Source organism: Streptomyces sp. NPDC019890, from assembly GCF_044903445.1.
Lineage (GTDB): Bacteria > Actinomycetota > Actinomycetes > Streptomycetales > Streptomycetaceae > Streptomyces.
On record NZ_JBJDQK010000001.1, the window covers coordinates 108,157 to 165,827 of the forward strand.

Genomic DNA, 57,671 nt, shown 5'->3' on the forward strand with positions numbered 1-57,671 from the left:
CCCGCCGGCCGCCACCCCCCGGGGGGGTGCCGGGGCGTGGCGGGCTCCCCGGGGGGGGGGGGGGGCGGCCCCCCCCCCCCCCCCCCCCCGGGGGGGGGGGGGGCGGGGCCCCGCCACCCCGCGCCCACCATCCGCGTGCCCGGCCACCGGAGGCGCCTACCCGGCTCCCCCGCACAGACCGCCGCAGTTGAGGGAAGAGTGTCGTGCAGTTCCGCCAACAGGCCCTTTCCAAGCTGCAGTCGCCCGAGGAAATCGACCTTCCGGTGCGCTTCGCCCGGCCCCAGGGCTGGCTCGTGCTGACCCTCACGGTCGCCGTGATGATCGCCGCATCCGTCTGGGCGGTGACCGGCACCTTGAGCTCCACCCTCGGCGCGTCCGGAATCCTCACCCATGCCCAGGGCAGCTATGTCCTGCAGAGCCCGGTCTCCGGTCAGGTCACCCAAGTGCTCGCCGACGAGGGCAAGAGGCTTCCCGCCAACGCTCCCCTGCTGAAGGTCCGTACGGCGAAGGGCGACACCACCGTCCGCACACTCACCGCCGGCCGGCTGACGGCTCTGGTCGCCGACGTCGGTTCGGTGGTCACCACCGGCGCGGATGTGGCCGCCGTGGAACGGGTCGAGCAGGCCGACGACCCTCTGATGGCCGTCCTGTACGTGCCGGCCGACAGCGGATCGACCGTGCCCGTGGGCGCGGCGGTCGATCTCACGGTCCAGTCGGTGCCGACCCAGCAGTACGGCGTACTGCGCGGCCGTGTGAAGGCCGTCGGCCGGACCGCCCAGACCCGCCACCGGATCACCGCCTTCCTCGGCAGCAGCCAGCTGGGCGAACTGTTCTCGAAGGACGGCCAGCCCGTGGCGGTCCTGGTGCGGCTCGACCCCTCGTCGCGCACCAAGTCCGGCTATGCCTGGTCGTCTTCGGACGGCCCGCCGTACGCGGTCGACTCCATGACCCTCGCCACCGGCGCCATCCGGCTGGCCGAGCAGCATCCGATCGATTGGCTGCTTCCATGACCGCCCAGCAGCAACTCCCGCCGGCAGGCGGCCGTGGTCGCCATCGCCCGGAAGGTGCGCCGCCTCCCCGGCGGGGCACGCGCCGCGCGGCCCCCGCCCCCGGGGCGAAGAAGCAGAAGACCGTGCGCACCCCCACGGTTCTCCAGATGGAGGCGCTGGAGTGCGGCGCGGCGTCGCTGGCCATGGTGCTCGCGCACTACGGGCGGCATGTGCCGCTCGAAGAGCTGCGTATCGCCTGCGGTGTCTCCCGGGACGGCTCTCGGGCCAGCAATCTGCTGAAGGCAGCGCGCAGTTACGGCCTCCAGGCCAAGGGCATGCAGATGGAACCGGCCGCGCTCGCCGAGATGCGGGCGCCCGCGATCCTGTTCTGGGAGTTCAACCACTATGTCGTCTACGACGGCATGGGACGGCGGTTCGGCCGCCGTGGCGTGCACATCAACGACCCCGACAAGGGCCGCCGCTTTGTCGCGATGGAGGACTTCGACACCAGCTTCACCGGGGTCGCCCTGATCTTCGAGCCCGCCGACAGCTTCCGCCGGGGCGGCCGCAAGCCAGGTGTCATGGGAGCCGTGCCCGCCAGGATGCGCGGCACGACGGGCACACTGCTGGCCGCGCTGCTCGCCAGCCTGCTGCTCGTCGCCGTGGGAGCGGCCGTGCCCGCGCTGGGCCGTACGTACATCGACATGTTCCTGATCGGCAATCAGACCTCGCTGCTCGGGCCGCTGTTCGCCTCGATGGCGGCAATGGTCGCGCTCACCGCGGTGCTGACCGCACTGCAACAGGCGAACCTGCTGCGAGGGCGCATCATCTCCTCCACCCTCAGCAGCGCCCGGTTCCTGCGGCATCTGCTGAGGCTGCCGGTCACCTTCTTCGCCCAGCGCAGCCCGGCCGATCTGGTCCAGCGGCTCCAGTCCAACGACTCGGTGGCCGAGACGCCGGCGCGTGACCTCGCCGCCGCGGGCGTGGACGGCGTCGTCGTGATCCTCTATGCCGTGCTGCTGTGGACGTACGACCCCCAACTGACCGTCATCGGCATTGGGATCGCCCTGCTCAATGTGGTTGCGATGCGTATCGTGGTCCGGCTGCGGGCCACCCACACCCAGAAGCTGCGCGCGGACAGCGCCCGGCTGACCAACACCTCGTACACCGGTCTCCAGCTCATCGAGACCATGAAGGCCACCGGCGGGGAGAACGGTTATTTCCGCCGCTGGGCGGGCCAGCACGCCACCACACTGGAGGAGCAGCAGCGCCTCGGTGTGCCGAGCGCGGTACTGGCCGTCGTGGCGCCCACCCTCGCGACGCTCAACAGCGCGCTGATCCTCTGGATCGGCGGCCTGCGGGCGGTGGAGGGCCATATCTCGATCGGTCTGCTCGTCGCCTTCCAGGCGCTGGTGACGCGCTTCACCGCGCCCATCACCCGGCTCAACGGGGTGGCGGGCAGGATCCAGGACTTCGCGGCGGACGTGGCCCGGCTCAAGGACGTCGAGAGCTTCCCGGTCGACTCGCTGTACTCGCGCCGGGAGACCGACGCGAACACCCGCAGGCTCAAGGGCCATGTGTCGCTGGAGAACATCACCTTCGGCTACAGCCCGCTCGACAAGCCTCTCCTCAGCGACTTCTCGCTGACGGTCGGGCCCGGGCAGCAGGTCGCGCTCGTCGGTGGTTCCGGCAGCGGCAAGTCCACCGTCTCGCGGCTCATCTCCGGTCTCTACAGCCCGTGGGAGGGGACGATCCGTATCGACGGACAGCGACTCGACGACATCTCCCGCAGCGCGCTCGCAGCCTCGGTCTCCTTCGTCGACCAGGACGTCTTCCTCTTCGAGGGCACGGTCAGGGACAACGTGGCGCTGTGGGACCCCTCGATACCGGACGACGCCGTGGTCGCCGCCCTCAAAGACGCCGCCTTGTACGACGACGTGATCGCACGGCGGCCCGAAGGCATCCACAGCCGGGTAGAGCAGGACGGCCGCAACTTCTCCGGCGGACAGCGCCAGCGTCTGGAGATCGCGAGGGCGCTGGTGCGGCGGCCGAGCATCCTCGTCCTGGACGAGGTGACGAGCGCTCTCGACGCGGAGACCGAGCGGGTCATCATCGACAATCTGCGGCGGCGCGGCTGCGCCTGCGTGGTGATCGCGCACCGGCTGAGCACGGTGCGCGACAGCGACGAGATCGTCGTGCTCGACCACGGCTCGGTCGTCGAGCGCGGCCGGCACGAGAATCTGGTCGCCGCCGGGGGTCCGTACGCCGAGCTGGTCAAGGAGCACTGACGTGGCTTCCGTTCACCCGTCCGCGGTCGCGGGCCCGGGCGAGTCCGACGCGGTGACCCATGCCCTGGGCGGTCTCGGCGCACCCGTCGACTGCACCGGGCTGCGCAGCCTGTCCCTGGAGGGGCCGCAGGTGCTGTGGCTCGTCGTCGGCGGTGCCCTGGATCTCTTCGCGGTCGATGCCGCCCAGCAGGGGCACTGGCACTTCCTGGGCCGGCTGGAGGCGGGCACCCTGCTGCTCGGTCCGGTGGAGGGCCCGCGGCACACGCTGATCGGCCGGCCGTCACAGGACTGCCGGTTGCACCGGATTGCTCTGCGGGAGCTGTACCGGCCGGAGTACGGGACGTACGAGACCGGCCACGGGACGTACGAGAGCGTCTACGAGACGGGCTACCGGAGTGGGTACGAGGCACCGACCCCGCTGGAGTACGCCTTCGCTCTGGGCACCGGACGTGGCCTGGGCGTGCTGTTCCAGGCTCCCTTGGAGGGCCGCGCCTCCGACGGGGCCATGACCGACGACGACATCCTGTGGATGCCGGTCCCGCCGGGCAGCGTGCAGTACGGCGCCACGTACAGCGCCGATGCTGCGGGCGATCTGCTGGTCGACAGTGCGCTGTGGCGGCAGATGGTCAACCAGCAGTACCGGCTGCTCTCCGCCGTGGACCGCTGGATCGAGGGTCTTGAGCGGGCTCACGAAGACCGTACGGCCGCGGGCATCAAGGCGGGCGAAGCCGTCCGCGCCCGGGCGGAGGCGGCGCTGGTGGCTTCCATCGGAAAGCCGGAGCGGGCCGGCCGGGGCTCCGGCGCCCCGGACGGAGCCGACGACGACGCCACGTACGCCGTCTGCCGACGGGTCGCGGAGGCGGCGGGGATCACTCTCGGCGAGCGGTCGAAGGGCGGTGCGGTGAATGACCGGATCAGTCCGGTCGAACGCATCGCCGTCGCCTCACGTATCCGTACCCGCGCGGTGCGGCTCGACGGCCGCTGGTGGCGTACCAACACCGGTCCGCTGGTGGGCCACTGGGCCAAGTCCGGCGCCCCGGTCGCCCTGCTGTGGCATCGCGGACGGTACGAGGCGGTGAACCCGGCCTCCGGTCTGCGGATGCGCATCGGCGGCGCCACCGCGGAGGAACTCGAGCCGCGCGCGGTGATGTTCTACCGTCCGCTGCCCGAACGCCCCATGACCGCATGGCGGCTGCTGCGCTTCAGCCTGCGCGACACGCGCGCCGACGTACGTAATCTGACGCTCGCGGCACTGGTCACCGTCGGCCTCGGCGCGCTGGTGCCGATCGCCACCGGCCAGGTGCTCGGCGTCTATGTGCCGACGGCCGAGAAGAGCCTCATCGTCCAGGTCGCGCTGGCCGTCGTGATCGCGAGCATCGTCTCCGCCGCGTTCATGCTGCTGCAGAACCTCACCGTCCTGCGGATGGAAGGACGGATCGAGGCGTCGCTTCAACCGGCCGTGTGGGACCGGCTGCTACGGCTGCCGACCCGGTTCTTCACCGAGCGCTCCACGGGAGAGCTGGCCAGTGCGGCGATGGGTATCAGCGCGATCCGGCGGGTGCTCTCCGGTATCGGCCCGGTGGCCGTCCAGGCGAGCACGGTCGGTGCGATGAACCTCGTACTGCTGCTCTGCTACAGCGTGCCGCTGGCGCTGGCGGCGATCGGCATGCTGCTCGTCATCGGGGCCGTGTTCCTGGGCATGGGCCTGTGGCAGCTGCGCTGGCAGCGGCAGTTGGTCGAGCTGGGCAACAAGCTCAACAACCAGGCGTTCCAGACTCTGCGCGGGCTGCCCAAGCTGCGCGTCGCCGCGGCGGAGAGCTTCGCGTACGCGGCCTGGGCGCGGGAGTTCGCCCGCTCGCGCGAGCTCCAGCAACGGGCGGGCCGGATCAGAAATCTGACGACGGCCCTCGACGCGGTCTATCTGCCGCTCTGTTCGCTCACCATGTTCATGCTGCTCGCCGGTCCGGCCCGCGGCAGCATGTCGGCGGGCGAGTTCCTGACCTTCAACACCTCCGTGACCATGCTGCTGACGTCGGTCACCCAGGTCTCCGGGGCGCTCGTCTCGGCCGCCGCCGTGCTGCCCATGTTCGAGCAGATCAAGCCCGTCCTGGTCGAGGCCCCGGAGGTCCGCGGCGCCAGCGCGCAGCCCGGGGCGCTGTCCGGCGCGATCGAGGCCCGCAAGCTCTCCTTCCGCTACACCGACGACGGCCCGCTCGTCCTCGACGACGTCTCGCTCCAGGTGCGGCCGGGCGAGTTCGTGGCGATCGTCGGCCCGAGCGGCTGCGGTAAATCGACGCTGCTGCGGCTCCTCATCGGCTTCGACAAACCGGCTTCGGGCAGCGTCCTGTACGACGGCCAGGACCTGGCGGCCCTGGACCAGGCGGCGGTCCGCCGCCAGTGCGGCGTCGTCCTGCAGAACGCCCAGCCGCTCACCGGATCGATCCTGGACTGCATCTGCGGCGCCGAGGCCTTCTCCCAGGAAGAGGCCTGGGCGGCCGCGGAGATGGCGGGCCTCGTCGAGGACATCAAGCGCATGCCGATGGGCCTGCACACGATGATCTCCGGCGGCGGTGCGATCTCCGGCGGCCAGCGCCAGCGCCTGATGATTGCCCAGGCCCTGATCCGCCGCCCGCGCATCCTCTTCTTCGACGAGGCGACGAGCGCGCTGGACAACGAGACCCAGCGCATCGTGATCGAGTCCACCCGAGCGCTGAGCGCGAGCCGGGTGGTGATCGCCCACCGCCTGTCCACGGTGCTGGACGCCGATCGCGTGATCGTGATGTCGGACGGCCGGGTGGTGGAACAGGGCCGGCCGTCCGATCTGCTCGCCCGTGCGGGCGGGCACCTTCACGAACTGGTGCGGCGCCAGATGACGTGATTCAACCTGTTGAGTGTGAGGTGGCCGCGGGCGGTGGTCTCAGCTCGTTTGGAGGCGAACCAGGCTGAGACCACCACCCGCAGCCGCCTCACCCCCAAGATGGCTCGGCAGACGTGTACCGACCCTGGGACCGGCCGGGGCTATGCGGCCACCGTCTGGTCGGCGAGCAGCAGGTCGGCCAACTGCTCCTGGGTACGGGCGTATGCCGGGTGGTTGGTGATCGTCGCGCGGTCCCGAGGACGCGGGATCGGCACCGGGATGATCGTGCGCACTGACGGGTGCGGCGCGTTGGACATGACCACGATCCGGTCGGCGAGCAGAATGGCCTCATCGAGCCCGTGCGTGACCATGAGCACCTTCTCGGTCTCCGACTCGTTGCCCCACAGCTCGACGAGTTGTTGTTGCAATCGCGAGCGGGTGAGCGCGTCCAGTGCACCGAACGGCTCGTCCAGCAGGAGCGTACGGGGCCCCACGGCGAAGGCCCTGGCGACCGCGGCGCGCTGAGCCATGCCGCCCGACACCTGGCCCGGGCGCTTGTCGCGGTGCTCCCACAGCCCGACGGCGGTCAGATACCGCTCGACCATGTCGTCGGCCTTTGTCCGGGACCAGTCCGGCCGTGCCGCGCGGACGGCCTCGCGCACATTGGCGAGAAGGCTCAGCCTGGGCAGCAGTGAGTAGTTCTGGAAGACCATCGCCCGTTCCGGACCCGGCCCCGTGACGGCCTGACCGTCCACGACGATCTCACCCGCATCCGGGCGATCGAGCCCGCCGACCAGATTGAGCAGCGTCGACTTGCCGCAGCCCGAGTGGCCGATGAAGGAGACGAATTCCCCTTCCTCGACTGTCAGGTCGACCCCTCGTAGAACATGCTGAGCGGCTGATCCCCTTCGGCGGAACGACTTGTGTACCCCGCGGATCTCGACGGTCACGACTGAACCTCCTCGATGGCCACCTTGCGCGAGAGCCGTACGAGGATCGCGTCAAGGATCAGACCGACAAGACCGATGAGGACGATCGCGGCGACGACCGAGCTGAGGTTGCCGGCGTTGTACGAGTCCCACACGAAGAACCCGATCCCGGAATTTCCGGAGAGCATCTCGACGGCCACGATGACCATCCAGGCGATGCCCATCGACAGCCGCAGACCGGTGATGATCGACGGCAGGGCGTTCGGCACAAGCACATGCCTCAGGTAGGCGATGCGACCGAAGCGGAAGACCCGCGCGACGTTGCGGTGATCGTGAGGGATCTCCGCCGCGCCGGCCGCGGTGTTGATGAGCGTGGGCCAGAGCGCGGTAATGAAGATCACGAATATCGAGGCCTGGGAGGCGTCCTTGAACACGGCCAGCCAGATCGGAAACCAGGCCAGCGGCGACACGGGACGCAGCACTTGCACCACCGGGTTGAATGCCAGCCAGGCCCGGCGGCTCGCACCGAGGAGCAGCCCTGCCAGCACCCCGACCACGGCGGCCAGAGCGAAGCCGGTGAACACCCGCTGCAGCGAGGTGGCCAGCTGAAGACCTACCCCCTTGTCGTTCGGGCCGTTGTCGTAGAACGGATCCCCCAGCAGGTCGACCAGCGTCCGTGCCCCGTCGAGCGGGGCCGGGATGTCGGTGGACCGGGATGCGGCCAGCTGCCACAGCAGCACCACGATTGCGGTACCGAGCGCGGCCCATCCAATGCCGCGGCCCAGCTCGGCAAGCCGACTCACCCAACCGCCGCTGATGGGCGACCCGGAGGCGGCGGGAGGGCCGGGCGGCCCCGGCTGGGCATCCGCCTCAGCCGGTTCTGCCTCGTCCGTATGCGTCAGCGAACTCGTCATACCCGCTTCGCCTCCTCCTGCGGCTTCTTGGGGTCGAACGTCGTGCCGTCGAGCTTCACGTGGAACGGGCTCATGTCGTCTGCCGGGACGTCGATGCCCTCCTTGCCGGCGACCTCCTCGTAGAGGTCGCGCAGGATGATCTCGTCAGCGATCTTGGTGTACTGCGGCGCTTCCTTGAGGAGCCCGAAGCGCTGGTACTGGCTCATGAACCAGATCGCGTGCCCGCGCCGCGGCGCGGAGGTCTGTCCGTCGCGGAAGAACATCATCTGGTCGCCGGTGAACTTCTTCTTACCCAGGTCGGCCCCCAGCTCGTAGGTGCCGAGCAGTCGGCCCTCGATCTCCTTGGCGGGTGCCTTCACGTACTGCGGGCCGCCGATCGTCGTCGCCGCCTTGGCCCGGTTGTCCAGGTCGTCGAGCCACTTGCACGCCTTGAGGACGGCCCCCATCACATCGGCCAGGACGTCCTTCTTCTCCGCGGCGAACTTGGCGCCCGCGACCAGGGCCTTCTCCGGGTGGTGCTGCCAGATGTCCTGGGTCGCGATGTGGGTGAAGCCGATGTCCTGCTTGACGGCGACGGCGTTCCAGGGCTCGCCGACGCAGTAGCCGTCCATGTTGCCGACCTTCATGTTGGCGACCATCTGCGGCGGCGGGATCGGAACGATCTTGACCTTCGACTGATCGGCCTTGGTCGCCTTGAGCCAGTAGCGCAGCCAGGTGTCGTGCGTGCCACCGGGGAAGGTCATGGCCAGGGTCGGGGACTTCTTCTCAAGGAGTGCCTTGGCGGCCTTCAAGTCCGCGTAGCCGGCGTCGGCGAAGTCCTTCTTGAGGGTGATGGCCTGGCCGTTGTTGCTCAGCACCATGGCGATCTTGAGGTCGGTGGAACCCTTGCCCGCGATCTTCGTCGCAACGGACAGAGGGAGGCTGAAGAGGGCATGTGCGGCATCGATCTGCCCATTGAGCAGGTTGTCCCGGGTGGCGGCCCAAGAGGCCTGCTTGATCAATTGAACGTTGAGGCCACGCTCGGCGAAGTACCCGAGTTCCTCTGCCATCACCAGGGGCGCGCAGTCGGTCAACGCGATGAATCCAAGTCGCACGGTACGGCCGGGCTTGGCTGATGAGGACTTCTTGTCGGCCGATCCACACGCGGTGAGGGCGCTGCCGAGCGAGGCGGTAAGGGCGGCTGTTCCAGAGAGGCGGAGGAAGCCTCTTCGCCCGAGGTTGTTTTCCATGGCCAGAAGGTATGAGTGCCCGGCGACGGCGGAATTGCGCGTATGTCAAGGATGTAAATCACACATCTCGCAGCCCCGTGGGCACGCAGTGTGAGGCGGACGAAACGAGCCGCGCCTTTACTGGGCGGGCTCCGGCGCCGGGAGGAGGCGGGGGCCCGCACCCCCGCACCGGGCGGCCTGCCGACGCCCCGCGCGAGCATCAGCAGGTGCCGATCACCCCGGCACACCCTCGCAGCCCGCCAGGAAATGGCCTACGCGCCGAGCCGGTCGGGCCGCCACTTCGAGGCATGTCAGATGTGCACCACAGTGCGCTCGACGCGCGGGAGCGCGCCATGGGCCGGCCCGCCCCGATCACCCGGACGCCTTGCGCTGCCGTCACAGCCTCGCCTGCAACCTGTTCAGGCTCGGGCGCCCGGAAGACCCGTACCGCATGGCGCGCGACACAGCGGTCTCCTGCGCGGCCCGGCCGCCGCCGGTCGCGGCGCAGCATCGGCATCCTCACACCACCTGCCACCCCGCCACCCCGCCACCTTGCCAACCACGGCCGGCGGCTGACCACACGGCCTCGAAGCTAGTCGGCCACGCTGTCCAAATGCGGCAGGTAGTGATCGAGGCGTTCCCGCTTGGTCCACAAATAGGACATGTTCTCTTCGCGCGGCGGTATCAACAGGGGAACCTGCTCAGTGATTTTGATGCCGTGCCGCAGCAGCGCTTCGCGCTTGAGCGGGTTGTTCGACAGCAGCCGCACGGACTCGACACCGAGCTCGTGCAGGATCTCCGCCGCCACCCGGTAGTCACGGGCGTCGGCCGGGAACCCCAGAGCGAGATTCGCCTCGACCGTGTCCAGCCCCTCCGCCTGGAGCTTCATCGCCCGGAGTTTGCCCAACAGGCCGATCCCGCGCCCCTCGTGACCCTGGAGGTAGACGAGAATGCCTCGCCCTTCCGTCACGATGGCGTGCAGTGCGGCGGACAGCTGATCGCCGCATTCACAGTGCTTGGACCCGAAGACATCTCCGGTCAGGCACTCCGAATGCACGCGGACAAGTGCCCCCTCTTTCTCGGCATCGCCGTATACCAGCACCATTTGTTCGTCCCCGCTTTCGCGGTCCAGGTAGCCGATGGCGAGAAAATCGCCGTGCGAGGTGGACAGCCGTACATCCACCACTCGTTCGACACCTGACGGACGAACACTGTCGCCGAACACGCCATCACTTACTGTCATGACCCCGATCCTATCTGGCAAGCTCCGTGCCTCGTAGGCCAAAATAGCGAAGGAGCATCAACTGCCTGCCCGTTTCATCACATTCGACCATGGGCGCGCGGAGCGAACAACGAAAGGCCCTAAAACAATGAGTGGTTCACAAACGCCCCCGGCATCGGGCCTGTTGCCCAGGGACTCCACGGAGGACGTGCGGACCCGGCAGGCCGATGTCGCCGTCCTCCCGATCGGCAGCTTCGAGCAGCACGGAGCGTTCCTTCCCCTGGTGACCGACACGGTCGTCGCCTGCACCGTCGCCCGGGAGATCGCCGCAGCCCATCCGGTTCACCACCTTCCTCCTCTCACGATCTCCTGCTCGCACGAGCACGCGGACTGGCCGGGGACGGTCAGCATTTCCGCCGCGACCCTCCACGCCGTCGTACGGGACATCGCCGACTCGCTCCGCCGGTCCGATGTCGGTTCCCTGATTCTTGTCAATGGACACGGCGGAAATTACGTACTGCGCAATGTCGTTCAGGAATCCGCGGGCAGCGGGATGCGCATGGCGCTTTTCCCGGGCTCGGCGGACTGGGATGCGGCACGGGTCGCGGCAGGTGTACAGACCCCGTCGCACAGCGATATGCATGCCGGCGAAGTGGAAACGTCCATCCTGCTGCACTCCCATCCCGAACTCGTCCGCCCTGGTTATGAAACCTCCGATTTCCTGGCCGACGATCGTAAGCATCTGCTCACTCTCGGTATGACGGCCTACACCGAGTCCGGTGTCATCGGCCGTCCGTCAATGGCATCCGCCGATAAGGGAAAGAAACTGCTGGCCTCGCTTGTCGAATCCTTCGGTGAGTACGTCTCACTGCTCACCCGGCAGGAGACCCGATGACCAACCGCAGCGACGTACTGGAAGCGGCCGAGGCCTGGGAGCGGCTGCGCGGCATCCGGTCCGAGGCGGACGCCGAGGCCGCCGGACTTGGCCGGAGCGCGGACGGCGACTGGCGCTGGAGCCGGGACGCCGCGCCCGAGGCGGAGTTGCTGGCCGACCGCTATCTGCCGCTCTGCCTGGCCGGTCCGCACTTCACCTTTGCCCAACTCGGGCAGAGCCTGGACGGTTTCATAGCGACGCGTACCGGCGACGCCGACTACGTCACGGGCGAGGAGGACCGTCTTCATCTGCACCGCCTTCGTGCGCTCGCGGACGCGGTGGTGGTCGGTGCGGGCACAGCGGTCGCGGACGACCCGCAACTGACCGTGCGTGCCTGCCCCGGTGACAACCCCGTGCGCGTCGTCGTCGATCCGCACGGCCGCGTACCGCTGGGGCGCCGGGTGTTCACCGACGAAGCCGCGCCGACGCTGTGGGTGGTGGGCGAGGGCACCGACCGCAGCAGGTCGGTCCCGGGCCGCGGCGGCGTTGATGTGCTGACGCTCCCGGACAGCGATGCGTTCGCCCCGGGCCGCCTGGTGCAGGCGCTCGCGCGGCGCGGCTTGGGCCGGGTACTGATCGAGGGCGGCGGCGTCACCGTGTCACGCTTCCTGCACGAGCAGGCGCTGCACCGGCTCTACGTCACCGTGGCGCCGGTCCTGCTCGGCGACGGCATCCCGGGGCTCCGCTTCGCCGGCACGCCGGTGATGCGGGACGCGCTCCGTCCACCGGTGCGACGTGCCGCCCTCGGCGAGGACACGCTCTTCGAGCTGGAGTTGCGGGCGCCGTGAGCGGGCGAGCCACTGGCCGGCGAGCACCCCGGCACCGGGCAGGCTCGCGGCGAAGGTGAGCACTCCATAGACGACGGCGACCGTCAGGCCCTGGGCGGCGCCCAGGCCGGCGGCGCCGAAGGCCCACGCGGTGACGCCTTCCCTGGGGCCCCAGCCGCCGATGTTCAGCGGCAGCGCCATGGCGAGCAGGGCCAGCACCATCAGGGGCACCAACTCGGCGAACGGCGCGGTTGACCCAGCGGCCCGGGCGGCGAGCAGGAACGTACCGAGGTGACCCGCCAGCACCACGACGGACGAGATCACGACGCCCGGCCAGCTGCTGCGGGCGAACAGTCCGAGGCGTGCCTCGGCCAGCGTGGCGCGGACCGCCCGCTGCCATCGCGATGTGCCCGGCCTGCCTCTGAGCCGGAGGGCGACCGCGATGACCAGCGCGGACACCACGGCGAGCGCGAGGGCGGTCCCCGGTGCCGTGGCCAGGTGGCGGGGCTGCGTCAGGGCCGGGGACGGCTGCGCGAGCAGGACCGTCACACCGACGGCCATCAGGACCAGTTGGCCCGCGGTCCGTTCGAGTACGACCGCGCGAACGCCCCGTCCGACGTCACCGGTGTGCTGCCCGTGTCGTACCGCGCGATGCACATCGCCGAGTACGCCACCGGGCAGCGCCGCGTTCAGGAACAGCGCGCGGTAATAGTCGGCGACGGCCCGGCCCAGCGGCAGCCGGATGCCCAGGCCGCGGGCGACGATGCACCAGCGCCAGGCGCTGAACACGGTTGTGAGCAGGCCGAGTCCGAGAGCGGCGAGCAGGGTGGGTCCGTCGATCCTGCGCAGCCCGTCCAGGAACGCGCCGGTGCCAAGACGCCAGACCAGCACGGCGAGGATGCCCGCTCCGGCGAGCGTGCCGACACGGGCCCGGAGCGCCTGCCCGCTCATGAGGCCCCGCCAATCGGCCGGGGCAGCGCCAGCAGATCGCTGTGGTGCACCACCACCCGCAACTCCCCCGCCGCGCATGCCGCCAGGCGGCGCAGCAGATACGTGTCGGCGCGCGACGCGAGGGCCGGGCGCTGCTCGCAGGCCGCGCCGACCCAGCCGCGCAGCCACTCCGCGATCAGCGCCGGATCGTCGGCGCCGAGCCGCCAGGGGCTCGCGTGGGTCCGCACCGTCGCCCCCTGCCGTGCGAAGGCTTCGGAGGCCACCGTGACGGCGTCGGGTCCGAGCAGGCCATTGCGGCGCTGGTGGGCGTTGAACGCGGCGGCGATCTCGGCATCCAGCGGTTCGGCAGGCGTCAGCTTGACCCGTCCCACCACCGAGATCGTGAGCAGCGCGGGGCATCCGGCCCCCGCGCACGCCTTGGCGAGCCCGTCCACCTCGTCGCGGGTGAGCACGTCCAGCAGGGCGGAGGCCGTCAACAGCGAGGCGCCGGCCAGGTCCCCCGCGGTCAGGCCGGCGATCTCACCGCGTTCGGTGGCGACCGTCACAGGCTTGCCGTCGGCCGCCGCATGCGGCGTCCGCACGGCGGCCAGGTCGAGCAGAGCGGGGTCGCGGTCGTGCAGGATCCAGTGCTGGGAGCCGTTCAGCCGGGGTGCGAGCCAGCGCCCCATGGAGCCGGTCCCGCAGCCGAGATCGCGGATCACCTGCCCGGCGTCGTCCCGGTCCCGGCCCGACAGCCAGTGCTGGAGCGGTTCGAGGAGTCCGGTGGCGCGGGCGCCGGCGTCGGCGCCCTCCCGCAGCTCCAGCCACTCAGGGGCATAACCAGGCGCGTCGGTCGTACTCACGCGGCCCTCCGGGGTTCGATTCGAATGCGTTCCAGCGCACCGGCGAGATTCCGGGCCGTCGTCTCCCACCCGTCCAGCGCGGTGCGTCGCGCTGCTGCGGCCGCCTTCAGGCGACTGCGCAGGCCCGGGTCTCCGAACCAGCTGCGCAGCGCCGCCGGGAGTGCCGCCGGGTCTGCCGACGGTACGAGCAGGCCCGGCACGCTGCCGTCCGGCGCCTGCCCGACCGCCTCCGGGAGACCGCCGACGGCCGTCGCCAGCACCGGAATGCCGCGCGCGAGCGCCTCGGTCACGGCCATGCCGTATGTCTCGGCGTACGAGGTGAGGACCAAGAGGTCGGCGGCGGCGTAGCTCGCGTCCAGCTCCGCACCGCTCTGCGGTCCGACGAGCCGGACCCGGTCGGTGAGGCCGGACTTCTCGATCAGCTGTCTGAGCCCGGAGACATAGCCGGGATCCTGGTCGAGGCCGCCGGCGCATACGCAGACCCAGGGCAGGTCCGCGACGGCCGCAAGTGCCTTCACCAGCCGGTACTGTCCCTTGCGCGGGGTCACCGATGCGACGCACAGCAGCCGCGAGACACCGTCGGTGCCGGGGGCCTCGGGTTCGATGTCGGCGCCGGGTGCGGCGACATGGACCTGTCCGGGGGCGAGCCCGTGGTGGGCGACGAGCCTGCGGGCCGCCCACACGCTGGTCGCCACGACCACCGGCACGGCGCGCAGGGTTTCGCGCTCGAGGGCGTCCAGGTCCGCTGCCCGTGCGGGGGCCAGTCCTGTCTCGTCGCCCAGCGGCAGATGCACCAGCACCGCCAGACGCAGCCGTTCGGCCTCGGGGACGACGATGTCGGGTACGGCGCAGGCGACGAGTCCGTCGAGGAGCACGACGGCGCCGTCCTCCGCCCGGGCCAGGATGCGGGCCAGTTCGGCGCGATCGGCCGCTCCGGGCTGTGGCCAGCTCCCCGCGACGGCATGCTCGTGTACCTGCCAGCCGATTGAGGGCAGGTCCTGGCACACCCGGCGGTCGTAGACATTGCCGCCACTGGGGGCGGCCGGGTCGTCGACGCCACCGGGCAGCACGATGTGCACCGAGCGCCCGCTCGCCCTGGTGGCGTCGGCCCGGTTCACAGCGTGCGCTCGTAACTTGCCCAGGCGATGTGCGATTCGTGCAGGCTGACCGTGATCCCGGCCAGGCCGCGGGCGCCTTCGCCCAGTGCCCCTGCGTGCACCCGGTCGGCGAGCCGGTCGGCGATCACCTTGGCCAGAAATTCGGTGGAGGTGTTGATGCCGGCGAAGTCGGGCTCGTCGTCGAGATTGCGGTAGTTCAGCTCGCCGACCACAGCGCCGAGTTCCCGGGTGGCCAGACCGATGTCGACGACGATGTTGTCGGCGTCCAGCTCGGGGCGGCGGAAGGTGGCGTCCACAAGGAACGTCGCTCCGTGCATGCGCTGCGCGGGCCCGAAGACCTCCCCGCGGAAGCTGTGAGCGATCATGATGTGATCACGGACGGTGATACTGAACAACGGGTGAACCTCCAGGTGCGGCAGCACATCTGACCTGTAGTACGGCCGACCCGTTCTCCTTGTTCAGGCCGGATCAGCAGCAGTTTCATACAGCACACGGTGACACAGCGCCGGGAGCTCCCCGGAGGCGAGCCTCGGCAGCACCTGCGGCAGCTCGTCGAAGGCGCACTCGCCGGTGATCAGCGCGTCGAAGGCGGGGTCGGCGAGCAGGTCGAGCGCGACCGCGAGGCGGTCGGCGTAGCTCCGGCGGGCCCCCCTGACCGGTGACACCGTGCCCACCTGACTGCTGCGCACCACCAGGCGGCGGGAGTGGAAGGCCTCCCCCAGCGGCAGGCTGACCCTCCGGTCGCCGTACCAGCTCAGTTCGAGGACGGTCCCCTCCGGGGCGAGGAGTTCCAGGGAGCGCGCGAGTCCGGCCTCGGTGGCGCTGGCGTGGACGACGAGATCGCAGTCGCCCGCGGCGTCCTCGGGGAGCGCGAAGTCGACACCGAGCGCCTTGGCGATGCCGGCGCGCGCGGGTTCCGCGTCGACCAGCTGGACACGGACGGCGGGGTACTTGGCGAGTACGGCGGCGACGCAGGCGCCGACCATGCCTGCTCCGACCACCGCGATCCGGTCGCCGAGCAGCGGTGCGGCGTCCCACAAGGCGTTCACCGCGGTCTCCACCGTCCCGGCCAGCACGGCCCGCCGGGCAGGGACGGTGTCCGGTACGGGGGTCACGGCGCCGGCGGGGACGACGTACCGGGTCTGGTGCGGATAGAGGCAGAAGACCGTACGGCCGAGCAGGTGCCGCGGTCCTTCTTCGACAAGCCCGACGTTGAGATAGCCGTATTTGACGGGCCCGGGGAACTCGCCGTCCTGGAACGGCGCCCGCATCACGCTGTGCTGGCTCTCGGGTACGCCGCCGCGGAAGACAAGCGTCTCCGTGCCACGGCTCACCCCGGAACAGAGCGTGCGCACCAGCACCTCGTCGTCGCCGGGTTTTGGCAGGGCAACGTCCCGGATCTCCCCGTGACCGGGAGACCGGAGCCAGAAAGCACGAGCGGCACGCTCCATTGGCGTCCTCCTGAACAGTCGGGTGAGGATGCACGTACTGATCACTACAAAGCCGCGGACACGGTACGCGGGACTGATCGAATCTGTCACACCCCCGGAGGGTGCACGGTGGCCCTGAACAACCCTTATGACATGAGGCCGCTGCGGCACGAGACGGCGGTGGGAGCAGGCGCGCAGATCCTCCTGCTGGCCCTGCTCGGCACGGCGATCGGCCTGGGACCCGCGGGCTGGCTGACCGGCCTGGCCTTCGCGGTCGCGACCTGGGCGGTGCTCACCCGCGCCCTGCGCCGGTCCTGGCTCACGTCCTTCGGACCGGCCAACCGCGTCACACTTGCCCGCGCGACGCTCGTCGGGGGTGTGACGGCGCTGGTCGCGGACTCTTTCGAGAGCCCGCCGCCGGTCACGGTCCTGGTCGCTCTCACCACGGTGGCGCTGATCCTCGACGCGGTCGACGGCAAGGTTGCCCGGCGCACCGGGACGGCGTCCCCGCTGGGGGCACGCTTCGACATGGAGGTCGACGCCTTCCTGATCCTGGTGCTCAGCATCCATGTCGCCATGTCGCTGGGTCCGTGGGTGCTGCTGATCGGCACCATGCGCTACGCCTTCGTCGCAGCGGCCCGGGTGCTGCCGTGGCTGAACGGGGCCCTGCCGCCGAGCACGGCCCGTAAGACGGTGGCCGCGCTACAGGGAATCCTGCTGCTGGTGGTCGGCGCCGGGATCCTCCCGCGACTGCTGGCGTTCGCGGTGGTCGCCCTGGCCCTGGCGCTGCTGATCTGGTCCTTCGGACGGGACATCAGGTGGCTGTGGCGGGTCAGGGACGGGGAGACGGCCAGGCCTGGGGCGGTCGCTGAACCCGTGGTGCGGCTCGCGCGGGCCGAAGCCGGGGTCTCGTACCCCGGCTCCAACGGCCCACAGGCGTTTCAGACTGCCGCGAACCCGATGAAATCAACCCAGGCGGCCTGAGACACCGCGAATCGCGGCCCCTCCTTCCCCTTGGAGTCACGGACATGGACGGCGTCGGCCAGGCGGGCGACCTCCACGCAGCTGTCCCCCTCAGAGCCGCTGTAGCTGCTCTTGAACCAGTTCAGCTCGTCGGTGGTGCTCATAGCGCTCCTCGCATCCGCTTCAACAGGTCCGCCGAGTCCGCAGGGGACAGGGCCTGTGAGCGCATCTTGGCATAGCGCATCTGCATCACGCTGACCGCTTTCGGGTCGGAGATCAGCTGACCCGTCTTCTGCCCCTCGGAGTAGCCCAGCCACTTGTTGTCGGGCGTCTCCAGAAGCTGCATCGGGCCGTCCGAACCGGCATGGTGCGGCTGCCGCAGCGGCATGATCTGCAACTCCACGTTCCACAACTCGGCGCATGCGATGAGATGGTCGAGGAGCTCCCGTGTGACGCCCGCGCCGCCCGTGTGCCTCAGCAGCACCGACTCGTCGATGATGAAGCAGAACGCGATCGGCGGCTTGCGGGTCAGCAGCTCCTGCCGCTCCATGCGCGCGGCGATCCGCTCCCCGACCTCTTCCTCGGTGGGCGGCGGCGGGACGTTGAGCATCACGGCACGTGCGTACGCCTCGGACTGGAGCAGACCGGGCACCACCCGGCACTCGTACGTACAGAGGCTGACCGCTGCCGACTCCAACTGGGCCCACAGCCGGAACCACGCGGCCAGGCCCGGCCGCCGCGACACATGCTGGGCCACCGCCCGCAGCACGCCGAACGAGTCCAGGACCTCCTCCGCCCGCTCGACGAAGTCACCCGGCGGCATACGCCGCCCCTGCTCGATCGAGGCGACGCAGGCATGTGAGTAGCAGACCAGCGGCGCCAGCTGCTCCTGAGTGAGCAAGGCCCGCTCCCGGAAGACCTTGAGGACGGCTCCGAACGCCTTGAGACTGTCGGACTGTTCGGGTGCACTGCTGCTGTTCGCCATGGGCGGCGACCCCCTTGTCGCGCTTGTGTCACTCATTGCGCACATACAACGAGCCCATGCTCACGTTGAGTTACTCGTACCGCCAGAGGGTGAACTCGTACGGGGCTCTCCGTACGAGCTGCCGTCATGGCAGCTGCGCTGCGCGTAGCCTCGACGGAGGGCTTCGCATACGGCGCCCGGGCACGGCTGTTCGCCCATCCCGCGAACGGCAGACGAGGGACGTGTCCCAACAACTAGGCAGGAACGCCTCCAACAGGTACCTTTTCCCTCCCCGAGTTGCACAGCGCGACGCCCCGAACACGGGAAAGGGAACGCCCTATGCAAGGAAGCGGTCCTCCGCGCCGTGCCGAACCGCCGTGGTCGGGGGGCCTCGCCGACTCGGTGTACGAGACCGCCGAGCGCGATCCCTCCCTGGTGCAGTTCTCCCGCCGGACGGGGCCCGACGACTGGGAGCCGATCGGCGCGGAGCTGTTCCGCGACCAAGTCATGGCCGTGGCCAAGGGGTTCCTTGCAGGCGGCATCCGCTTCGGCGACCGGGTCGCGCTGATGTCCCGTACGCGCTACGAGTGGACGGTGCTGGCGTACGCCCTGTGGTCCCTCGGCGCCGAGATCGTTCCGGTCTACCCCACGTCGTCCATCGAGCAGGTGCGCTGGATCCTGTACGACTCCCAGGTCCGGGCCATCGTGGTCGAGCACGAGAACCATGCGATGACCGTGGCGGCGGCCTGCGACGCGGAGATTCGGCTGTCCGCGATCTGGCAGATGGACCTGGGCTGCGTGGCGGACCTGATCGAACAAGGCCGCGGCACGGACGACGAACTGATTCACCGTCACCGCGCTGCCGTACTGCCCGATCAGATCGCCGCGATCTGCTACACCTCCGGCACCACCGGAACGCCCAAGGGCTGTCTCATCACGCACGCGAATCTGGCCGCCGAATGCGACACCCTGCTGGAAGGCTGGGGTGGCATCCTCGCCGAGCCCGGTGTCCAGCCGTCGATCCTCAACTTCCTGCCCGTCGCGCACATTTACGGGCTGATGGTCGTGGTCGCCTGTCTGCGCGGCGGCGTCCGCCTCGGCCACCAACCGGATCTGACGCCCGAGGCACTGCTCCCCGCTCTGGCATCCTTCCGGCCGACGTTTCTCTTCGCCGTCCCGTACATCTTCGAGAAGATCTTCCACAAGGCCCGCCGCGCCGCCGAGGCCGCCGGGCACGTCAGCCTCTTCGACAAGGCCGCGGCCGTCGCGGTGCGCTACGCCGAGGCCGTCGAACGGCACTCCATCGGCTCGGGCCACGGCCCGGGCCCGTCGTTGAAGGTCCTGCACGCCGCCTACGACCGCCTGGTGTACGGCAAGCTGCGCGCCGTACTCGGCGGCCAGGTGCGCAACGCCGTCTCCGGCGGCTCGACACTCCGCAGGGAGCTGGGACTCTTCTTCTCTGGCGCGGGCGTCACCGTGTACGACGGCTACGGCCTCACCGAGACCGCGGGCGGGATCACGGCCCAGCCGCCGGGAGAGGTCAGATTCGGCACGGTCGGCCGGCCCATCCCCGGCTGCGCAGTACACATCGCGAGCGACGGCGAGGTGTGGGTACGCGGCGACACGGTCTTCGCCGGCTACCTCAACAACCCCAAAGCCACCGAAGCGGTGCTGCGCGACGGGTGGTTCGCCACTGGCGACACTGGCCATCTCGACGACGAGGGCTATCTCGTCATCACGGGACGCAAGAAGGACATCATCATCACCAGCGGCGGCAAGAGCGTGGCCCCGCTGCCGCTGGAGGAGCAACTGCGCCACCATCCCCTGATCTCGCAGTGTCTGATCGTGGGCGACGACCAGCCGTACATCGCGGCGCTCATCACCCTGGATCCCGATGCCCTGGCCCACTGGCAGGCGCTGAAGGGAAAGCCGCAGGCGTCCATGTCGGTGATGGCAAACGACGAGGACCTGCGCGCGCAGATCCAACGGGCGGTCTCCCGGGCCAACACCCGGGTTTCGAGGGCGGAGTCCATCCGCGCGTTCCGCGTCCTGCCGAACGAATTCAGTGTGGACGCCGGTCTGATGACACCGACACTGAAGCTCAAGCGACGGGCAATCACGGGCGCGTACGCGGCGGACATCGACGCGCTGTACACGCGCTGACGGCGCCTCACGGATCCGGTGGAAGCAGCCCGCACGGGCGTGGCCGAGCGGCTACGCTCAGTGGGGGCTGGGTACAGGAGGGGGCCTTGTGTCGGACGTCATCGGCCTGCACGTGCAGGTTCAGTCACTTCCGGACGGCGATCCGGGGGAACTTGCCGAAATCACCGGTCGACTGCGCGCGGAGTTGCTCGATCTCGACGTCATGGCTGTCGATCCGGTGACTGAGCCGGCCGAGCCGGCGCATGCCAAGGGGCTCGCAACAGCAGTGGGCTGGCTGGCCGTCCAGCTGCGCACCGCCGAGGGGCTGCGCGCAGTGGTGAACGCCGTGCGCGGCTGGGTGGGACGCACGGACCGAGTGGTCGAAATCAGCCTCGGCGGGGACACCTTGAAGGTCACCGGAGCGACTGCGGCGCAGCAGGAGCTGCTCATCAGTGCCTGGCTCGCCCGCCATGCAGCCGACACCTGAGCTACCGGCCGAGCAGCGGCTGGCCTTGGTGGTGGCGACCTCCACGTACGCCGATGCGTCACTGCGCCGACTGCGCGCGCCCGCACATGACGCGGCCGGCCTGAGCGAGGTCCTCTCCGATCCGGGGATCGGCGGGTTCACGGTCACCCAGGTGATCGACAGGACGGCTCAGGATGTCCGGCTGGCCTTCGAGGAATTCCTCACCCATCGTGTCCCGAACGACCTCGTGGTGGTGTACGTGTCCTGCCACGGGCTCGTCGATGCCCGTAGGCGTCTGTACTTCGCCGCCGCGGACACCCGCAAGGACCGGCTGGCCGCCACCGGGGTGGAGGCGCAATGGCTCCTCGACCAGCTGGACGACTGCCGGGCACGCAGGCAAGTCGTCATCCTGGACTGCTGTTTCAGTGGCGCGTTCGCGCAACGCAGCAAGGGAGAGACCGACCTGGGACTGGGCGCGCGGTTCCACGGTCACGCCCGCGGCAGGGTCGTACTGACGGCCTCCCGGGCAACCGAGTACTCCTTCGAAGGCGAGCCGGTCCCCGGGGAGGTCCTGCCGGGGTCCGTGTTCACCAGCGCTCTGGTGACCGGCATTCGCAGCGGTGCGGCCGACACCGACCACGACGGTTACATCTCGGTGGACGATGCCTACGCCTACGCATTCGACCGGCTGCGAGCCGACGATGTCGCGCAGACACCACAACGCTGGCTCTACGGAGCCGAGGGAGAGATCCTGCTCGCCCGCAGTCCCGTCGGCGTCTCCCCACGCGTGGCGGAGGTCGCTCGCGCCCAGTTGGACGCCGGCACAGGTGGCCCCGGCACGCCTCACGCGGAAGCATCTGCCGATGAGCAGCCGGACACCACAGCCGACGCCCCGGCTTCGGCAGACGACGCGTCCGACGGCACCGTGCCAGAAGACACTGTTCCCAACAGCGATGCGCCACAGCCCGTCCTGATCAATCCGTCCAAGCCCGCCGACGGCCCGGCTCACCGACCGCCGCGCCGGCTTCCCCTGCCGCGCACTCGCCGCGGCCGCGTTGTGCTCAGCGGGATTGCCGTCGTGATCGCCGCTGCCGCGACGGTCACGCCCATGCTCGTCGGCCGCCTCAACGACCCCGGCCCTCATGGCCGTTACGACCGGCCGCGTGGACTCATCCTGGTGAACGACAAGGCCGTCACAGGCTCCTCGGACACCGGCCAGAAACTGCGCTGGAAGCGCACGTACACCGATGGCCCCATGTACGCGCCCGTCACCGGCTATGCCTCCCAGCTGTTCGGCACGGGCCTGCTCGAGAGCGTCGAGGACGAGCTTCTGACCGGCACCGACTCCCGACTTGGTTCAGCTGTCGCCGGGAAGGTGTTCACCACCATCGAGGCCGCTGCCCAGAAAGCCGCGTACGAGGGCCTGCAGGGCAAACAAGGCGCCGCCGTGGCACTCGACCCGAGCAGCGGCAAGATCCTCGCGCTCGCCTCCTCCCCCTCCTACGACCCGTCGGCGATCGCCGGCGCGTCCAAGGCGGACAGGGCTGAGTGGACGGCCCTGAACAGTGACAAGAAAAAGCGCATGCTCAACCGCGCGCTGAGGCAGACCTATCCCCCGGGCTCCACCCTCAAGGTGGTCACCGCCGCAGCCGCTCTGCAGAACGGCCTCTACAGCAACGTCGACGCAGCCACCGACTCGCCTGTGCCGTGGGCACTCCCGGAGACCACGGTCCAGCTGAAGAACGAGGGCGGCGGCGCGTGCAAGAACGCCTCCCTCATGTCGGCTCTCCAGTCCTCCTGCAATACCGTCTTCGCCAAGATCAGCAATGACCTCGGAAACATCAAGATGCGCCAGCAGGCCGCCGCATTCGGCTTCAACAAGGAGATCGCCACCCCCTTGCTCGCGGTCAAGTCCGTCTATCCCGCGGACGATGGTTCGCTCAACGCCCTGGATGGCATCGGCCAGGGCAGCACCAGCGTCACCCCTCTGCAGATGGCCATGGTCGCGTCGGCCGTCGCCAACGAGGGCGCACTCATGGAGCCGTACCTGGTCGCCAGTCTGCGGACCGCCGACGGCAAGCTCATCGAGCAGCACAAGCCCAAGGCCCTGAGCCGACCGCTCAGCGAACTCAACGCGAGGAAGCTCCAGCAGATGATGGAGTTCGTCGTCGAGGACGGACCAGGATCCACGGCCAAGATTCCCGGGAACATGGTGGGCGGCAAGAGCGGCAGCGCCCAGCTCCCCAGCGGCACCAGTGCCACCGGGTACGCCTGGTTCATCTCCTACGCCAAGACGCAGGAATCCGGATCCCCGGCGGTTGCGGTCGCCGTGGTCGTCGAGACTCCCGGCCAGACCGGCGAGGCAGTGTCCGGAGACAAGATCGCCGCACCGATCGCCAAGCGCGTCATGGAGGCGGTCCTCAACCGGTGACGCACCCGGCCGGAGAACGCTACGGGATAAGATCCGTCGTCCGGACAAGGGGGGCCACGCGCGTGTCCAAGCCAAGCTTTCTCAGCCGCCGCATGTTGTTCGTCCTGGGCGGGCTGGCTGTGCTGGCCGGCGGGACCGGCGTCTATGCGGCCAGCGGTGACACGCCCGTCCCTGATCGCGAGCGAGTGCGCACAGATTCGGAACCACTGCTGCGTCGCTTCCGTGCCATCGGGCAGCTCTCCGATCCGCATTGGCTCGGTTACAACCCGAACGATTCCGGACGTGAGACCATCCCCGACCAGGATCCTCGGATCCGAGTTGTCGGAATCGCTCAGCTGCCGGCAGGTGTCGTCGCATCGGTCGTCAGGAGTTCGGCGTACGGCTTTGCCCTCGGCAGCCCTTCGAAGGTGCCGGAAGCGCTGGCGCAATTCCTTCCTGAACACCCTCAGTGGATGAACAGCCCCCGCTATGACCGGCACATCACCAAGTCGGTCTACCAGGGGCACTTCTACTTCGACCGGGGCACCGACCGCGTCTACTTCGACACGACCAACCCTGAGATCGTGTAGGAGCTCACGGCGCCGTGAACAGCGTCGGGAACCGCGGAGCCAGCCACGGCTTGCGCCCCCACGCCAGCACCCGCCCCCGGGCGATCGCGCCCCACGGATTACAGCGGCCCAGCGCCATCAGCAGGAACGTGACCGGCTCCGTCAGGATCGTGCAGTCGGGGCGGCTCGGGGGCTCACTGCTCACGGCTACGGCACCATCCGTGAATGTGACGCCGAAGCCCGTGCCGCCCCGCATGCGGACCCGGTAGCGCGCGGTCAGCCCGGCCGTGGCAGCGGCGTTGGTCACCCGGGGCATGGCCGTGATCATGAAGGGCAGGGTGAGCTCCACCCGGGCGGCGTCGATCATGTGAGGGCGCCCCGCTGCCAGCGCGAGGTCGTAGCCGTGGCCGAGCATGTGCGTCAGCAGGTACGAGCCCAGCTCCACGCGGCTCATCGGGCCCAGTGGGGTGGCCACCGTTTGATCCGCCGCTCCCTCGTCCATCGCCGTGAGGTAGGCATCGGCCTGCGACACGATCATCGCGCCCAGCGGATCGGCCCCACGCTCCCCGAACTCCGCGAGTGCACGCTCATTGGCCGCGGCCAGGCTCTGGGGCGTGCCGTCACCGTGACTCCGCTCGCGCCCCGCCGCGATGTCGGCCATCAGCTCGTTGGCCTGCGCCAGATGCGCCGCCGCCTCGCCGATGGTCCATTCCGACCCGGGCACCGCCGCACCCGTGTCGACGACCCCGCGCAGCAGCGCGGCGATGTCCTCGGCGGTGGCACGTATCGCGGCGGCGAGTCCGTCGGGCAGGGTGCCTCGTAGGTCCTGCCCCGTCACTGATTCCACGCTGCTCCCCACGCCTACAGCGGCACCGGCGTCGGAACCTTCCGTGCCCGCGTCAAGATGGGCGGAGGCTGGAACACCTACCGCGGCCTGTACTGACACCTTGCTTCGGGCAGGCAGTCAGCTGACCTGGGAAAGCGTACCCGGAAGACCCCTCCCCGACTGGACAGGTCGGTCATCTGTTCCTGCTGTTGCGGACCGCTGTTGGTCATGGGTTGGTCACGTGACCAAGGCGCCACGACGCTCGGCACCCGGAGCGCTCCAACTGCCCTCCTGACGCTGATCAGACGGAAGGAGGCTCGTACACGCTGGTGCAACCCACCGACAGCGGGAAAGACCGTGACCCTGAAGTTCCTCGGCATCATCGCCGACACGCCGACCGACGAGTCTCCGACGATCTGGCTTCACGAAGAGACGGGAGACCTTCTGATCCAGTCGAACAAGGCGACTGAGGAGGAAGTGAAGGGGTGCCAGGAGATGGGTTCGGCGCCCGGTCTCTCCACGGACGTCCCGGACCACGAGACGATCATCAGGCTTCCGGCGGTCATGCTTCAGTACATCCCCCGCCCGGACGACGACAGCGAAGAGACGGACTCAGGGGTGGAGTTCATGGCAGGGCTCGCTTCCGTGGCACGGGTGGGGTCAATCGGGCGCTGGCGGGAGACAAGCTGCCACCGGGAAGACGGCCTCGGGGATCAATGGAAGGTTTCTTGAAGCCTGGCAGCTCAGCGAACAAATAATCGGTTGCCTGTTGGCGGTGGTGGTGGATGCAATGTCCGGCATGGTCACCCAGGTGCGCCCGCCACGGCGAGATGAGATGAACGCGTACTACCAGGCCCTGCCACTCTGCGATCCGGGCAAACTGCATCCGAATCGTCACACGGGAGACGCCGACGCATGAGTGCGCCACCATCGCCACCTGGAGCGGAGCGGACTGACGGATCATCCGTCCAGATCGGCGCTCTCGTTCCGCTAACTCGGCCCGGCTGGGTCGAGGCAGGCCAACACTTGCTCGCTGGACTCGAGCTGGCCGTTCGCGAAGTCAATGACGCCGGCGGGATCGTCGGAAGGCCCCTCGAGCTGGTGGTCCGAGACACCGCGGCTGATCCACAGAGGGCCGCGGCGGCGGTAGATGATTTGGCTCGCCTGGGCGTGGCTGCCTTGGCGGGGGAGTATCACAGCGTCGTGGCTCGCGCCGCTGCCGCCAGGGCCGACGCCCTCGGCCTGCCGTTCCTCTGCTCGTCAGCGGTTCTCGACGCGCTCACCGAACAGCCAACGGAATGGGTCGCGCGCCTCGCCCCGCCGCAGTCCCACGGCTGGCAGATCTACGCAGACTTCCTCCTCAGCGCGGGCCACAGCCGAATCGCCGTAGCAGCCCAGCCGAGTGTCTACTGGGCATCTGGGACCCGCATTCTGCGGGACTACCTCGCTCCACGCGGCGGCACCGTCATCGAACTCGATATGAGCGCGCTCGCCCCCGCGGCCGTGTGCGACGAACTGGTCGACAATCGCGCGACAGCCCTCCTTCTTCTGGTCGGCCACCCGGAGCCGTCCGTGCCGATCGTCAAGTCGGTCCGCCGCGACCAGCGCCTCGCCGAGATCATGATTGGTGCTCCGGCCGGGCAACCGGAGTTCGCCGAATGGGCGACCTTGCTGGGCGACGACAGCGCCGCGATCCCGTTCTTGCGCTACCTGCCCGAGCGCCTCAGCCCACTCGGTGCACGAGTCGAGACTGCCCTCCGCGAGCGGCTGGCCGAAGCGCCCTCCTTCGTCGCCTTCGAGGGCTACGACACGGTCGCCGTCCTCGCCGATGTGCTGCGTTCTCACGGCGCGGACCGCGCGCGCACTGCCGAATCCTGGCCGCGCGTTGCAGTCGAAGGCACCCGCGGGCAGATCCAGTTCTCCCGCACGCCAGGCATCAGCGTTTGGCAATGGGCTAGGACGCCAATCCAAGTCGTTGATCGAGATCCGGCGGAACCCGATCGCTTTCGGATCCTTCACACCAGCTGAGCTATCGAACGCCCCACGTTCCTGTCCCTGGCGTTGGTGACGTGTTCTCCGAACCGTGCCGCTCCTGAACTGGAGTGTCCGGTCAGGTAGTGGGAGCAACAAAGCCACGTGCGACCCGGCTTGTCGCAGCGTCACAGCATGACGTGCTTGACCTGGGTGTAGTCCAGCAGGCCGGCCAGGGACAGATCGCTGCCGTAGCCGGAGTGCTTGACCCCACCGTGCGGCATCTCCGACACCGTGGTGCCGTGCGTGTTCACCCACACGATCCCGGTATGCAGGGCCCGAGTCGCGCGCATCGCGCGGTCGTGGTCCTTGGTCCATACGCCGGCTGCGAGGCCGAACCGCACCCCGTTGGCGAACCGCAGCGCCTCGTCCTCGTCCGAGAACGGCTGCACGGTGACGACCGGGCCGAAGATCTCCTCCTGCACGATCTCGTCGGACTGGCGGACACCGGCGACCACGGTCGCCTGGTGGAAATATCCGGGCCGCCCGATCCGAGAGCCCCCGGTGACGACCTCGGCGTGATCCGGCAGTCGGCTCAACAGGGCGTCCACAGAGGCTAGTTGAGCAGCGTTGTTGAGCGGGCCGTAGTCTGCGTCCGGCTCACCGGGCGCCGCGGTGCGCAGTTTCTGCGCCCGGGCGGAGAACGCCGCGAGAAACGCATCGTGAATGCGGTGGTGCACCAGCAACCTTGTGGGGGCCGTGCAGTCCTGGCCGGCGTTGTAGTACGCGACCGCGGCGAGGTCCGCCGCCGCCGACTCGATGTCCACATCGTCGTGGACGATGACGGGTGCGTTTCCGCCGAGCTCGAGATGGACGCGCTTGAGGTCCGCCGCCGCGGCGGCCGCGATCTCCCGGCCGGCCCGGACGCTGCCGGTGACCGCGATCAGCCGGACGGCCGGATGGGCGGTGAGTGCCCGGCCGGTGTCCCGGTCGCCGCAGACGACGTTGAGCACGCCCGGCGGCAGGTGTTCGGCGGCGATCCGGGCCAGCAGGGCCGATGAGGAGGGGGTGGTGTCGGCGGGTTTGAGCACGGTCGTGTTCCCGGCCGCGATCGCCGGGGCGATCTTCCACGCCGCCATCATCAAGGGGTAGTTCCACGGGGTGATCTGGGCGCAGACACCGACCGGTTCACGGCGCAGCAGCGAGGTGCGCCCCTCGGTGTACTCGGCAGCGGCGGCGCCGGGCAGGTTCCGGGTGGCTCCCGCGAAGTAGCGCAAGGTATCGGTGATCGCGGGCAGTTCCTCGGTCCGGAAGAGGTCCGCGGGCTTGCCGGTGTCCCCGACCTCGGCGGCCACAAGGTCGTCCGCGTGGGCCTCCACGGCGTCGGCGATGCGCAGCAGCGCGCGCTGCCGTTCCGCCGGAGTGGTCGTGGACCAGCGGTCGTACGCGGCTGCCGCCGCCGCACAGGCTGCGTCGGTGTCGGCCCGTCCGGAGCGCGCTGCGGTGCGGTGCACTGTTCCGGTGGCGGGGTCGGTGAGCTCCATCAACTCGCCCGAGACAGCGGGGAGTTCGGCTCCCGCGATGTGGTTGAGGACCACGGGATACGCAGCGGGCTCAGCCACGGCGCAGCGCCTCCTTCGCCGCGGCGCGGCCGGTGCGTACCGCGCCCTCCATATAGCCGGCCACCCACTGGTCGGAGCCGCAGACATAGAACGGCGGTTCATGGGTGCCGTGCCGGGGGCCGACGGCCATGACGTCGCCGGGGATCCATTGCGTGACGTAGCCCTGGGTCCATGGATCGGTGCCCCACATCCGCAGATACGCGGTGAGCGGCCTCTGGGCCTCGTCGCCGTAGAGGCGGGCGACGTCGCCGAGCAGTTCGGGCACGCGCAGCCGGTCCGGCATGCCGAGCAGTACGCCGTAGCGCTCGGGCGGGATGAGAGCGGAGAGGATGCCCTCGCTCTGCGGCCAGGTGCTGCCGAGGACCCCTTCGCATTCGGAGAGACCACTCAGATCGTGCGCGCGCCAGAAGGGCTTGTCGTACGCCGCGACGAACTTGGCCGCGACCGCCTGGCGCTGCTGGTGCAGCGAGGCGAGCCGTTCTTCGGGTACTCCGGTGACGGTGACCGAGCGGAGCGGGCCGACGGGCAGCGCGCTGACGACGGCACCGGCGGTGAGGGTTTCGCCTCCGGTCAGGCGTACGGTGCAGCCGCCGGGCCGTACGGCGATCGCGTCGACCGGTGTCCCGAGCCGTATGCGCTGACCGAGCCCGTCCGCCATGCGCAGTGCCACGGTCGCCGAACCCTCCGCGACCCGTAGTCCCTCCCAGTCCTCGTAGTCGTAGTGGTCGCCATGCCCGGTGCCGGGGACGGCGGCGTGCTTGCGCAGGGCGGCGAGCAGCGAGGTCCGTTCGTACGAGCCACTGGCCAGGGCGAGTTGGCCGATCTCCCAGAGGCGTACGACGGCGGGGGTCGCGCCCTCGGAGCGCAGCCAGTCGCCGACCGGGATCCGGTCGAGGGCTGCGGCGTCGGGGTGGGACCACGGGTCGTCCGGGTCGACGGTCCGTGCCAGCGCGGTGAACGCCGCGGTGACCCGTTGGTGGCAGGCGTCGTCGCCGGGGCCGAACCAGTGCGGCGGGTCACCGGCGGACATTCCTTCCGGCGTGGCGCGGGCGATGACCCCGGGCTCGGCGACATAGCTGGGGATCAGAGTGAGGCCGAGTTCGGCGGCGAGGGTGAGATACGCGGTGTGGGCGCGGCCCACGACTTCGCCGCCGAGCTGGACGAGCCGGCCGTCGGGCAGTGTGGTCTGCTCGACACGGCCGCCGACGCGTTCGCGGGCCTCGAGGACGAGGACGTGGGCTCCTGCCGCGGCCAGGTCCCGTGCCGCTGCGAGACCGGCGAGTCCGGCGCCGAGCACGATGACATCGTGGTTCATGGGGGCGTTCCTTCGCTGGATCGGCTGCGGGGCGGGCAGTCAGTCGAGGACCAGGCAGTGTTCGGGCTTCCAGCCGATCTCGACGCTCTCGCCGCCGCTCCAGCGGTCCTCCATGCGGGAGCGGTCGGTGTTCTGCTCCAGTACGGAAAGGGTGATGCCGGGGGCGAGTTCGATCAGGTAGGTGGTGGTCGGGCCGGAGTAGACGGTTTCCCGGACGACGCCGTTCACGCGGGTCATGCCGGGTTCGAGGTCGGAGAGCCAGATCTTCTCCGGCCGAATGGACAGGCTGACCCGGCTGCCGTCGCTGACGCCGGCGCGGGGCCCGACAGGGAGTACGGGGCCTTGGTCGACGTGCACCTCACCGGCACGGTAGGTGCCGGGCACGAGGTTGGAGGTGCCCATGAACGAGGCGACGAAGCTGCCGGCCGGACGTTCGTACACGTCCTCAGGGGTGCCGCACTGCTCGACGCGGCCCTCGTTCATCACCGCGACCCGGTCCGACATGGTGAGGGCTTCGTCCTGGTCGTGGGTGACGAACACGAAGGTGATGCCGATCTCCCGCTGGATCTGCTTCAGTTCGACCTGCATCTGGCGGCGGAGTTTGAGGTCGAGCGCGGCCAGCGGCTCGTCGAGGAGCAGGACTTGGGGGCGGTTGACCAGGGCGCGGGCCAGGGCGACGCGCTGGCGCTGGCCGCCGGAGAGGGTGTGGGGCTTGCGGTCGGCCAGGCTGCCGAGCTGTACCCGCTCCAGCATGCTGGCAACGCGTTCGCGTATCTCGGTGCGGCCGACGCCTGCGCGCTTGAGACCGAAGGCGACGTTGTCGGCGACCGAGAGATGGTCGAAGAGGGCGTAACTCTGGAAGACGGTATTGACGTTGCGCTTGTTGGGAGGCAGGGCAGTGACGTCTTCGCCCTTGAGCAGGATGGTGCCGTCGGTGGGGTCGGTGAATCCGCCGATCATCCGCAGCGAGGTGGTCTTTCCGCAGCCGGAGGGGCCGAGGAGGGAGAAGAACTCCCCGGGCGCGATGTCCAGGGTGAGGTCGCGGACGGCGAAGGAGTCGCCGTAGCTCTTGCTGACTGAGTCGAGCCGGACCGCGGGTGCGGTGTGCGTGGCCGCGATGGCGGCCGTGGTGGTCGTCGTGGTCACGGGTGTCACTTCCCGGAGAGGAGGTCGAGGCCGCCGCGACGGCCGAACAGGCGCGGGATGAACAGGGCGAGGGCGATGAGACCGATGGATCCGGCGAGCATCAGGGTGCCGACGGCGTTGATGGTGGGCTGTACGCCGAACCGGATCGCCGAGTAGATGCGGACGGACAGCGGCTGTGGGTCGACGCCGGTGGTGAAGTAGGCGAGGACGAAGTCGTCGAAAACGAGGGCGAAGACGAGTACGGCGGAGGCGAGGATGCTGGGGAGCAGCGCGGGCAGGGTGACCAGGCGCAGCGCCTGCCAGCGGGTGGCTCCGAGATCCATCGCGGCCTCTTCGACCTCTGGGTTGAGGGCGGCGATCCGGGACCGGAGGATGACCGTCACGTAGGAGATGGAGAAGGTGATCTCCGCGAGCATGACGGTGCCGGAGGACAGCGTGATGCCCATGCCCTTGAAGAGCAGCATGGCCGCGACGCCCGTGACGATCTCGGGCGTGATCAGGGGGACGAGCATGATGAGGCCTGCGAGGGAGCCGAGGCGGCTGCGGCAGCGGACCAGGCCGAGTGCCAGTGCCACGCCGAGGATCAGCGAACCGGCCATCGCGACCAGGGACACCCGAAGGCTCATGCCGAGCGAGTCGAGCAGGACATCGTCCTGGAAGAAGGCCGAGTACCAGCGGAGGCTGAAGTCCTTGAAGACGGTGAGGGACTTCTGGGAGTTGAAGGAGAAGAGGACGACGACGCCGATGGGCAGGTAGAGGAGCGCGAAGAACGCGGCCGTGACCGCGACGGCGAAGCGGGGCTTGCGGTCGGTACCGCGGCGGCGCCTGCGGACACGGGAGGCGCGGGTGGCCGGGCTGCTTCCCTTGCGCGTGGCCACGGCGCGGAGCGGGCGGGGGGCGGGGCGGCGCTGAGGTTTGAGGGCCGGGCGCAGAGTCATCGCGTCGCCTCCGCTTCGTCCTTGCGGGCCCGGCGGAGGTAGCCGACCATCCCGAGGAACAGGACCGCCATCATGAGCATGGTGAGTGCCGAGCCGAGCGGCCAGTTCTGGCCCTGGAAGAACTTGTCCTGGATCAGGTTGCCGATCATGATCTGGTCGGGGCCTCCCATCAGCTGGGCACTGACGAAGTCGCCCATGGCGGGCAGGAAGACGAGGACGCAGCCGGCTGCCGCGCCCTGCCGGGTGGCGGGCAGCGTGACGAAGAAGAAGGTCCGCAAGGGACCTCCGTAGAGGTCGCGGCCTGCCTCGATCAGTGAGACGTCCATGCGCTCCAGCGCCGCGTACAGCGGGATGATCATGAACACGATGAAGCCGTAGACCAGCCCGGCGATGACGCCCACGCCGGACTGGAGAATCTTCGTGCCGCTGTCGGCGAGCCCGACGGCGCGCAGTGCCTTGAGCAGGGGGCCGTCGTCGGACAGGACGACGGACCAGCCGTACATCCGGACCAGGTAGTTCGCGAAGAACGGGACGACGATGGCGGCGATCAGGAGGTTCTTGAGGCGTCCGCCGTGCAGGGCGATGGCGTAGGCGACGGGGTAGGCCACGGCCAGACAGATGACGCAGGTGAGCAGTGCATAGCCGAGGGAGCGCAGCAGCACGGCCCGGTAGGCGGGTTCGGCCAGTGCCGTGATGTTCTCGAAGTTGAGTCCGAAGTGCGGATTGCCGAGCGGATCGGTGGTGCCGAGCGCCAGTGCGGCCACCAGGACGAGGGAGGCGATCAGGAAGGCGGACATCCACAGGGTGCCCGGGACCATGAGCCAGGCCCACAGCCGGTTGCCGCCTGCGGAGGGTCCTCTTCGGGGCCGGGGCAGGAGGTGATGTGTACGTCGTTTCATGTCGTCAGCCGGCCTTCACACGGGTCCAGGCGGTGTCGCGGGCCTGTTCGCCCTGCGAGGTGACATTGCGGAAGTAGAGCTCGTCCGTCAGGTCGTCGGCCGAGACCTGGCACTCGGGGAACGGCTCCACGAGCGCGGCGTAAGTTTCCTCGCTGCCGTCGACCGGCATGGGATAGCCGATGTACTCGATGTTCTTCTTCACGTTCTCCGGGCGGAGCATGTAGTCGATGAAGAGCATCGCCGTGCCGGGGTGGCGGGCGTCGGAGGGGATGGCGTAGCAGTCCGAGTTGATCGGAGCCCCTTGCTTCGCGACTTCGAAGCCGAAGATCGAGGGGTCCTTCGCCTGGTTGAGCATGGCGGCCATGTCGCCGCTCCATGCCTGGGTCATGGCCGCGTTGCCGGTGAGCAGGTTGTTGTAGCTGTCGCTGGAGAAGCCGCGCAGATGGGGCCGCAGCGAGCGCAGGGAGTCGGTGATTCGGCCCAGCTCACCATCGACGCTCGTGGAGACGTCGAGGCCGAGCTTGAGCGCCCCCATGCCCAGGACTTCGTCCCGGTCGTCGAGCAGGAACACCTTGCCCTTGGCCCGTGCGTTCCACAGATCGTCCCAGGAGCCTGCCAGGTCGCTGCCGATTTTGTCCTTCCGCCAGCCGATCCCTGTCTTGTACATGGTGAAGGGGACGGTGTGCCGGGCTCCCGGGTCGTACCAGGGATCGGCGAAGTAGTCGTAGTGGCTGAAGATGGCGTCGGCGTTCTTGAGCCGGCCGTGGTCGATGGGGCGCAGCCGGTTTCCTTCGGCCAGCCGCTGGGCCCATTTCGCCGTGGGGAAGATGATGTCGTAGCGGTTGCCGGCGTTGAGCTTGGCGGCCATGCCTTCCATCGAGTCGAAGTTCGACTGGATGACCTTGACCCCGTACTCCTTCTCGAACCCTTCGAAGACGGCCGGGTCGACGAAGTCGGCCCAGTTGAAGTAGACGAGGTCACCGTCGACCTTGACGTCGATGGGTTTGTCCTCGGCCTTCTGCGCGGCGGGGCCGGCGGAGGAGAATCCGCAGCCGGCCGCGGTCAGGCCGAGACCGACGGCCGCGGCGGAGCCGGTGCGCAGGAAGGAGCGGCGGGAGGGGGGAAATGCTTCGGGGGACATACGAGGTCCTCTCCGTGGGGTCCGCGGGGCAACGGACACCTGGTGCGGGCAGGGCGGTCCCAGGCACGCCTCCGCGTGCTGGACCGGGGAGCCGCGGGTCGGTTCGGGGGGACCGACGGCGTACTCGACAGGGGGGTGGCCTTGGCGGTTCGGGCTCCACGCCGGCCGCGAGGGGGGTCAGCTCAGTGCTGCCCGGCGGCCGCGGGGACAGGTTCGGCTCAGGGCTCCACGCCGTCCAGGTCGGCGCGGACGCGGCCGGCGAACCAGCCGACCGCGGACTCGCGCCGGGACAGGGGACCTGGTTCGAAGCCCGGTGTGGTGAGTCCTTTCTGCACACGGGCCACCAGTTCGGCGTCCTCGTCGTTGGTGATCCAGCCGATGTGGATGTTCAGCCGCCGGGCGAGCTTGGTGCGCAGTCCGGTGCCACGGCGGGTGTAGAACGCTCCGGGTACTGCCACCCGGTCCACCGCCGTCGGGATCGCGGTCCAGGCAAGCACATGGTCGGGGTAGAAGTCGATAAGTGTGTTGGGATAGATCACCGCGTACCGCCAGACCCGGCGGTCGGCCTCGGTCAGACCTGGCATGGGAGCAGTGATGCGCTGGTAGAGGCGCTCCGCCCAGTTCGAGGACGGCTTGTCGCGCAGCGGTGAGGCGAACAGCGTGTACGCGTCGCGGATCTCGCAGGTGTAGGCCTGGTAGTCGAGCAGCCGCATCAGCCCGGGGTGGGCGACCGGCACGTGGTAGCCCTCGAGGTAGTTGTCGACGGCGACCTTCCAGTTGGCGTGCTGGACCTCGGCGCCTTCCAGGTCGTGGATCCGGCTGCGGCCGATCGGCACCAGATCGGTTCCCGCGTAGTGGCCGACCGCCTCGGCGAGGCCGGCGCACTGCTTCGCCAGCGGTACGGCGTCCGGGTCGAGGTTGGCGAAGACGAAGCCGAGGAACGACTCGACGCGGACCGGGAACAGCCCGAGCCTGGGTTTGTCCAGGCAGGGGATCTGCCGCGCCTCGGGGGCGCCGACCAGCCGTCCGTCGAGTTTGTAGGTCCAGCCGTGGTACGGGCAGCGGATCGCCTTTCCGGCCGGTTCGGGGGTGGTGACCAGGCGCGTTCCGCGGTGGCGGCAGACATTGAGGTGCGCTGCCAGACTGCCGTCCTCGGTCCGGACCACCAGTACCTCGCGGTCGGCGACCGTGGCGGCGAGCCGGGCGCCGGGTCCGGGCAGGTCGGATTCGTGGCACACGAGCTGCCAGGACCTGGCGAAGATGTGCCGGGTCTCGGCGGCGGCCGTGCCGGCGTCGGTGTAGTAGCGGGCGGGCAGGGCCTGCCCGGGACTGAGGTGGTCCTGAAGTGCGGCGGAGGCTTCGGGTGCTTCTGAGGCCATCGGTGGTGCAGTGGCTTCAGGTGCTTCTGAGGCTTCCAGTGCCATAGGTAGCGCAGAGGTTTCGGGGGCTTCGGGCTGCATCGGCTGACTCCTCCATGCCGCACATGCGGCGATCGGTGTTGAGGCGGCCCAGGGGCTGTCTGCGGGCCGTGGTGAGACACCGGGAAAGCCGCGCTGACTAATTGGTCAGTCAGATTGCTGCCGCGTTTCCGCAGTGTCAAGACTTGTGGACTGACTAATTGATTAGTTAGCGTAGCCCTCATCGCCGCTCCCGGCCTTTCGTCGTATCCCGTCGAACCGGACGCCGGCAGCTTCCCGGGCACCCCCGCCCGGTCCGTACAGCCGAATCCCCGTCGCACGGCACCCCGGTCCCGGCAGTGAGCCACAGTCGGCGCACATCGCACCCCTGGGCACGACCGGCCCGGTCGGGCCGTGACGGCACTCCCATCCCTCCCGGAGGCAGGCATGAGCGGTCGTCGGAGTCTCGTCTGGCTCGGGCTCACTCCCGAACCGGAGCGGGAACTGCCCCCCACTGTCGCCGCCCTGCGCACCCGTGCGCCCGGTGCGGCCGCGGCGCCACCGGAACTGGCGGCCGCCGAGCGCCGCCGCGTGGAGACCTTGATCCTGCACGGCAGCCGGCGCAGCTGGCTGCGCTATCTCGCTGAAGTCACCGATCTGGTGACCGCCGTCGCCGACGGCTCCCGCCCGGGCGACCCCCGGGCCGCCCTGCTCGCCGCAGAGGTGGTGCTCGACCACCACCACATGCTCATCGGCCTTCCGGGACCCGGATACGGCCGGACCGCGGCGGACCGCACAGCCCTCGAGAGCGCGGTGCGCACCCTGCGTACCCATGTAGTGGAAGGAGGCCGGGGATGACCGGGATCCTGTCCCACATACCGGCCCGGACGGGCTCCCTGCTCGGAGCGGCACCGGCCGTCGCGGAGAGCGCCGGGGCATACGCCGCGACGGGCGGCTACCGGGACGCCGTAGGCCCGGACGTGCTGCTGGCCCATATCGCGGCGGCCGGGCTGCGTGGCCGCGGCGGCGCCGGATTTCCCGTCGCCGTGAAGCTGCGGACCGTCCGTGATGCCGGAGGCGCTCCGGTGGTGGTGGCGAACGGGGAAGAGGGCGAGCCCGGCTCGGTCAAGGACCGCTGGCTGCTGCGGGCCCGGCCCCATCTCGTCGTGGACGGCCTCGCCCGCGCCGCCGCGATCACCGGAGCCGTACGGGGCTTCGTCTACCTCTCGGACCCCCAGGCCGGCGCACGCGTCCGCCGGGCCCTCGCCGAGTGCCCGCCGCGGCTGCCGGTCGAGGTGATCGAGACCGGACACGCCTACGTCGCCGGCGAGGAGACCGCGGTCGTACGGAGGATCAACGGCGGACCGGCCCTGCCCACCGCCAAGCCGCCCCGGCCGTTCGAGCGGGGAGTCGAGGACGAGCCGACGCTCGTCTCCAACGTCGAGACGCTGGCCCGCATCGCCCTCATCGCCACCCGGCCCGAGCTGCGCCGCCGGATCGCCCGCGCCACGCTGCTGACGCTGTCCGGCACCCGCGGCACTGAGCTGCTCACCGAAGTTCCGTACGGCTCCACGCTGGCGACGCTGGCCGCGGCGCAGGGCACGCCCGACGCCACCGGGGCGCTCATGGGCGGCCTCTTCGGCGGGCTGATCGGTGGCGAATCGCTCGGCCTCCCGCTGGATCCCGGCGCGCTCACCGCCGCCGGCACGGCGCTGGGCTGCGGAGCCATCCGCTTCCTCGCCCCGGGCGAGTGCCCGGTGGCACTCGCCGCCGACGCCCTGGCCCATCTCGCGGCCGAGAGCTCCCGGCAGTGCGGCGTCTGTGTGTCGGGCACGGCCGCGATCAGCGACACCCTGCACCACCTGGCCGGCGGCACGGCCGGGCCCGACTCCGTCGAACGGCTGCTGAGGTGGTCGTCCGGCCTGCGCGGGCGCGGCGCGTGCGGCCTGCTCGACGCCGCCGCGGGCACCGCCGGAAGCCTCCTGCGCGCCTTCCCCGAATCCGTCCGGGCCCACCTCGGCAGCCCCTGTCCGGCCTGCGACGCCAGCCCTGCCAGCGGCGGCCACCGGCTCTCCGTGCCCGTACCGGACGTCAGGGACGCGCCCCCGTCCGATGCCCCACCGCCCGGCTCCTCCCCCGTGCCCGCGCTGAAAGGAACACCGTGAAACTCCTTCTGGACTCCACACGCTGCCAGGGCTACGGCCTCTGCCAGGAGCACGCCCCCGGCCTCGTCGAGCTCGACGAATGGGGCTACGCGACGGTCGTCGCCGTACCGGTGCCGGACGGCGGCGAAAACGCGGCCCGCGCCTGCGCCGAGGCCTGCCCCAACTCCGCCCTCCAGCTGGAGAAGTGACATGGGACGTGATCTGACCGCTCTCTTCGACCCCAAGTCCGTCGCCGTCGTCGGCGCCAGCAACGACCCGGCGAAGTACGGCCACGCGGTGGCCGCACAGGCGCTGCGCGCCCCCGACCGGCGGCCCGTGCACCTGGTGAACCGGCGCGGCGGTACGGTCCTGGGCCGCGCCGCGGCCACCAGCCTCGCGGAGATCGGCGAACCCGTCGACCTGGTGGTCGTCTCCGTACCCGGCCCCGGTTTTGAGGCCGCCGTCGACGACGCCCTGGCCTGCGGAGCCCGGGCGATCGTCGGCATCACCGCCGGCTTCGCCGAGACGGGCCCGGCCGGACTGGCCCGGCAGCGGGCGATCGCCGATCGCGTCCGCGCCGCCGGAGCGGTTCTGGTCGGCCCCAACTGCCTGGGGATCGCGGACAACACGACCCAGCTGTACCTCGCCTCGGACAGTTTCGCGCCCGGCGACATCGCCCTGCTGAGCCAGAGCGGCAATCTCGCGCTCGAGCTGCAGCTCCGCTGCGCGCCGCACGGCCTCGGCTTCTCACGCTTCGTCTCCCTCGGCAACCAGGCCGATGTCACGCTCGTCGACCTGGTCGAGGACTGTGCGCGGCACGCGCCCACCAGGGCCATCGCCGTGTACGCCGAGGACTTCGGGGACGGCCGCGCCTTCGCCCGGGCGGCGGCCGCGGCAGGCAAGCCGGTCGTACTGCTCACCGCCGGGCGGGGCACCGCCTCGGCCCGCAGCGCCCAGTCGCACACCGGCGCCCTCACCACCTCGTCCGACGTCGTGGCCGCGGCGTGCCGTGACGCCGGGGTGGAACTCGTCGCCACGCCACGGGAGATGACCGTCGTCCTCGCCGCGCTCAATGCCGGCGTGCATACGAGCGGACGGCGTACCGCGGTCTTCACGGACGGCGGAGGTCATGGCGCGATCGCCGCCGACGCCGCCGAGGCCGCCGGTCTCGAGGTGCCCGAACTCCACGCAGCGGTCCAGGAGAAGTTGAGAGACGTGCTGTGGGAGCAGTCCGCGGTCGGTAATCCGGTGGACCTGGCCGGGATGGGCGAGCAGAACCCCGCTTCGTACGCCGACACAGTCGGTGGGCTGCTCGCCACCGACGAGGTCGACGCCGTTCTGATGACGGGCTACTTCGGCGGTTACGCGGCTTCCGACGGCGGCCTCGGCGGCGGTGGTGCGGGCGGCGGTCTCGGCGGCGGTGGATCCGTGCTCGCCGAGGGCGAGTTGCGGGCCGCCCGGGCGATCGTCACGCACCGGAGGGCAATGCCCAAGCCGCTGGTCGTGCAGTCGATGTATCCGCGGTCGACGAGCTGCCAGGTGCTGGTCGACGCCGGGATACCGGTGTTCTCCTGCACCGAGGACGCCGCCCGCGCGCTGGCGGCGATGACGGTCCGCGAGGCGGGCGGTCCGCCCGGTGTCGCCCCGCTGCCACCGGCCGCGGCCCCGTTGCGGGACGCCGGCTACCACGGGGTGCGGGCCCTCCTCAGTGCAGCGGGTGTGCCGTTCCCGTCGGCGCGCGAGGTCACCGATGAGGCCGGGCTGCTCGCCGCGGCAGAGGAGTTCGACGGTCCGTACGTACTCAAAGCCCTGCACGTACTGCACAAGTCCGACGCGGGCGGTGTGGCGCTGCGGCTCGCGGACCGGCACGCGCTCACCGCCGCCTACCGGGACATGCATGCCCGGCTCGGCGCGCCCTCCTACTCGGTCGAGGCGATGGCCGACCTCACGGACGGCGTCGAGCTGATCGTGGGAGTGAACCGCGATCCGCAGTTCGGTCCGGTCGCCATGGTCGGTCTCGGCGGCGTCCTCACGGAGACGCTCCACGATGTCGCCTTCTCCCTGGCGCCCGTCCCGGCCCGCCGGGCCGCGCATCTGCTGCGCGGTCTGCGTACCGCCGCGCTGCTGGGGGGCGTCCGGGGGCGGCCGGCCGTCGATGTGGCGGCCGCGGCGGCCGTCGTCGAGCGCATCACCGCCGTCGCCGCGGCCCACCCGGAGATCGCCGAACTCGAGGTAAACCCGCTGTTGGTCCGCCCGGACGGCGTACTGGCCCTGGACGCCCGCGCCGTACTCGCCTGACGCCCCACTCCCCCTCACCACCGTTTTCGGAGGACACCATGGACTTCCGCTACACACCTGAGCAGGCCGACCTCAAGGCCCGGGCCGCCGCGTATGCGCGGCTTCTGATGCAGTACGAGGACCAGTCGGAGGAGGCGGGCGGTCCGCTGCCCGCCGACACGGTCCGCGAGCTCACCCGCGCCGCGATCGACGCCGGCGTGTACGCGATCAACATGCCGGCCGAGTGGGGCGGGGCCGGGCTGTCCCTGCTCGACCAGGTCATCGTCGAGGAGGAGTTCGGGAAGGTCACCAACTGCCTCTGGGACATCCCGTGGCGGCCTGCCAACGTACTGGCGTACGGCACGGAGGCGCAGCGGGAGAAGTATCTGCTTCCCGTCGTCCGGGGCGAGCGGTTCGACGCGTTCGCGGTGACCGAACCGGGAGCGGGCTCGGACCCCGGCTCGGGCATCAGCACCGCCGATCGCACTATCGGCGGCTGGCTGCTGAACGGCGAGAAGTGGTTCGTGACCTGCGGTGACATCGCCGACTTCCTGCTGGTGCAGGCCGATGCGGGCCCGGAGCGCGCGGCGACTCTGTTCTTCGTGGACAAGCATGCGCCCGGCGTCGAGATGACGCGCGTGCCGCGCTTCATGCACTCCGCGGTGAACGGGCATCCCGAGTTCACCTTCACCGATGTCTTCGTCCCCGACGAGGACGTGCTCGGCGGCGTCGGCAACGGCTACGAGCTGACGAAGGAGTGGTTCACGGACGAGCGGCTGATGATCGCGGCGCGGACGACGGGTGCGGCCGAGCGGGCGCTGGAGCTCGCCCGTAACTGGGCGATCGAGCGCCGCCAGTTCGGCTCCCCCATCGCCGACTTCCAGCTCATCCAGGGCATGCTCGCCGACTGCGCCGTCGACATCGCCGTCAACCGCGCCTACACCCACCAGGTCGCCTGGGAAGCCGATCAGCCGGGCACCGACCGCAAGACCCTGCACGCCAAGGCATCGACGGCGAAACTCGCGGCGAGCGAGGCGGCCGGCCGGGTCATCGACCGGTGCGTCCAGATCTTCGGCGGCCGCGGCTACGACCGCTCGTACCCCGTCGAGCGCATGTACCGCGAACTGCGCGTCGACCGCATCTGGGAAGGCACCTCCGAGATCCAGCGCCTGATCGTGGCCAACGAGCTCATCAAGCGCGGCACCAGGGCACTCGCGCTGCCCGCCTCCTGACTCCCCCGCCCCGCCCCCCGGCACACGTCCGTACCCGACAACTTCGAGGAATGACATGGACTTCCGTCTCACCGCCCGTCAGGAGGAGCTCAAGAGCTCCGCGCGCGGGCTCACCGACTTCATCATGAAGTACGAGCTGGACTGCGAGGAGAACAACGGCCTGCCCCCGCAGGCCCATGCCGAGATCCGCGACGCCGTGCTGGGCAGCGGGCTGCAGGCCGTCAACATGCCCGCGGAGTGGGGCGGCGCCGGCCTCACGATCCTGGAGCAGGCCACCGTCCAGGAGGAGCTCGGCCGGCTCACCGGTGCCCTGTGGGACACGGTGTGGCGGCCGGCGAACGCCCTGCGCTTCTGCACGCCCGAGCAGCGCGAGCGGTACCTCGTCCCCGTCATCCAGGGGCGGCGCCGTGACTGCTACGCGGTGACCGAGCCCGAGGCCGGATCGGATCCGCAGAATCTGAAGACCACCGCGACGCGGACCGGCAGCGGCTGGGTGCTGAACGGCGAGAAGTGGTTCGTCACCGTCGGCGACCACGCGGATTTCATGATTGTGCTGGCCGCTGCCGGTGAGGAGCGGGCCCCGACCCTGTTCCTCGTCGACAAGGAAACGCCGGGCATCGAGATGACCCGCGTGCCGCGCTTCATGCACACCTTCGTCTACGAGCACCCCGAGTTCACGTTCACGAATGTCCATGTCCCCGAGGACGCGGTCCTCGGCGGCATCGGGAACGGGTACGACATCACGCGGTCCTGGTTCACCGAGGAGCGGCTGATGATCGCCGCGCGGACGACGGGTGCGGCCGAGCGGGCGCTGGAGCTCGCCCGTAACTGGGCCGTCGAGCGCCGCCAGTTCGGCTCCCCCATCGCCGACTTCCAGCTCATCCAGGGCATGCTCGCCGACTGCGCCGTCGACATCGCCGTCAACCGCGCCTACACCCACCAGGTCGCCTGGGAGGTGGACGAAGGGCGGGCCGACCGCAAGACCCTGCACGCCAAGGCGGCGATCGCCAAGCTGTCGGCGAGCGAGGCGGCCGGACGGGTCATCGACCGGTGCGTACAGATCTTCGGCGGCCGCGGCTACGACCGCTCCTATCCCGTGGAACGCCTCTACCGCGAACTGCGCGTGGACCGCATCTGGGAAGGCACCTCCGAGATCCAGCGCCTGATCATCGCGGGTGAACTGGTCAAGCGCGGCACGGGTGTTCTGCAGATGCCGTCCGCCGGCTGAAGGCGGGCGGGCCGCCCGGGCCCGGTCCACGCGACCGGTCCGGGCGGGGGCCAGGTGGCCCGCAGCTGCACGACCCGTAAGACCGTCGGAGACAACCGAGGAGAAGCGATGACCGGTATCGAGCGGATCGGGATCGTGGGCTGCGGCCTCATGGGATCCGGTATCGCCGAGGTGTGCGCACGCGCGGGACGAGACGTGATCGTCGTCGAGACGAGCCGCGCGGCAGCGGACGCCGGGCACCGACGCATCACCGGCTCATTCGACCGCGCCACCGCCGCCGGAAAGCTGTCCCCCGAGGACCGGGATGCCGCGCTGGCCCGGATCTCGACGACCACGGACATGGCCCTGATGGCCGACCGGGATCTGGTCGTGGAGGCCGTCGCCGAGGACGAAGCGGCGAAGCTGGAGGTCTTCGCCCTGCTCGACGCGACCGTGAAACGCCAGGACGCAATTCTGGCGTCCAACACCTCCTCCATCCCGGTCATCCGGCTGGCCGCGGCCACGGCGCGCCCGGAACACGTCGTGGGCCTGCACTTCTTCAATCCCGTCCCGGTCCTCCCTCTGGTCGAGCTGGTGCCGTCGCTGCTGACCGGCGAAAGCACCGCACAGCGCGCGGAGGCGTTCGCCTCCGATGTGCTGGGCAAGCAGGTCGTCCGTGCCCGGGACCGCGCCGGGTTCATCGTCAACGCCCTGCTCGTTCCGTACCTGCTGGCCGCAGTACGGATGGTCGAGTCCTGTACGGCGTCGGTCGAGGACATCGACCGGGGCATGACCCTGGGCTGCGCCCATCCGCTCGGTCCGCTCGCCCTGACCGATCTCATCGGACTGGACACCACGCAGGCCATCGCGGAGTCGATGTACGAGGAGTTCCGGGAGCCGCAGTACGCCCCGCCGCCGCTGCTGGCCCGGATGGTCGACGCGGGCCTGCTCGGCCGTAAGTCGGGCCGCGGCTTCCACACGTACCGATGAATCGGCGCAGCGTTGCCCGCGTTTCGCGACGGCTGCGGCCAGGGGCCCGGGGTCCGGAGCCGGCGGAGATACGGGAAGATGGAGAGGCCCGGGGCGGACAGGCGGGCACCGCCGAGCACAGTGGCGGCGATACGGACAGGAGCAGCAACGTGGCCAAGGCCGAACGCACGCTGGAAACGCGTGAGCGGATTCTCTCCGCCGCGTGCGAAGTGATTGCCGAGGTCGGCTTCGAGAAGATCCGTATGCGCATGGTCGCCGAGCACGCCGGCGTATCGACAGCTCTGCTGCACTACCACTTCGAGACCCGCGAGAAGCTCTTCGCGGAAGCGATGACGCACTCCTTCGCCCAGACCGGCACCGAACTCGAACGCGACGCGGACTCCGTCCCGGCCTCGGTCACGCTGGCACGCATCATTCACAGCATGCTGCCCACGGACCCGGAACTCCGGCAGGACTGGAAGCTCTGGCAGGAGCTCTGGGTGCGGGCACTGCGCGACACATCCGCACACCATCTCACCGTGGACCTGTACGACCAGCTCCACACCTGGGTCGCCGAGGCACTGCGGCGGGGAATCGGCACCGGGGAGTTCGCCGACTGCGACATCGACGCCACGAGCACGCTGATTCTCGCTCTGTGCGACGGCTTCGGTATCCGGCTGATGCTGGACGACCCGCGGGTGACCCTCGACGCCGCGCAGGCAGCGATGTGGCAGGCCATTGCCGGAACTCTCGGCACTCCGCCCACGTTCCCGGACATCTGAGCGCGGGCGACACTCGTCGGGTGATGGTCGAACGCGCGCATGCAGTTCGACGCGGCCCCGCGCGGGCGCCGCATGGTCACGAGGCAGCACGCCCACAGCTCAGTCATGCGGTGTCTGCGACGCACCCCCTTGCATCCCGATCAGCCTCGGCAGTCCCACCTGATCGGAGCCGACCTTGCGGTAGATGTCCGACAGCAGCCGGGTCACCACCCGGTCCTGGGCACCCAGCGCCTCGGCGATGCGGGCGTTCGACCAGCCGCGAGCGGCCCATTCGGCCACGGTCCGCTCCTGCGCGGTGAGCGCCTCCGTGGCTGCGGTGCGCAGCTGGAGCGGCCACAGACCGGCTGCGTCCAGCTCCTCGCGGGCCCGTGCGGCGAGTGCGTCGGCCCCGCCCTGCACGGCGCATTCCAGTCCACGGTGAAGCTGCTCGGCGGCGTCCTGCGGCAGCCCGGCACGACGCAGGGCGACGCCGTGGTCCACGAGCGCACACGCCAGGTCGTAGCCGGACGGGGAGCGCTCGAGGTGTACGACGGCCTCGGCCAGCAGGGGGACCCGCTCCGTACCGTGGGTCACCGACGCCACGGCACGGAGCGCCTGCCCGATGGCGGACTGGGTACCGAATCGGCGGGCCCTCTGCAGTCCTTCCGAGGCGAGCTCGAGGGCACGTTCCGGGTCGGAGACTTCCACTGCCTGGGCAAGGTGGAGCTGCCAGGGGCACCAGGCGGGGTTGCGCATGCCGCGCGGTTCGAGCCGCTCGCCGACCCGGACGAGCTGCTGCTCGGCTTCCCGCCGCATGCCCAGGGCCAGCAGCAGCTCGCTGTAGACGGTCTGGGAGTCCGGGTACACCACGGCGCTGGGCACGACCTCGCCGTAGCTGTACGTGGTGGCGAGTTCTTGGGCGTCCTGGATGCGGCCGCGGGCGAGCAGGATCTCGATGAGGATGCCGATGGCGAAGTACTGTGCGGGCACCTGGTGCCCGACCCTGTCCGCGATCCGCAGTCCGCCGCGGACCAGGGTCTCGGCCTCGTCAAGGCGTCCGCGGCGATGGCGGATATAGCCCAGCAGCGTGTAACCGAACGAGAGATGGGCGCCGCGCCAGCCCCTGCTCTCGCATTCCGCGATGCCCCTGTTGAAGAGTTCCTCCGCTCGTCCGGGCTGGTCGCAGTACATGAAGGTGAGAGCGACCAGGACCGGGACCTCGAAACCCCACTGCTCGTCGGTCCACTTGAGGCCCTCGCCGAGGGCTTCTTCCGCGTAGTGGAGCGCGGTGGCCGCAGGCTCGCCGCGCACCATGGCGTCCCAGGCGCGCAGCCCCAGGATGTACCGCTCGGCTATGCCCCGGCCGGTGAGGTGCTCGGCGAGCCGGGCCAGCCTGCGCGAGCGGGCGGGCGAGTCCTGTTCGTCGGCCCGGAAGGCGTTCCACATGAACTGCTCCGCCTGCATGCGCAGCCGCGTCCTTGTGCTGGTGGCCCCGCGGGCAGCTTCGGCAACCGTCTCGGCTGCCTCGGCCATCCGGTCCGAGTGGCCGAGGGCCTGTGCCAGCCGGTAGACGATGGCCTCGCGCAGTGCCGGCTCGAGGACGGGCTCGTCCAGTGCGGCCCGCAGATGGTTGACGGTGGTCGCGGGTTCGGTCAGCAGGGCGGAGCAGCCGAGTTCGAACAGGAGGTCGGCCCGCTCCTCCAGGGCGGGTGGCTCGCGCAGCGCCCGGGCGAGGCAGCGCCGGGCGGCCTCGGGAGCACCTGCCCGCAGGTACTCGCGGGCGGCTTCGCGGAGTGTTCGTACGGCCCAGGGGTCGCTCTCGGGGTGCATCTCCAGCAGGTGCCGGGCAGCCGTGGTGGCGCCCAGGCCCGCGCTCGAGACGATCGCGGCGGCCTGGCCGTGCATGGCGACGCGGAACGCGGCGGGAATCGCCCGGTAGACGGCGGTGGCGACCAGCGGGTGGAAGAACTCCAAGCGGTCGTCGTCGGGAGCGTCCGGAGCTGCGTCGGCAAGAATGCGGACCTCGCGCAGCCGGGCGACGGCGTCGGCGGATTCGGCCTCGCCCAGTCCGCCGACGCTCGCGGCCAGGCTCCGGGATGCCTCGGAGCCCAGCACGGCGGCACTCCAGGCGAACCGGACGGCGGAGGTGCCGAGCCGCTCCAGCCGCTCGACGAGCCCACCGCCCTTCACCGCGGAGGCGAGCTCCCGCAGTTCGGGTACGTGGACGACCTGCGGCTTCAGCCCGCGATCGGCGACCTTGGCGACCAGTTCGACGGTCTCGAACGGGTTCCCTCCGGTGACCGCCCAGGTCTCGCGGCAGAACGCCTCATCGGCTTCCTCACCCAGAGTTTCCCGGACGATGCGGCTGACCCCGCTGGGGGTGAGCGGTACGAGGTCGAAGGGGCGCGATCCAAGGCGTTCGGTCAGCCTGCCGAACGCCACCGCATCGACAGGGAGTTCATCGGAGCGGTAGGCGACGACGAGCAGCATCGGAAGTTCGCTGACCCGCGGCGCGAAGCCGGTGAGCCAGGCCAGCGACTCGGCGTCGGCCCAGTGGGCGTCGTCCAGCATCACCACCAGCGGCGCGTGTTGCACGGCGAAGCGGGTGGCGATCCAGTCCAGGCCGTCCCGCACGCCCTGCGGATCGGGGGAGGCGTTGCCGTTCCCCGCCACCAAGCCCACGGCAGGGGCGACGATGTCATACCAACTGCCCAGTATCTCGCGGTGTTCCTTCTCGGAACCCGCCGCAAGTACGGGCTGGACGAGCTGGCGTACGACATGGAATGCCACGCCCTGCTCCTGCTCTCCTCCGCAGCCGAAGAGCACCGTGCAGCCGCGGGCCACGGCCCTCCTGCGTACCTCGTTGAGGAGTGTGGTCTTGCCGAGTCCGGCCGGCCCGGCTAACGCCACCAAGCCGCCCGTGCAGGGTGGCGCCGACCCTGGTGACGACGCGCCCAGTTCGGTCAACAGGGCATCCAGTGCCGCGAGTTCCGCGTCACGTTCCAGCAGCAGTCGGCGCGGTCGCCCCGGCCGGTCTCCTGTGTAGGCCACATCCGTTCCTTCGGCCGTGTGTCGGTCCCCGAGTATGCGAAGGGTACGCCCGCAGAGACGGTCCGTAGTCCTTTGCGGAGGTCTTGCCCACGGCGACCAATGGATTCTGGTAATACCGGCGACCGCACGGCGGTTCCTCTGCCCCCACCTCCCGATGCGCCTCTCCAGGGGGCGCGTACGCGGTCGCGTACGCCGGTATTACGCCACATGACACCCGTCGCTCACGGTCGTTCGACTGATGCGGCGCCTAGCCTCTTAGCGCGGCGCGAACGCGTCAGACCTGCACCGCCGAGACGGCGGGACACGCCGCGACACCCAGGGGGTGCGTATGGCGAACAGGATGACTTCCGGCCTTCACCCGGTCCCGTCGGACCCGACCCGGCGCACCGCCGCCATCAGGATTCCGTTCCCTGCCCGCTTCAGCCCGCACGCGGAGCGGGCACGGCGACACACACTGCAGTGGCTGCAGGAGCTGGGCCTGCTGAGAGGGGAAGCCGAGACGGCAGAGTACGACGCGCTGCGGCTCGAGCGGCTGATGGCGTATTTCTACCCCGACGCCACAGGCAACGACCTTGAGCTCGCGGCCGACTTCAACGCATGGTTCTTCATCTTCGACGACCAGTTCGACGGTCGGCTGGGGATGCGGCCCGAGGCGATCGAGCATGTGGTTGCCACCCTCGTACGGACCATGACGGCGGAGGGCGTGCCGTTGGTACCCGTCGGGGCGGGCGCACCGCTCGTCCAGGGGTTCCGAGACATCTGGCGCCGGGCCACCGTCGGTACTCCGTACGGCTGGCAGCGTCGGTTCCGTACGCATTGGCAGTCCTACATGGCCGCCCATCAAGGGGAAGCACACCACCGGAATGCGGACCGCCTGCCTTCTCCGGAGCAGTTCCTCACGGTCCGGCGGGACTCCATAGGCGTGCAGCCCTGCCTCGACTTCACCGAGCGGTGTGGCGGATACACCCTGCCGGACGAGTTGCACGGCTCTTCCCCACTCCGGGAGATGCGTGAGATCACCGGTGATGTGGTGATCTTCGTCAACGACATCGTCTCGCTCGCCAAGGAACTGGCCGCCGGGGATGTGAACAACAGCGTCATCGTCCTCCGCGAACAGGAGGGTGGCTCCCTGGAGCGGTCCGTCGAGCAGATCGCCGCCCTGGCCAATGCGCGGACAGCCCGGTTCGCCCAGCTCGCCGCCGCCCTGCCCAGGACGCTGAGCGAACGGGGTGTGCCGCCGGAGGTGCGCGGGCACATCGACCACTATGTGGAGGGCATGGGTCACCTGATGGCGGGCAACCTCGCCTGGTCCCTCGCGACCTCCCGCTACGACGTGGCCGGTATCGCCGCCGTGAGCGCCGGACGGCAACGGCCCTGGGCATACCTCGCCGCGGCGGCCGAGTCCTTGGCCGAACGCGTTACGCGGAACGCGCCGACAGAGAGGTGAGCAGCCTCTTCGGCTACGACGCAGCGGGCTCTGCGTTGCGCGAGCGGGCCTGGGGACGGCACCCTTCGGCGTAGGTGGGACGCCGACGTCGCGGTCACCGTCACGCCGGAATGCATCCCCGCCCGCATGAAGCAGAACCGTCGCCGAAGCGGGGTTTCACCTTGTCGAGGCCGTGCCGCATGCCGCCATGGCCGGGCGAGGCGCAGCGCGGGTCTGCGGCAACTGCGGGCGGTGGATTGAGTAGTTCTACGGATGTCGCAGCGAGTATCGCTCCAAAGCGACGAGTCGGCGACGGCGCCCGGGGCCGCCCCATCGGAGCCGGATGTACCAGGCCCCAGAACACGCTCCAGGGGCCTGGTCATGCCCAGTGCCCAGGCGATCAGGCAGGGGTGATGTTCTCCGCCTGCGGGCCCTTCTGGCCCTGCGTGATGTCGAAGGTGACGGCCTGGCCTTCCTGGAGCTCACGGAAGCCAGTGGAGTTGATGTTGGAGTAGTGGGCGAAGACGTCGGGGCCGCCGCCGTCCTGCGCGATGAAGCCGAAGCCCTTTTCCGAGTTGAACCACTTGACGGTGCCGCTGGCCATATTGGTGCCTCTCAGTCGATGTCGGATCCGCACCGCGCGGACCCGGAGGTGATCGCCCTGGTCCTCAGGCACTGCACAGCAAAACGCCCACGCCGGAGCGCGGGCGGGTACTGCGAACCACGACATCTGCCAGAGACGCTACACGGCGAGACTGCACGACACCAGAGAGCAACGATCAGTCAGACGCCTTTCAGGACGCCAGGGCTCAGAGAGCTGACGCGGTCCACCTACGACGCAGCGTCAGGAAGCGAAGCAGGCTACCTGCGGCACAGAGCTGTCGATCCGCGAGCGTCACGATCACGCGGTAAACCGGCCGCCTCCGTCTTGCCCAGCGGTCCGGTCATCGGGCCAAGGCCCGCGACCGGCGCGGCGCGGTCCGTGCTGCTGAGCTTTCCGTTGGGTTGTCCGGGGTGCTGTGGGGGTTGTGCAAGGGCCGGTTCCGGCGAGACATCCTGCCGCTTCAGTCCCTCGCTGTCCTGGGTGTTACCGACGGGGAGCCCGACAATGAGGTGCAGCCCGTACACCAGCACGTAGACGATCGCCGCAGTCGGCGAGCAGTGCGAACTGGGTCCGCTCGGGGATCCCTGACACCTCGCCACCATGGCTGAGGCAAGGCAGCAGACGCGCGGATTCGCGGAAGTCCCCGTGACGGATTGAGTAGTTCCACTCATGCCGCAGCACGTGCCGCACCTAGAGCCACGCCATGCTCAGAACGCTGGGGCCCCATCCGGGACGTCCTGGCCGAACGCATGGCACAGCCGAGGTCTACCAGAACCTCGGGCTCAAGCTGACGTACGACCCCGGAAAACAGCTTGTGCGGGTCGAGGCTCGCCTCGACCCGCACAAGCTGGAGATATGGTCAGTGGGTCGTTCACGAGTTCCCTTGACCAGGCACAACAGAGGCAATTGATGTTGAGGTTCCCGCGAGTCGCAAGATCACTCCCCAAGTGAATGCACATGCATTTTATTGATGGGATGCACCTACGCCCGGATCGAACACCGGCAAGCCGTCGTCGGACTGATCAATGAGTACCACCGAGCCAGCTAATCGTCCGGCAAAGCCGCAGCTCACAGGCTGTGAAGCCATTCTGAAGCGGTACGGGTGGAGCGAGCTACTGGCGCACCAGGAGATTACCCACAAGAGTCCAGAGGCTGGTCAAAGTCCCCCCGTCACCACGCCCTGCGGCTCGCCGTTGACCGTTACGGCCGGATCGGCCTCCACCACGCGCACAGACATGTCGATCGGTGCGGGGCGGGCGTTGGCTGATTCAGCTGCCGAGAGGTGTCGGACGTTGGAGGAGCCGTCGGCGAACGGGCGGACGGTGTGGGCCAAGAGGCGGGTCAGTTCACCGTCCAGGCCGTGCTGCAGTGGAGTGCCGTCGGGGCCGAAGGAGTCGATCTCGCGCTCGGCGAGCTGCTTGCCGGTCGCCGCGTGGGTGGCGGTGAAGCGCAGGATGCCGCTCTCGTTGTAGCTGAACTTGATCTCGATCTTGTTCCGGCGGATGTCCTGTTCCCGGGTAGGGAGATGCACCTCGATGGTGGCCAGGGGGAAGGCACGGTCGCTGTCGGCCGGGTAGCCGACCTCACCCTCGATCACCGGCACCCGCACGAAGGAAGCGCGCGGCGTGTCCGGGTAGAAGTTGGCCGAACCCTCCGCGGGCAGCGTGGCGTTGCGTCGGATGATGGCGCGGAAGCCCTTCTGTTCGCCCGCGCTCACGGCTGTGCCCAGGTCGTAGCTGGTCACGAGGGAGAAGTCGCTGTCGTCGCCGAGTTCGCCGTCGAGGGAGGCCGCGTAGATGGCCGCGCCTCGGGCGACGGCAGTCATGGGCCGGCACAGGCCGCTGTCGACGATGCGGTCGTGGCCGAGGAGCTCGCCCAGCGCGTGACGCACCTGAGGGATCTGTGAGGTGCCGCCGATCATCAGGACGGAGTCGATGTCGTCCGGGGCAATGGCCAGGTCTTCCAGGGCCTGCTGGACCGCCTCCAGGGCGCGGGTGATGAGCGGGGTGATCGCCTCGGTGTACTCGGCTGCGGTGATCCTGACCTCACGCTTCGAGACCGAGGGGGCGAGGCCGACCGGGAGGTCGAAGAAGAGCGCGCCGTCCATCGGCACGGAGGACAGGGCGATCTTCGTCAGCTCGACCGACCTGCGCCACCGGCGTCGTTCGGCCTTGGTGAGCCGGTCCGCCGTCAGGCCGATCTTCTGCTGGATCAGCTGGGCCAGCGCGTTGTCGAACTCCAGGCCTCCGAGGGCGGTGATACCGCGGGAGGTCTGCTCCTCGAAGAGTCCGTCGTCGTATTCGAGGACAGTGACGTCGATGGTGCCGCCACCCCAGTCGAAGACGAGGAAGCGACCGGGGATCGGGACGTCGCGAACGTACGAGATCGCAGCCGCGGTCGGCTCGTTGAGCAGGGCCCGGACCTTCACTCCGCCGAGCGCTGCCGCGGCACGGGTTCGGTAGCGGGCGCCGCCCGTCGCCTTGGCGGGGACGGTGACGACCGCGTCGGATAGGTCGAGCAACTGGGCGGCGACACCGTCCTTCATGCGGCTGAAAAGGGCGGCGGCCGCGACCGTGCTGTGAAACTTCTCCGAGCCGACCCAGGCATGGTGCTCCTCGAGCTGTGCTGCGACCTCGAGGCCGTCGATGTCGCCGTCCTTCTCGGCACCGGAGCGGGTGCCCAGCATGCGCTTCACGGCGTCGAGCGGCTCGCTGGTGCCGGTCTTCGCCTCCCAGCCGAAGCAGAGGGTGCGCTGGATGTCGCGGACGGACACCACGGAGGGGAAGAGCTGCTCGAACTCCGACATCCGCCACTGCGCGGGCACGTTGTCGCTGTCGACCGGCAGCACTTCGGTGGTGTGCCCGTTCCAGTGGGCCACCACGGAGTTGCTGGTGCCGAAGTCGATACCGAAAGTCATCGCGTTCCCCTTTGCTTCATCCGGCGGTCCCCGTTTCCTCCAGAACGGGGACGTGCCCCGCCGTTTCGCCGCTCGTTGCCTCTGTGCTGCTGCTTTTCGGGTTCCTGACCCCGGTGGGGCTTCTTCCTCTCCTGCTGTGTGGGAGCCTCCTTCTCCGGCTGCTTCTTATCGGCTTCTGCATGCTTCGCCCTGCGTTTCTGCCCCGGTTTCATTTTGCTGGGCTCGGGCGACGACTTCGGGAACGGTCCCTTGGCGACGGCCCGCAGCCAACCGCGTTCGACGAGCTTCCCGGACTCCTTGTCGACGTAGGCCGGAGCGACGACTTCAAAGGTGACCGGGCCTCTCTTCGTCACACCGGGCTGATCCTCCACGACGTTGAACAGCGACTGATCACCAATGTCGCCGACGATCTGCAGGCCGGCCTTCGCCGCCTCGTGGTCGAGGCGGGTCAGCACTACCTTCAAGGTCTTCGCGTCCAGCGCCTGCCGGTGCAGGACAGCCAGCTGGGCCAAGTGCATCTGGCGTGTGCGGATACTCTCCAGCACACCCTTGCGTACCGCTTCGGTGAACTGGGGAAGCACTCGGCGCATCAGCTCAGCCCGGAGGGCGGAGACCAGTTCGGCCTCGAGCTCCTTGTCGGCCAGAGCTGCGCCCAGTTTCTCCGTCGCCGCCTCCAACTCCTTCTCCACCACGGGCAGGAGCGTCTCGTTGACCGACTTCAGGATCGCGGCGGCGTCCAGGGTCCCCGGGGTGAACTCGGGCAGGGGGCTTTCGGTGAATCGCCAGGGAGCAGCCTCGGCCGCCCTGCGCTCACCACGATTCCGCACGCTTCCGTTGTTCGGCCCACGTCCCCGGTTCTGCTGGGATCCGTCACGAGGGCCAGAACCACTGTCGCCTTTGCCGGCTCCGTTGTTCACGATGTGCTGCTCTCTGGGTCTTCAAGGGCTGCGAGGTCTTCGGCAGCCGGGGAAAGGCGTTCTGTCGCCCTGGTGATTATTTCTCGGGCCGCCTCGGTGCGGGACCACGCGCGGTCGCTGTCCGTGGGCGGCGCGGTGAGCCTCTGCAGAGGTTCGGACGGCAGTTCCAGCCGGTGGCTCGTGCCGGTGGGTTCTTTCCAGCGGTGTGGGGCGAGCGGGACGGCGAACCGGGGTACTTCCTGCTGCTCCCGCTCGGCCTTCTCGATCATGTCCTTGGCGCGGTTGATCCGGATGCGGCCGCTGTCATCGAGCTCCTTCCTCAGGGCCCGCCACGCCTTCTTCCAGTCGTCCGCCCCGTCGGGCACACCGAGCACCAGATAAGGGTTGAGCGGCTGGTCGCGTTCTCCGCGGGGCCGGGCGTCCAGGAAGCTCCGATTCTTCCGCAGCGTGGCCACGGCGCCTTCGCCAAGCTGCTCCCGCACCGGGGGACGGCCTTCGGCGTCCTTCTCCAGGAGTTTGAGGCACTCCGTGATCTCCTGGCCGGCGCGCAGGTAGGCATGGACGTTTTGGGCCTCCCAGCGCACCGGCTGCGAGTGGTGCCGGAGCCTCGCGACCATGCTGAGCGCAGCTCTCCTCCGCTGTTCCGCCGTCTCGTCGTCCCCGTGGAGGAGGGCACGATGCATCTGCCGCACGGCCCTGATCACGGTCCGCACGCCGATCCAGCCGTTGAACCTCTTGTTGCTCGCGCTGCGCACGCTGGGGTGGATCCGCTCCAAAAGGAGCCACAGCCGCTCGTCGGCGACGAGGTCGTCCGGGACCTCTCCGGTCCGCCGCACCTCACGCAGCGCGTCGAGGAGCTTCTGCGTCGGCGGCAGGAGGTCGGTCCACTCCTCGGCGACGGCCTTGGCGTCGTTGGCCTGCAGCCTCACCAGCAGGCGCCAGTCCTGCGGCCAGTCACGGCCGGGTTCCGTTCCCGGGCCGGCTTCCCGGCGCTCCCGTTCCAGGGGCCAGGCCAACAGATCCATCTCCTCGTCGGTGAGGGACGCCGGGTCCAGGCGGGCGCGGAAGTAGGCGGCACGGGAGGTGCCGTCGCCCTCGGGGACCGCGCCGATCCACTCCTCGTCGATGTAGTCGTCGAGAAGCGGCCGGGGAAGCTCCGCCAGGAGCGTCCTCTGCTGAGGGGCCGTCAAATCGGTCTCCACCAGGCGACGGTCGTCCTGGTAGATCTGCCACATGCTGCCCGGATCCCCCAGGAGCGGAAGCGGCTTGTCCTCCAGGAGGGCGCGGGCGCGGTCGTCGAGCTGGCCGTTGCAGACGTCCAGCCCGTGGTCCTGTGCCATGACGAGCAGGGAGAGGCCCTTGACCGGGTCGTCCTGCCGGGACGCCGCATCGGCCGCGGCCCTGGCCAGCTTGTGCGCGGAGAGCGTCCCGGTCGCCGCCTTCAGCGCATCGGGCAGCATGCGTTCGGCGAAGGAGCGGGCGCGTCCCCAGGTCTCCCGGTCGGTGAATCCTTCGGGGATCGGCTGGGGCATGACCGGTTCCGGTTCCGGCTGCTTCTGCGGCGGAACGACCGGAGTGGGGCCGCCGCCGGCTTCCGCGCCCTGCGGAGCTCCCCCGACAGTCCGGCCCTCGGCGCGGGCCTGTCGGAGGGCGAGGCGGCGGGCGATCTCGCGCTGCCGCAGCTCCTCCAGGCGGGCCTGCTCGTCCTGACCCGCTCCCAGTGGGGTACCTGCCGTCATCAGAGCTCCTCCGCGAAAATATGCACCTGCTCGATCACCGCGGCAGGGGTCCTGTCCAGGCTGTAGGAGTCGGCGAAGGCCACCTGGGTGGCGAGACCTGCGGCACGGACCTCGTGCCGCAGGGCCTGGAGCCGTTCGTTCCCACACTCCTCGGAGGCGGACTCCAGCGGATGCTTGACGGCGACCGCGACGGGCTCGCCGGTGAAGTCCGACATGAAGAGCGCCACCGGTCCGGCAGTAGTCTCCTTCAGGCTGACGTTGGGCTCCTCGTCCGCCCACCCCTTCAGCAGGACGGCGTGCTCATCCGGGTCGATCCGCAGTTTCCGGCCGCGCAGGGCGTCGGTCAGGTCGCGGGCGAGCCGCCAGTCGTAGAGCGGGTGGAGGCGCATGTTGGAGTAGTCGCGCAGGCAGGCGTAGCAGGAGCTGCGGCAGTTGTGCGCATGATGGTCGGCCTCCAGGTCGTGTACGTAGCGGTCGACCGCCTGGAGGAACTCGTCGATGTGTTCCTCCGAACCGAGGTAGGTGCTGAAGCCCGCGCCGTTGTCGAGGCTGTCCGCCAGGTAGGCCATGACGGGAGCGGCCACCGGGGCGTCCGAGCCGTGGATGCCGCTGAGGAGTTCCTCCGGCTGCACGTCCAGGTGCGGGGCGGCGGCACGGCGCAGCAGGGCCGCCAGCGAGTACCAGGCGGCGCGCCGGCCGTGGTAGGCCTCGGGGAAGCCGTCGATCTGCTGGGACCTCGAGATGTCGAAGCGGAGGCCCCGGTTCGTGTCGAGGGCGCCCTTGGCTCCGATGAAGAGCATGTCGGTGTGCTGGGTGGCGCCGAGGGCGATCTCCAGGTCGGCTTCCGCCTTGGGGTTGTCCAGAGCGATGTATCCGCGCCATGGGCCGGTGTTCTTGGCGAACCGGAAGAGTTTTCCGGAGTTGGTGTTGACGATGTAACGGTCACCGCTGCCGGTGTGGACGACCATCCAGTCGTCGGCGGCACGGTGGATGCGCGGGGCGGTCTTCTCCAGGTCGGTGGCGGTCCGTGCGCTGGTGGCGTTGGAGCCGAGCTCCCGGTAGCCGTCGTAGTCCCGTGCTTCGTGAGCGGCCCGGAAGCCCGCGGGCTCCCGGAAGGGGACGGCCCTGTAGTACTTGCTCTCCGCGCCGCAGGCGGGGCAGGTACCGGCGCTCCCGGTTTCCGGCTCGACGGCAGCCTGCGGGTCCACGTGGGAGCAGATCCGGCACATGGCGACCAGCTGTTCGGGTCCGAACGGCTCTTCGGCGGCCTGTACTCCGCGACCGCTCGGGACGAGGGAGACCACTCCCCTGGAGCGGAGCAGACGGCCGTCCTGCGGGGTTTCGCTGCCCGGTGCGAACTTGCTGAGGGCAACGGCCAGGTCGCGGTTGACGGAGTCGGCCGGCGGCCAGGGGAAGGTCTTCCGCGGAATGCTCCGGTAGAGGAGGCGGGAGCGGGTCGGGAAGCCGAACATGGGCAGGAGCCCCGCCTCCGCCAGGCGCTGGCTGAGGTCGGAGTGGCCGACCGTCCGGGCTGCCACCTCCTCGACGTGGACGAGGAGTTCGTCGATGGCGGCCACCGGATCGATGGCGGCGATGCTCTCCGGTGTTCCGGCCCGGAAGGCGGCGGCAGCGGTTTCGATGCGGTCCGCGTGCTCGGCGATCCAGCGGCGCACGGCACCACGGTGCGTCGGCCAGTCAGCGGCGAGGCCGAACTGTCCGTGGACGTTGGACGTCATGTCCGGCCCCTTCCTGCGGTCCTGCGGCTGCAGGGGCTCGAAGGCCTGGCGCAGGACCTCTCCCAGCAGGACCCGCCGGAAGACGGAGACCATGCCGAGGACCAGGTAGGGCGGCGGGGTCGGGTCGTTGGTGATGGCTTCCGGGCGGGCGAAGTAGTGCTCGTCGTGACTGCGTCCGCGGCAGACGGTGAGGGCCACGGCGACCGGGCTGTTGCGTCGGCCCGCGCGCCCCACCCGCTGCTGGTAGTTGAAGCGGGTGGGCGGCATGTTGGCCATGATCACGGTGTTGAGGGGGCCGATGTCGACACCGGCCTCCATGGTCGTGGTCACGGAGAGCAGTTCCAGGCCGTCCGCCTGCGGGACGTCGTTGTCGCCGAGGAAGACGTCCTGGAAGAGGCTCTGCCGGCGCTGGGCCTCCAGCCGGTCTGTCTGGCCGGTCAGCTCCGCGGTGCGCAGGGGGAAGTCACCGGTGCGGTGGGCGGCCTTCCACGCGTAGTAGTCGTCTTCGAGGACTCCGTTGTACTGCTGGGGCACGTCGGGCAGCGGGGTCGAGCACTTGGTGCACAGCCCCGTGCCCGGGTGGAGGTGCGGCCGGTGGCAGGAGCGGCATGTCCAGGTCTTGTTCTCGCCGGGGCGGAGCGCCACCTTCTCCGGCTTGATGACGTAGTCGACCACGGCGTCCTTCCAGATGCCGAGCACCCGGTCCTCGATCGTCTGCACATCGGTGCCCTGGCGTTCGGCGACCTGCTTCCAGAAACGCTTCAGGGGCGCGGGCGGCCTCTGCAGGGAGGCACGTATCCGGGTGAAGCGCCGCATCAGGCCGAGGATCCGCAGGCTGGCACGCGCCACGGCCTGATCGCTGTCCGGGCCGGTCTCGAGGGGCGAGCGGTCGTCGCGCAGGCAGAGCCAGCCGAGTCCGAGCGATTCGAAGTCACGGCCGCCGCCGGAGAAGAGGCTGCCGATGGTCTCGAGGCGGAGGCGGGAGCGGAGGCGGTTGAGGAGTTCCTCCTGTGCCTGGGTCTCCACCACCGCTTCCCGGTCCCGCTCCCAGTTGTAGAGCGCGGTCCAGGGCTGTCCGGCCGAGGTCTGCTGGAGCGAGGCCGCGGGACCGGCGGGGTTGGTGCCGTACGTCAGCAGCATGCCTTCGAGGTCGGAGGCGAGGTCGTCCAGGGAGGGTAGTTCGGAGAACTTCCGCTCCAGGTCGGGCAGGAGTTCCGGTTCCGCGTCTAGGTCGTCGGAGAGGATCGCCTTCAGGCGCCCCCAGTCCGCCGGGTCGCGGTCCCGCAGCCGCTCCATCGCAGCACGGGCACCGGCACGGTCGACGGCTTCCCCGCCGTAGTGGGCCTTGACCAGCTGGAGGTCTCGGAACGGATCTCCCTGCTTCTCGACGGCTTGGGCGCTGAGCAGGCGGAGAAGGTCCTGGTGGTGGCGGAGGGCGAGACCGCTGGCGAGTTCGGAGGCGTCGTCGCGGCT

At 69.7% G+C, this 57,671-nt stretch carries 45 protein-coding genes and 1 pseudogene (1 of these 46 running past the window's edge); 21 read left to right on the forward strand and 25 right to left on the reverse strand.

Annotated elements, in window-relative coordinates; all coding sequences use genetic code 11:
• Positions 1-203: 203 nt before the first annotated feature.
• From ACI2LP_RS00500 to ACI2LP_RS00510, 3 genes are read left to right on the forward strand one after another with little or no spacing between them, the layout of a single operon-like run.
• A complete protein-coding gene (locus tag ACI2LP_RS00500) occupies positions 204-1,010 on the forward strand; it encodes a hypothetical protein (RefSeq protein WP_404722321.1) in 807 nt (268 codons plus the stop codon).
• The gene (locus ACI2LP_RS00505) at positions 1,007-3,277 is read left to right on the forward strand and encodes an NHLP family bacteriocin export ABC transporter peptidase/permease/ATPase subunit (protein ID WP_404722322.1); all 2,271 of its coding nucleotides are present in this window, start codon (positions 1,007-1,009) and stop codon (positions 3,275-3,277) included. The genes ACI2LP_RS00500 and ACI2LP_RS00505 overlap by 4 nt, the downstream gene beginning before the upstream one ends.
• Before the next feature lies 1 nt (position 3,278).
• Entirely contained in the window at positions 3,279-6,155 is a 2,877-nt protein-coding gene (locus ACI2LP_RS00510) for an NHLP bacteriocin export ABC transporter permease/ATPase subunit (RefSeq protein ID WP_404722323.1), read from the forward strand.
• Positions 6,156-6,295: 140 nt separating this feature from the next.
• On the opposite strand, the gene ACI2LP_RS00515 is transcribed toward ACI2LP_RS00510, so the two are convergent.
• The 4 genes from ACI2LP_RS00515 to ribA form a co-directional block, all read right to left on the reverse strand.
• On the reverse strand, positions 6,296-7,084 hold the full coding sequence (locus ACI2LP_RS00515) for an ABC transporter ATP-binding protein (RefSeq protein WP_404722324.1): 789 nt from the start codon (positions 7,082-7,084) through the stop codon (positions 6,296-6,298).
• Positions 7,081-7,977 (reverse strand): nitrate ABC transporter permease, encoded by an 897-nt coding sequence (ntrB, locus tag ACI2LP_RS00520; RefSeq protein WP_404722325.1) that lies wholly within the window; start codon positions 7,975-7,977, stop codon positions 7,081-7,083. Before ntrB ends, ACI2LP_RS00515 begins: the two co-directional genes overlap by 4 nt.
• Positions 7,974-9,206: an ABC transporter substrate-binding protein gene (locus tag ACI2LP_RS00525; RefSeq protein ID WP_404722326.1), complete on the reverse strand. Its 1,233-nt coding sequence runs from the start codon at positions 9,204-9,206 to the stop codon at positions 7,974-7,976. Before ACI2LP_RS00525 ends, ntrB begins: the two co-directional genes overlap by 4 nt.
• 571 nt (positions 9,207-9,777) lie before the next feature.
• Positions 9,778-10,428 carry a GTP cyclohydrolase II gene (gene ribA / locus ACI2LP_RS00530; protein WP_404722327.1) on the reverse strand — a complete coding sequence of 217 codons (651 nt, stop codon included), beginning with the start codon at positions 10,426-10,428 and terminating at the stop codon, positions 9,778-9,780.
• A gap of 127 nt (positions 10,429-10,555) precedes the next feature.
• On the opposite strand from ribA, the gene ACI2LP_RS00535 reads away from it, so the two are divergent.
• Positions 10,556-11,302 carry a creatininase family protein gene (locus tag ACI2LP_RS00535; protein WP_404722328.1) on the forward strand — a complete coding sequence of 249 codons (747 nt, stop codon included), beginning with the start codon at positions 10,556-10,558 and terminating at the stop codon, positions 11,300-11,302.
• A pseudogene (locus ACI2LP_RS00540) lies at positions 11,299-11,949 on the forward strand (RibD family protein); the annotation flags it as partial. The gene ACI2LP_RS00535 and the pseudogene ACI2LP_RS00540, both read left to right, overlap by 4 nt.
• On the opposite strand, the gene ACI2LP_RS00545 reads toward ACI2LP_RS00540, so the two are convergent.
• The 5 genes from ACI2LP_RS00545 to ACI2LP_RS00565 all read right to left on the reverse strand — a co-directional run bounded on the left by ACI2LP_RS00545 (position 11,941) and on the right by ACI2LP_RS00565 (position 16,470).
• Positions 11,941-13,059: a lysylphosphatidylglycerol synthase transmembrane domain-containing protein gene (locus ACI2LP_RS00545; protein WP_404722329.1), complete on the reverse strand. Its 1,119-nt coding sequence runs from the start codon at positions 13,057-13,059 to the stop codon at positions 11,941-11,943. The pseudogene ACI2LP_RS00540 and the gene ACI2LP_RS00545 sit on opposite strands and share 9 nt — an antisense overlap.
• Complete coding sequence (locus ACI2LP_RS00550) at positions 13,056-13,901, reverse strand: SAM-dependent methyltransferase (protein WP_404722330.1); 846 nt, start codon at positions 13,899-13,901, stop codon at positions 13,056-13,058. The genes ACI2LP_RS00545 and ACI2LP_RS00550 overlap by 4 nt, the downstream gene beginning before the upstream one ends.
• Positions 13,898-15,019, reverse strand: a complete 1,122-nt coding sequence (locus tag ACI2LP_RS00555; RefSeq protein WP_404722331.1) for a glycosyltransferase family 4 protein — start codon at positions 15,017-15,019, stop codon at positions 13,898-13,900. The genes ACI2LP_RS00550 and ACI2LP_RS00555 overlap by 4 nt, the downstream gene beginning before the upstream one ends.
• Positions 15,016-15,414: a 6-pyruvoyl trahydropterin synthase family protein gene (locus ACI2LP_RS00560; RefSeq protein WP_404722332.1), complete on the reverse strand. Its 399-nt coding sequence runs from the start codon at positions 15,412-15,414 to the stop codon at positions 15,016-15,018. The genes ACI2LP_RS00555 and ACI2LP_RS00560 overlap by 4 nt, the downstream gene beginning before the upstream one ends.
• Positions 15,415-15,477: 63 nt before the next feature.
• Positions 15,478-16,470, reverse strand: coding sequence for a zinc-binding alcohol dehydrogenase (locus ACI2LP_RS00565; RefSeq protein ID WP_404722333.1), 993 nt, complete (start codon positions 16,468-16,470; stop codon positions 15,478-15,480).
• A 108-nt stretch (positions 16,471-16,578) separates the two neighbouring features.
• Here ACI2LP_RS00565 and ACI2LP_RS00570 point away from each other — a divergent pair, with 108 nt between their 5' ends.
• Positions 16,579-17,433, forward strand: a complete 855-nt coding sequence (locus tag ACI2LP_RS00570; protein WP_404722334.1) for a CDP-alcohol phosphatidyltransferase family protein — start codon at positions 16,579-16,581, stop codon at positions 17,431-17,433.
• Here ACI2LP_RS00570 and ACI2LP_RS00575 read toward each other — a convergent pair.
• A complete protein-coding gene (locus ACI2LP_RS00575; RefSeq protein ID WP_404722335.1) occupies positions 17,391-17,576 on the reverse strand; it encodes a DUF397 domain-containing protein in 186 nt (61 codons plus the stop codon). The genes ACI2LP_RS00570 and ACI2LP_RS00575 overlap by 43 nt on opposite strands.
• Complete coding sequence (locus ACI2LP_RS00580) at positions 17,573-18,397, reverse strand: helix-turn-helix domain-containing protein (protein WP_404722336.1); 825 nt, start codon at positions 18,395-18,397, stop codon at positions 17,573-17,575. Before ACI2LP_RS00580 ends, ACI2LP_RS00575 begins: the two co-directional genes overlap by 4 nt.
• A 318-nt stretch (positions 18,398-18,715) precedes the next feature.
• On the opposite strand from ACI2LP_RS00580, the gene ACI2LP_RS00585 reads away from it, so the two are divergent.
• The 4 genes from ACI2LP_RS00585 (at position 18,716) to ACI2LP_RS00600 (ending at position 23,984) form a co-directional block, all read left to right on the forward strand.
• Positions 18,716-20,539: an AMP-dependent synthetase/ligase gene (locus ACI2LP_RS00585; RefSeq protein ID WP_404722337.1), complete on the forward strand. Its 1,824-nt coding sequence runs from the start codon at positions 18,716-18,718 to the stop codon at positions 20,537-20,539.
• Positions 20,540-20,627: 88 nt separating this feature from the next.
• Positions 20,628-21,005 carry a hypothetical protein gene (locus tag ACI2LP_RS00590; RefSeq protein ID WP_404722338.1) on the forward strand — a complete coding sequence of 126 codons (378 nt, stop codon included), beginning with the start codon at positions 20,628-20,630 and terminating at the stop codon, positions 21,003-21,005.
• Positions 20,971-23,415 (forward strand): penicillin-binding transpeptidase domain-containing protein, encoded by a 2,445-nt coding sequence (locus tag ACI2LP_RS00595; protein ID WP_404722339.1) that lies wholly within the window; start codon positions 20,971-20,973, stop codon positions 23,413-23,415. Before ACI2LP_RS00590 ends, ACI2LP_RS00595 begins: the two co-directional genes overlap by 35 nt.
• Before the next feature lie 62 nt (positions 23,416-23,477).
• Positions 23,478-23,984, forward strand: coding sequence for a hypothetical protein (locus tag ACI2LP_RS00600; RefSeq protein ID WP_404722340.1), 507 nt, complete (start codon positions 23,478-23,480; stop codon positions 23,982-23,984).
• Between the two features lie 4 nt (positions 23,985-23,988).
• Here ACI2LP_RS00600 and ACI2LP_RS00605 read toward each other — a convergent pair whose 3' ends face one another.
• Positions 23,989-24,810: a maleylpyruvate isomerase family mycothiol-dependent enzyme gene (locus ACI2LP_RS00605; RefSeq protein WP_404722341.1), complete on the reverse strand. Its 822-nt coding sequence runs from the start codon at positions 24,808-24,810 to the stop codon at positions 23,989-23,991.
• 336 nt (positions 24,811-25,146) lie between these two features.
• On the opposite strand from ACI2LP_RS00605, the gene ACI2LP_RS00610 reads away from it, so the two are divergent.
• Both ACI2LP_RS00610 and ACI2LP_RS00615 read left to right on the forward strand, forming a co-directional pair.
• Entirely contained in the window at positions 25,147-25,521 is a 375-nt protein-coding gene (locus tag ACI2LP_RS00610) for a hypothetical protein (RefSeq protein WP_404722342.1), read from the forward strand.
• A gap of 183 nt (positions 25,522-25,704) precedes the next feature.
• Positions 25,705-26,817, forward strand: a complete 1,113-nt coding sequence (locus ACI2LP_RS00615) for an ABC transporter substrate-binding protein (RefSeq protein WP_404722343.1) — start codon at positions 25,705-25,707, stop codon at positions 26,815-26,817.
• A 131-nt stretch (positions 26,818-26,948) separates the two neighbouring features.
• Here ACI2LP_RS00615 and ACI2LP_RS00620 read toward each other — a convergent pair whose 3' ends face one another.
• The 7 genes from ACI2LP_RS00620 to ACI2LP_RS00650 form a co-directional block, all read right to left on the reverse strand.
• Positions 26,949-28,382, reverse strand: a complete 1,434-nt coding sequence (locus ACI2LP_RS00620) for an aminobutyraldehyde dehydrogenase (RefSeq protein WP_404722344.1) — start codon at positions 28,380-28,382, stop codon at positions 26,949-26,951.
• The gene (locus ACI2LP_RS00625) at positions 28,375-29,697 is read right to left on the reverse strand and encodes a flavin monoamine oxidase family protein (RefSeq protein WP_404722345.1); all 1,323 of its coding nucleotides are present in this window, start codon (positions 29,695-29,697) and stop codon (positions 28,375-28,377) included. Before ACI2LP_RS00625 ends, ACI2LP_RS00620 begins: the two co-directional genes overlap by 8 nt.
• 39 nt (positions 29,698-29,736) lie before the next feature.
• Entirely contained in the window at positions 29,737-30,843 is a 1,107-nt protein-coding gene (locus ACI2LP_RS00630) for an ABC transporter ATP-binding protein (RefSeq protein ID WP_404722346.1), read from the reverse strand.
• Between the two features lie 5 nt (positions 30,844-30,848).
• Positions 30,849-31,781 carry an ABC transporter permease gene (locus ACI2LP_RS00635; RefSeq protein WP_404722347.1) on the reverse strand — a complete coding sequence of 311 codons (933 nt, stop codon included), beginning with the start codon at positions 31,779-31,781 and terminating at the stop codon, positions 30,849-30,851.
• Positions 31,778-32,680, reverse strand: coding sequence for an ABC transporter permease (locus tag ACI2LP_RS00640; protein WP_404722348.1), 903 nt, complete (start codon positions 32,678-32,680; stop codon positions 31,778-31,780). Before ACI2LP_RS00640 ends, ACI2LP_RS00635 begins: the two co-directional genes overlap by 4 nt.
• 4 nt (positions 32,681-32,684) lie before the next feature.
• Positions 32,685-33,821, reverse strand: a complete 1,137-nt coding sequence (locus ACI2LP_RS00645; RefSeq protein WP_404722349.1) for a spermidine/putrescine ABC transporter substrate-binding protein — start codon at positions 33,819-33,821, stop codon at positions 32,685-32,687.
• Positions 33,822-34,039: 218 nt separating this feature from the next.
• Positions 34,040-35,200 carry an aromatic ring-hydroxylating dioxygenase subunit alpha gene (locus ACI2LP_RS00650; RefSeq protein ID WP_404722350.1) on the reverse strand — a complete coding sequence of 387 codons (1,161 nt, stop codon included), beginning with the start codon at positions 35,198-35,200 and terminating at the stop codon, positions 34,040-34,042.
• Between the two features lie 465 nt (positions 35,201-35,665).
• On the opposite strand from ACI2LP_RS00650, the gene ACI2LP_RS00655 reads away from it, so the two are divergent.
• The 8 genes from ACI2LP_RS00655 to ACI2LP_RS00690 all read left to right on the forward strand — a co-directional run bounded on the left by ACI2LP_RS00655 (position 35,666) and on the right by ACI2LP_RS00690 (position 43,829).
• Positions 35,666-36,076, forward strand: coding sequence for a hypothetical protein (locus ACI2LP_RS00655; protein WP_404722351.1), 411 nt, complete (start codon positions 35,666-35,668; stop codon positions 36,074-36,076).
• Positions 36,073-37,383: an NADH-ubiquinone oxidoreductase-F iron-sulfur binding region domain-containing protein gene (locus tag ACI2LP_RS00660; RefSeq protein WP_404722352.1), complete on the forward strand. Its 1,311-nt coding sequence runs from the start codon at positions 36,073-36,075 to the stop codon at positions 37,381-37,383. Before ACI2LP_RS00655 ends, ACI2LP_RS00660 begins: the two co-directional genes overlap by 4 nt.
• Entirely contained in the window at positions 37,380-37,571 is a 192-nt protein-coding gene (locus ACI2LP_RS00665; protein ID WP_404722353.1) for a ferredoxin, read from the forward strand. The genes ACI2LP_RS00660 and ACI2LP_RS00665 overlap by 4 nt, the downstream gene beginning before the upstream one ends.
• Before the next feature lies 1 nt (position 37,572).
• Positions 37,573-39,660, forward strand: a complete 2,088-nt coding sequence (locus ACI2LP_RS00670; RefSeq protein ID WP_404722354.1) for an acetate--CoA ligase family protein — start codon at positions 37,573-37,575, stop codon at positions 39,658-39,660.
• Positions 39,661-39,698: 38 nt separating this feature from the next.
• A complete protein-coding gene (locus tag ACI2LP_RS00675) occupies positions 39,699-40,871 on the forward strand; it encodes an acyl-CoA dehydrogenase family protein (protein ID WP_404722355.1) in 1,173 nt (390 codons plus the stop codon).
• Between the two features lie 55 nt (positions 40,872-40,926).
• A complete protein-coding gene (locus ACI2LP_RS00680; RefSeq protein WP_404722356.1) occupies positions 40,927-42,099 on the forward strand; it encodes an acyl-CoA dehydrogenase family protein in 1,173 nt (390 codons plus the stop codon).
• A 108-nt stretch (positions 42,100-42,207) separates the two neighbouring features.
• Positions 42,208-43,068 (forward strand): 3-hydroxybutyryl-CoA dehydrogenase, encoded by an 861-nt coding sequence (locus ACI2LP_RS00685; RefSeq protein WP_404722357.1) that lies wholly within the window; start codon positions 42,208-42,210, stop codon positions 43,066-43,068.
• Positions 43,069-43,217: 149 nt separating this feature from the next.
• Positions 43,218-43,829 (forward strand): TetR/AcrR family transcriptional regulator, encoded by a 612-nt coding sequence (locus ACI2LP_RS00690; protein WP_404722358.1) that lies wholly within the window; start codon positions 43,218-43,220, stop codon positions 43,827-43,829.
• Positions 43,830-43,928: 99 nt separating this feature from the next.
• On the opposite strand, the gene ACI2LP_RS00695 is transcribed toward ACI2LP_RS00690, so the two are convergent.
• On the reverse strand, positions 43,929-46,859 hold the full coding sequence (locus tag ACI2LP_RS00695) for an ATP-binding protein (RefSeq protein WP_404722359.1): 2,931 nt from the start codon (positions 46,857-46,859) through the stop codon (positions 43,929-43,931).
• 340 nt (positions 46,860-47,199) lie between these two features.
• On the opposite strand from ACI2LP_RS00695, the gene ACI2LP_RS00700 reads away from it, so the two are divergent.
• A complete protein-coding gene (locus tag ACI2LP_RS00700) occupies positions 47,200-48,306 on the forward strand; it encodes an isoafricanol synthase (RefSeq protein WP_404722360.1) in 1,107 nt (368 codons plus the stop codon).
• 379 nt (positions 48,307-48,685) lie between these two features.
• Here the strand turns inward: ACI2LP_RS00700 and ACI2LP_RS00705 are convergent, their stop codons facing one another.
• From ACI2LP_RS00705 to ACI2LP_RS00725, 5 genes are all read right to left on the reverse strand, one after another.
• Positions 48,686-48,889 carry a cold-shock protein gene (locus ACI2LP_RS00705; protein ID WP_385427059.1) on the reverse strand — a complete coding sequence of 68 codons (204 nt, stop codon included), beginning with the start codon at positions 48,887-48,889 and terminating at the stop codon, positions 48,686-48,688.
• 1,156 nt (positions 48,890-50,045) lie between these two features.
• Complete coding sequence (locus ACI2LP_RS00710) at positions 50,046-51,806, reverse strand: Hsp70 family protein (protein ID WP_404722361.1); 1,761 nt, start codon at positions 51,804-51,806, stop codon at positions 50,046-50,048.
• Entirely contained in the window at positions 51,803-52,723 is a 921-nt protein-coding gene (locus ACI2LP_RS00715; protein WP_404722362.1) for a hypothetical protein, read from the reverse strand. Before ACI2LP_RS00715 ends, ACI2LP_RS00710 begins: the two co-directional genes overlap by 4 nt.
• Entirely contained in the window at positions 52,720-54,462 is a 1,743-nt protein-coding gene (locus ACI2LP_RS00720) for a hypothetical protein (protein ID WP_404722363.1), read from the reverse strand. The genes ACI2LP_RS00715 and ACI2LP_RS00720 overlap by 4 nt, the downstream gene beginning before the upstream one ends.
• Positions 54,462-57,671 carry the 3' portion of a DEAD/DEAH box helicase gene (locus tag ACI2LP_RS00725; protein WP_404722364.1) on the reverse strand. It continues 2,256 nt past the right edge of the window, so 3,210 of the gene's 5,466 nt are visible here — the last part of the coding sequence; the start codon falls outside the window, past its right edge; it ends in the stop codon at positions 54,462-54,464. The genes ACI2LP_RS00720 and ACI2LP_RS00725 overlap by 1 nt, the downstream gene beginning before the upstream one ends.

Excerpts from the sequence above, each read along its gene's own strand:
- ACI2LP_RS00505 (WP_404722322.1), top strand. The coding sequence starts at position 1,007 with ATGACCGCCCAGCAGCAACTCCCGCCGGCAGGCGGCCGTGGTCGCCAT.
- ntrB (WP_404722325.1), bottom strand. The coding sequence starts at position 7,977 with ATGACGAGTTCGCTGACGCATACGGACGAGGCAGAACCGGCTGAGGCG.
- ACI2LP_RS00525 (WP_404722326.1), bottom strand. The coding sequence starts at position 9,206 with ATGGAAAACAACCTCGGGCGAAGAGGCTTCCTCCGCCTCTCTGGAACA.
- ribA (WP_404722327.1), bottom strand. The coding sequence starts at position 10,428 with ATGACAGTAAGTGATGGCGTGTTCGGCGACAGTGTTCGTCCGTCAGGT.
- ACI2LP_RS00535 (WP_404722328.1), top strand. The coding sequence starts at position 10,556 with ATGAGTGGTTCACAAACGCCCCCGGCATCGGGCCTGTTGCCCAGGGAC.
- ACI2LP_RS00545 (WP_404722329.1), bottom strand. The coding sequence starts at position 13,059 with ATGAGCGGGCAGGCGCTCCGGGCCCGTGTCGGCACGCTCGCCGGAGCG.
- ACI2LP_RS00565 (WP_404722333.1), bottom strand. The coding sequence starts at position 16,470 with ATGGAGCGTGCCGCTCGTGCTTTCTGGCTCCGGTCTCCCGGTCACGGG.
- ACI2LP_RS00575 (WP_404722335.1), bottom strand. The coding sequence starts at position 17,576 with ATGAGCACCACCGACGAGCTGAACTGGTTCAAGAGCAGCTACAGCGGC.
- ACI2LP_RS00580 (WP_404722336.1), bottom strand. The coding sequence starts at position 18,397 with ATGGCGAACAGCAGCAGTGCACCCGAACAGTCCGACAGTCTCAAGGCG.
- ACI2LP_RS00585 (WP_404722337.1), top strand. The coding sequence starts at position 18,716 with ATGCAAGGAAGCGGTCCTCCGCGCCGTGCCGAACCGCCGTGGTCGGGG.
- ACI2LP_RS00615 (WP_404722343.1), top strand. The coding sequence starts at position 25,705 with ATGAGTGCGCCACCATCGCCACCTGGAGCGGAGCGGACTGACGGATCA.
- ACI2LP_RS00625 (WP_404722345.1), bottom strand. The coding sequence starts at position 29,697 with ATGAACCACGATGTCATCGTGCTCGGCGCCGGACTCGCCGGTCTCGCA.
- ACI2LP_RS00635 (WP_404722347.1), bottom strand. The coding sequence starts at position 31,781 with ATGACTCTGCGCCCGGCCCTCAAACCTCAGCGCCGCCCCGCCCCCCGC.
- ACI2LP_RS00640 (WP_404722348.1), bottom strand. The coding sequence starts at position 32,680 with ATGAAACGACGTACACATCACCTCCTGCCCCGGCCCCGAAGAGGACCC.
- ACI2LP_RS00645 (WP_404722349.1), bottom strand. The coding sequence starts at position 33,821 with ATGTCCCCCGAAGCATTTCCCCCCTCCCGCCGCTCCTTCCTGCGCACC.
- ACI2LP_RS00650 (WP_404722350.1), bottom strand. The coding sequence starts at position 35,200 with ATGGCCTCAGAAGCACCCGAAGCCTCCGCCGCACTTCAGGACCACCTC.
- ACI2LP_RS00655 (WP_404722351.1), top strand. The coding sequence starts at position 35,666 with ATGAGCGGTCGTCGGAGTCTCGTCTGGCTCGGGCTCACTCCCGAACCG.
- ACI2LP_RS00660 (WP_404722352.1), top strand. The coding sequence starts at position 36,073 with ATGACCGGGATCCTGTCCCACATACCGGCCCGGACGGGCTCCCTGCTC.
- ACI2LP_RS00670 (WP_404722354.1), top strand. The coding sequence starts at position 37,573 with ATGGGACGTGATCTGACCGCTCTCTTCGACCCCAAGTCCGTCGCCGTC.
- ACI2LP_RS00675 (WP_404722355.1), top strand. The coding sequence starts at position 39,699 with ATGGACTTCCGCTACACACCTGAGCAGGCCGACCTCAAGGCCCGGGCC.
- ACI2LP_RS00680 (WP_404722356.1), top strand. The coding sequence starts at position 40,927 with ATGGACTTCCGTCTCACCGCCCGTCAGGAGGAGCTCAAGAGCTCCGCG.
- ACI2LP_RS00685 (WP_404722357.1), top strand. The coding sequence starts at position 42,208 with ATGACCGGTATCGAGCGGATCGGGATCGTGGGCTGCGGCCTCATGGGA.
- ACI2LP_RS00700 (WP_404722360.1), top strand. The coding sequence starts at position 47,200 with ATGACTTCCGGCCTTCACCCGGTCCCGTCGGACCCGACCCGGCGCACC.
- ACI2LP_RS00705 (WP_385427059.1), bottom strand. The coding sequence starts at position 48,889 with ATGGCCAGCGGCACCGTCAAGTGGTTCAACTCGGAAAAGGGCTTCGGC.
- ACI2LP_RS00710 (WP_404722361.1), bottom strand. The coding sequence starts at position 51,806 with ATGACTTTCGGTATCGACTTCGGCACCAGCAACTCCGTGGTGGCCCAC.
- ACI2LP_RS00720 (WP_404722363.1), bottom strand. The coding sequence starts at position 54,462 with ATGACGGCAGGTACCCCACTGGGAGCGGGTCAGGACGAGCAGGCCCGC.